This is a genomic window from Mesorhizobium sp. LMG 17147, from assembly GCF_024297145.1.
Taxonomy (GTDB): Bacteria; Pseudomonadota; Alphaproteobacteria; order Rhizobiales; family Rhizobiaceae; genus Mesorhizobium.
Genome location: NZ_JANCTC010000010.1, coordinates 1 through 55454 on the forward strand (window position 1 = coordinate 1; position 55454 = coordinate 55454).

At 62.6% G+C, this 55454-nt stretch carries 56 protein-coding genes and 1 tRNA gene (1 of these 57 running past the window's edge); 19 read left to right on the plus strand and 38 right to left on the minus strand.

Features of this window, described 5'->3' with window-relative positions; genetic code table 11:
• Positions 1-113 (plus strand): transposase domain-containing protein (locus NMG46_RS18800; protein WP_164747629.1); only part of this gene is annotated, 113 nt, incomplete at its 5' end.
• Between the two features lie 84 nt (positions 114-197).
• On the opposite strand, the gene NMG46_RS18805 is transcribed toward NMG46_RS18800, so the two are convergent.
• Complete coding sequence (locus NMG46_RS18805; RefSeq protein ID WP_254819105.1) at positions 198-1361, minus strand: hypothetical protein; 1164 nt, start codon at positions 1359-1361, stop codon at positions 198-200.
• A 454-nt stretch (positions 1362-1815) separates the two neighbouring features.
• Here NMG46_RS18805 and NMG46_RS18810 point away from each other — a divergent pair, with 454 nt between their 5' ends.
• A complete protein-coding gene (locus tag NMG46_RS18810) occupies positions 1816-2904 on the plus strand; it encodes an IS110 family transposase (protein ID WP_254819106.1) in 1089 nt (362 codons plus the stop codon).
• Between the two features lie 760 nt (positions 2905-3664).
• Here NMG46_RS18810 and NMG46_RS18815 read toward each other — a convergent pair.
• Positions 3665-4639, minus strand: a complete 975-nt coding sequence (locus tag NMG46_RS18815; RefSeq protein ID WP_254819107.1) for a quinone oxidoreductase — start codon at positions 4637-4639, stop codon at positions 3665-3667.
• 94 nt (positions 4640-4733) lie between these two features.
• Entirely contained in the window at positions 4734-6140 is a 1407-nt protein-coding gene (locus tag NMG46_RS18820) for an amidase (protein WP_254819108.1), read from the minus strand.
• A gap of 103 nt (positions 6141-6243) precedes the next feature.
• On the opposite strand from NMG46_RS18820, the gene NMG46_RS18825 reads away from it, so the two are divergent.
• On the plus strand, positions 6244-6813 hold the full coding sequence (locus NMG46_RS18825; protein ID WP_254819109.1) for a TetR/AcrR family transcriptional regulator: 570 nt from the start codon (positions 6244-6246) through the stop codon (positions 6811-6813).
• 219 nt (positions 6814-7032) lie between these two features.
• Here the strand turns inward: NMG46_RS18825 and NMG46_RS18835 are convergent, their stop codons facing one another.
• The gene (locus NMG46_RS18835) at positions 7033-7260 is read right to left on the minus strand and encodes a helix-turn-helix transcriptional regulator (protein ID WP_254819110.1); all 228 of its coding nucleotides are present in this window, start codon (positions 7258-7260) and stop codon (positions 7033-7035) included.
• A 151-nt stretch (positions 7261-7411) separates the two neighbouring features.
• On the opposite strand from NMG46_RS18835, the gene NMG46_RS18840 reads away from it, so the two are divergent.
• The 3 genes from NMG46_RS18840 to NMG46_RS18850 all read left to right on the plus strand — a co-directional run bounded on the left by NMG46_RS18840 (position 7412) and on the right by NMG46_RS18850 (position 10297).
• Positions 7412-8074 (plus strand): hypothetical protein, encoded by a 663-nt coding sequence (locus tag NMG46_RS18840; protein WP_254819111.1) that lies wholly within the window; start codon positions 7412-7414, stop codon positions 8072-8074.
• A gap of 319 nt (positions 8075-8393) precedes the next feature.
• Positions 8394-8675, plus strand: a complete 282-nt coding sequence (locus tag NMG46_RS18845) for a hypothetical protein (RefSeq protein WP_254819112.1) — start codon at positions 8394-8396, stop codon at positions 8673-8675.
• On the plus strand, positions 8672-10297 hold the full coding sequence (locus NMG46_RS18850; RefSeq protein ID WP_254819269.1) for a recombinase family protein: 1626 nt from the start codon (positions 8672-8674) through the stop codon (positions 10295-10297). The genes NMG46_RS18845 and NMG46_RS18850 overlap by 4 nt, the downstream gene beginning before the upstream one ends.
• On the opposite strand, the gene NMG46_RS18855 is transcribed toward NMG46_RS18850, so the two are convergent.
• Positions 10254-10330, minus strand: a tRNA-Met gene (locus tag NMG46_RS18855). The two genes, NMG46_RS18850 and NMG46_RS18855, sit on opposite strands and share 44 nt — an antisense overlap.
• 236 nt (positions 10331-10566) lie before the next feature.
• Between NMG46_RS18855 and NMG46_RS18860 the strand changes: the two genes are divergently transcribed.
• Positions 10567-11526, plus strand: coding sequence for a Gfo/Idh/MocA family protein (locus NMG46_RS18860; protein WP_254819113.1), 960 nt, complete (start codon positions 10567-10569; stop codon positions 11524-11526).
• Between the two features lie 14 nt (positions 11527-11540).
• Here NMG46_RS18860 and mnmA read toward each other — a convergent pair whose 3' ends face one another.
• Complete coding sequence (gene mnmA / locus NMG46_RS18865) at positions 11541-12731, minus strand: tRNA 2-thiouridine(34) synthase MnmA (protein ID WP_254819114.1); 1191 nt, start codon at positions 12729-12731, stop codon at positions 11541-11543.
• A 261-nt stretch (positions 12732-12992) separates the two neighbouring features.
• On the opposite strand from mnmA, the gene NMG46_RS18870 reads away from it, so the two are divergent.
• Positions 12993-13268: a DUF1153 domain-containing protein gene (locus tag NMG46_RS18870; RefSeq protein ID WP_023679563.1), complete on the plus strand. Its 276-nt coding sequence runs from the start codon at positions 12993-12995 to the stop codon at positions 13266-13268.
• Positions 13269-13325: 57 nt separating this feature from the next.
• Here NMG46_RS18870 and NMG46_RS18875 read toward each other — a convergent pair whose 3' ends face one another.
• Positions 13326-14252: an NADP-dependent oxidoreductase gene (locus NMG46_RS18875; protein ID WP_254819115.1), complete on the minus strand. Its 927-nt coding sequence runs from the start codon at positions 14250-14252 to the stop codon at positions 13326-13328.
• Positions 14253-14345: 93 nt separating this feature from the next.
• On the opposite strand from NMG46_RS18875, the gene NMG46_RS18880 reads away from it, so the two are divergent.
• Positions 14346-14741, plus strand: a complete 396-nt coding sequence (locus tag NMG46_RS18880; protein WP_254819116.1) for a helix-turn-helix domain-containing protein — start codon at positions 14346-14348, stop codon at positions 14739-14741.
• 62 nt (positions 14742-14803) lie between these two features.
• On the opposite strand, the gene NMG46_RS18885 is transcribed toward NMG46_RS18880, so the two are convergent.
• Positions 14804-15181 (minus strand): flagellar export protein FliJ, encoded by a 378-nt coding sequence (locus NMG46_RS18885; protein ID WP_254819117.1) that lies wholly within the window; start codon positions 15179-15181, stop codon positions 14804-14806.
• A gap of 452 nt (positions 15182-15633) precedes the next feature.
• Between NMG46_RS18885 and ctrA the strand changes: the two genes are divergently transcribed.
• Entirely contained in the window at positions 15634-16329 is a 696-nt protein-coding gene (gene ctrA, locus NMG46_RS18890; RefSeq protein WP_006203583.1) for a response regulator transcription factor CtrA, read from the plus strand.
• Between the two features lie 106 nt (positions 16330-16435).
• Here the strand turns inward: ctrA and NMG46_RS18895 are convergent, their stop codons facing one another.
• From NMG46_RS18895 to NMG46_RS18905, 3 genes are all read right to left on the minus strand, one after another.
• Entirely contained in the window at positions 16436-16804 is a 369-nt protein-coding gene (locus NMG46_RS18895; RefSeq protein ID WP_254819118.1) for a PleD family two-component system response regulator, read from the minus strand.
• A 239-nt stretch (positions 16805-17043) separates the two neighbouring features.
• Complete coding sequence (chpT, locus tag NMG46_RS18900) at positions 17044-17673, minus strand: histidine phosphotransferase ChpT (RefSeq protein WP_254819119.1); 630 nt, start codon at positions 17671-17673, stop codon at positions 17044-17046.
• Between the two features lie 21 nt (positions 17674-17694).
• Positions 17695-17940 carry a hypothetical protein gene (locus tag NMG46_RS18905; RefSeq protein WP_254819120.1) on the minus strand — a complete coding sequence of 82 codons (246 nt, stop codon included), beginning with the start codon at positions 17938-17940 and terminating at the stop codon, positions 17695-17697.
• A 72-nt stretch (positions 17941-18012) separates the two neighbouring features.
• On the opposite strand from NMG46_RS18905, the gene NMG46_RS18910 reads away from it, so the two are divergent.
• Complete coding sequence (locus tag NMG46_RS18910; protein ID WP_023679557.1) at positions 18013-18594, plus strand: DUF1134 domain-containing protein; 582 nt, start codon at positions 18013-18015, stop codon at positions 18592-18594.
• 147 nt (positions 18595-18741) lie between these two features.
• Complete coding sequence (locus NMG46_RS18915) at positions 18742-19905, plus strand: hypothetical protein (protein ID WP_254819121.1); 1164 nt, start codon at positions 18742-18744, stop codon at positions 19903-19905.
• 110 nt (positions 19906-20015) lie between these two features.
• Here the strand turns inward: NMG46_RS18915 and NMG46_RS18920 are convergent, their stop codons facing one another.
• On the minus strand, positions 20016-20813 hold the full coding sequence (locus NMG46_RS18920; protein WP_254819122.1) for an RNA methyltransferase: 798 nt from the start codon (positions 20811-20813) through the stop codon (positions 20016-20018).
• Between the two features lie 310 nt (positions 20814-21123).
• Here NMG46_RS18920 and NMG46_RS18925 point away from each other — a divergent pair, with 310 nt between their 5' ends.
• Positions 21124-22128, plus strand: coding sequence for a L,D-transpeptidase (locus NMG46_RS18925; RefSeq protein WP_254819123.1), 1005 nt, complete (start codon positions 21124-21126; stop codon positions 22126-22128).
• 89 nt (positions 22129-22217) lie between these two features.
• Here NMG46_RS18925 and NMG46_RS18930 read toward each other — a convergent pair whose 3' ends face one another.
• From NMG46_RS18930 to NMG46_RS18945, 4 genes are all read right to left on the minus strand, one after another.
• On the minus strand, positions 22218-22556 hold the full coding sequence (locus NMG46_RS18930) for a helix-turn-helix transcriptional regulator (RefSeq protein ID WP_254819124.1): 339 nt from the start codon (positions 22554-22556) through the stop codon (positions 22218-22220).
• A 173-nt stretch (positions 22557-22729) separates the two neighbouring features.
• On the minus strand, positions 22730-23536 hold the full coding sequence (locus tag NMG46_RS18935) for a HugZ family protein (RefSeq protein WP_254819125.1): 807 nt from the start codon (positions 23534-23536) through the stop codon (positions 22730-22732).
• Complete coding sequence (locus tag NMG46_RS18940) at positions 23508-24269, minus strand: 3-hydroxyacyl-CoA dehydrogenase (RefSeq protein WP_254819126.1); 762 nt, start codon at positions 24267-24269, stop codon at positions 23508-23510. The genes NMG46_RS18935 and NMG46_RS18940 overlap by 29 nt, the downstream gene beginning before the upstream one ends.
• 64 nt (positions 24270-24333) lie before the next feature.
• The gene (locus NMG46_RS18945) at positions 24334-24870 is read right to left on the minus strand and encodes a GNAT family N-acetyltransferase (RefSeq protein ID WP_254819127.1); all 537 of its coding nucleotides are present in this window, start codon (positions 24868-24870) and stop codon (positions 24334-24336) included.
• Positions 24871-25147: 277 nt separating this feature from the next.
• On the opposite strand from NMG46_RS18945, the gene NMG46_RS18950 reads away from it, so the two are divergent.
• On the plus strand, positions 25148-26137 hold the full coding sequence (locus NMG46_RS18950; RefSeq protein ID WP_254819128.1) for a glutathione S-transferase family protein: 990 nt from the start codon (positions 25148-25150) through the stop codon (positions 26135-26137).
• 2 nt (positions 26138-26139) lie between these two features.
• Here NMG46_RS18950 and NMG46_RS18955 read toward each other — a convergent pair whose 3' ends face one another.
• On the minus strand, positions 26140-26640 hold the full coding sequence (locus tag NMG46_RS18955; protein ID WP_254819129.1) for an NUDIX domain-containing protein: 501 nt from the start codon (positions 26638-26640) through the stop codon (positions 26140-26142).
• A gap of 53 nt (positions 26641-26693) precedes the next feature.
• On the opposite strand from NMG46_RS18955, the gene NMG46_RS18960 reads away from it, so the two are divergent.
• Positions 26694-27638, plus strand: a complete 945-nt coding sequence (locus tag NMG46_RS18960; protein WP_254819270.1) for a metallophosphoesterase — start codon at positions 26694-26696, stop codon at positions 27636-27638.
• Positions 27639-27710: 72 nt separating this feature from the next.
• Here the strand turns inward: NMG46_RS18960 and NMG46_RS18965 are convergent, their stop codons facing one another.
• The 4 genes from NMG46_RS18965 to leuA form a co-directional block, all read right to left on the minus strand.
• Positions 27711-28328 (minus strand): hypothetical protein, encoded by a 618-nt coding sequence (locus NMG46_RS18965; protein WP_254819130.1) that lies wholly within the window; start codon positions 28326-28328, stop codon positions 27711-27713.
• 133 nt (positions 28329-28461) lie between these two features.
• The gene (locus NMG46_RS18970; RefSeq protein WP_254819131.1) at positions 28462-29265 is read right to left on the minus strand and encodes an alpha/beta fold hydrolase; all 804 of its coding nucleotides are present in this window, start codon (positions 29263-29265) and stop codon (positions 28462-28464) included.
• A gap of 211 nt (positions 29266-29476) precedes the next feature.
• Complete coding sequence (locus tag NMG46_RS18975; RefSeq protein WP_254819132.1) at positions 29477-31264, minus strand: M48 family metallopeptidase; 1788 nt, start codon at positions 31262-31264, stop codon at positions 29477-29479.
• Positions 31265-31407: 143 nt separating this feature from the next.
• Positions 31408-33144 carry a 2-isopropylmalate synthase gene (leuA, locus tag NMG46_RS18980; protein WP_254819133.1) on the minus strand — a complete coding sequence of 579 codons (1737 nt, stop codon included), beginning with the start codon at positions 33142-33144 and terminating at the stop codon, positions 31408-31410.
• Between the two features lie 617 nt (positions 33145-33761).
• Between leuA and NMG46_RS18985 the strand changes: the two genes are divergently transcribed.
• On the plus strand, positions 33762-34076 hold the full coding sequence (locus NMG46_RS18985; protein WP_254819134.1) for a nuclear transport factor 2 family protein: 315 nt from the start codon (positions 33762-33764) through the stop codon (positions 34074-34076).
• Between the two features lie 17 nt (positions 34077-34093).
• Here the strand turns inward: NMG46_RS18985 and NMG46_RS18990 are convergent, their stop codons facing one another.
• The 4 genes from NMG46_RS18990 to NMG46_RS19005 all read right to left on the minus strand — a co-directional run bounded on the left by NMG46_RS18990 (position 34094) and on the right by NMG46_RS19005 (position 37228).
• Entirely contained in the window at positions 34094-35182 is a 1089-nt protein-coding gene (locus tag NMG46_RS18990; RefSeq protein WP_254819135.1) for an AbrB family transcriptional regulator, read from the minus strand.
• 268 nt (positions 35183-35450) lie between these two features.
• Entirely contained in the window at positions 35451-35756 is a 306-nt protein-coding gene (locus NMG46_RS18995; RefSeq protein WP_254819136.1) for a putative quinol monooxygenase, read from the minus strand.
• Positions 35757-35805: 49 nt separating this feature from the next.
• Entirely contained in the window at positions 35806-36603 is a 798-nt protein-coding gene (locus NMG46_RS19000) for an SDR family oxidoreductase (RefSeq protein WP_254819137.1), read from the minus strand.
• Between the two features lie 172 nt (positions 36604-36775).
• Positions 36776-37228 (minus strand): DsrE family protein, encoded by a 453-nt coding sequence (locus NMG46_RS19005; protein WP_254819138.1) that lies wholly within the window; start codon positions 37226-37228, stop codon positions 36776-36778.
• A 102-nt stretch (positions 37229-37330) separates the two neighbouring features.
• Between NMG46_RS19005 and NMG46_RS19010 the strand changes: the two genes are divergently transcribed.
• Entirely contained in the window at positions 37331-38425 is a 1095-nt protein-coding gene (locus NMG46_RS19010; RefSeq protein WP_254819139.1) for a hypothetical protein, read from the plus strand.
• 233 nt (positions 38426-38658) lie between these two features.
• Here the strand turns inward: NMG46_RS19010 and NMG46_RS19015 are convergent, their stop codons facing one another.
• The 5 genes from NMG46_RS19015 to NMG46_RS19035 all read right to left on the minus strand — a co-directional run bounded on the left by NMG46_RS19015 (position 38659) and on the right by NMG46_RS19035 (position 45070).
• Positions 38659-39579, minus strand: coding sequence for a cation diffusion facilitator family transporter (locus NMG46_RS19015; RefSeq protein ID WP_254819271.1), 921 nt, complete (start codon positions 39577-39579; stop codon positions 38659-38661).
• Positions 39580-39621: 42 nt separating this feature from the next.
• Positions 39622-41811 carry an anthranilate synthase gene (locus tag NMG46_RS19020; protein ID WP_254819140.1) on the minus strand — a complete coding sequence of 730 codons (2190 nt, stop codon included), beginning with the start codon at positions 41809-41811 and terminating at the stop codon, positions 39622-39624.
• Between the two features lie 225 nt (positions 41812-42036).
• Positions 42037-43104, minus strand: coding sequence for a succinylglutamate desuccinylase/aspartoacylase family protein (locus tag NMG46_RS19025; RefSeq protein ID WP_254819141.1), 1068 nt, complete (start codon positions 43102-43104; stop codon positions 42037-42039).
• A 131-nt stretch (positions 43105-43235) separates the two neighbouring features.
• Complete coding sequence (locus tag NMG46_RS19030; protein ID WP_254819142.1) at positions 43236-44612, minus strand: FAD-containing oxidoreductase; 1377 nt, start codon at positions 44610-44612, stop codon at positions 43236-43238.
• Positions 44609-45070 (minus strand): DUF4126 domain-containing protein, encoded by a 462-nt coding sequence (locus tag NMG46_RS19035; protein ID WP_254819143.1) that lies wholly within the window; start codon positions 45068-45070, stop codon positions 44609-44611. Before NMG46_RS19035 ends, NMG46_RS19030 begins: the two co-directional genes overlap by 4 nt.
• Before the next feature lie 148 nt (positions 45071-45218).
• Here NMG46_RS19035 and NMG46_RS19040 point away from each other — a divergent pair, with 148 nt between their 5' ends.
• Positions 45219-45776, plus strand: coding sequence for a sugar O-acetyltransferase (locus NMG46_RS19040; protein WP_254819144.1), 558 nt, complete (start codon positions 45219-45221; stop codon positions 45774-45776).
• Positions 45777-45834: 58 nt separating this feature from the next.
• Here the strand turns inward: NMG46_RS19040 and NMG46_RS19045 are convergent, their stop codons facing one another.
• The 3 genes from NMG46_RS19045 to NMG46_RS19055 form a co-directional block, all read right to left on the minus strand.
• The gene (locus NMG46_RS19045; RefSeq protein WP_254819145.1) at positions 45835-46344 is read right to left on the minus strand and encodes an RES family NAD+ phosphorylase; all 510 of its coding nucleotides are present in this window, start codon (positions 46342-46344) and stop codon (positions 45835-45837) included.
• Positions 46341-46826: an antitoxin Xre/MbcA/ParS toxin-binding domain-containing protein gene (locus NMG46_RS19050; RefSeq protein ID WP_254819146.1), complete on the minus strand. Its 486-nt coding sequence runs from the start codon at positions 46824-46826 to the stop codon at positions 46341-46343. The genes NMG46_RS19045 and NMG46_RS19050 overlap by 4 nt, the downstream gene beginning before the upstream one ends.
• A gap of 181 nt (positions 46827-47007) precedes the next feature.
• A complete protein-coding gene (locus NMG46_RS19055; protein ID WP_254819147.1) occupies positions 47008-47997 on the minus strand; it encodes a helix-turn-helix domain-containing protein in 990 nt (329 codons plus the stop codon).
• A gap of 128 nt (positions 47998-48125) precedes the next feature.
• On the opposite strand from NMG46_RS19055, the gene NMG46_RS19060 reads away from it, so the two are divergent.
• A complete protein-coding gene (locus tag NMG46_RS19060; protein WP_254819148.1) occupies positions 48126-48773 on the plus strand; it encodes a cysteine hydrolase family protein in 648 nt (215 codons plus the stop codon).
• Between the two features lie 73 nt (positions 48774-48846).
• On the opposite strand, the gene NMG46_RS19065 is transcribed toward NMG46_RS19060, so the two are convergent.
• The 5 genes from NMG46_RS19065 to NMG46_RS19085 form a co-directional block, all read right to left on the minus strand.
• Complete coding sequence (locus tag NMG46_RS19065; protein ID WP_254819149.1) at positions 48847-50526, minus strand: formate--tetrahydrofolate ligase; 1680 nt, start codon at positions 50524-50526, stop codon at positions 48847-48849.
• Between the two features lie 307 nt (positions 50527-50833).
• Positions 50834-51958 (minus strand): DUF2333 family protein, encoded by a 1125-nt coding sequence (locus tag NMG46_RS19070; protein WP_254819150.1) that lies wholly within the window; start codon positions 51956-51958, stop codon positions 50834-50836.
• A gap of 15 nt (positions 51959-51973) precedes the next feature.
• Positions 51974-53278 (minus strand): DUF6638 family protein, encoded by a 1305-nt coding sequence (locus NMG46_RS19075; protein ID WP_254819151.1) that lies wholly within the window; start codon positions 53276-53278, stop codon positions 51974-51976.
• A 198-nt stretch (positions 53279-53476) separates the two neighbouring features.
• A complete protein-coding gene (locus NMG46_RS19080; RefSeq protein WP_254819152.1) occupies positions 53477-55387 on the minus strand; it encodes an ATP-binding protein in 1911 nt (636 codons plus the stop codon).
• A 24-nt stretch (positions 55388-55411) separates the two neighbouring features.
• Positions 55412-55454, minus strand: partial view of a hypothetical protein gene (locus NMG46_RS19085; protein WP_254819153.1) — the end only. It continues 1103 nt past the right edge of the window; the window shows 43 of its 1146 coding nt (coding positions 1104-1146); the start codon falls outside the window, past its right edge; the stop codon is at positions 55412-55414.

Below are 55454 nucleotides of genomic sequence, written 5' to 3' on the forward strand. Positions count from 1 at the left end.
GCTATCTCGCCGATGTCCTCACCAGGATCGTCAACGGCCACCCCAACAGCCAGATCGACGATCTCCTGCCTTGGGTCTACATCAACAAGCTCGAGCTCAAGGCCGTGGCCTGAGAACACCGCTTACGCTACACGTCAGATCGTCGCGCCTATCACAAGCCCTGGGCCGCCACCGGCCGGCTCAACTAAAGCGATGCGCTACAACGACGGCTCTTTGAGATGCGTTAAGATTTGACCAGATTGCACTGGGTCGATCCTGTCTGCCTCTGCGAGTGCCCAACGTTGCCATGCTTCCACTGTCGAGGCATCGATATCAGCCGAACCATCATCGATCGCCTGACGGACGCGCTCCACTAGCGCGCGAATGTCTTCCGCTTGACGTAGCAGCTCGCCGCTGTTCCGCAGATTTTGCAGGCGCTTTTGGTTGAGTTGAGCCAGCCGTTCCTGGCGCTGTCTCTCCTTTTCAATCCGCTCCCGCTCTGCACGCTCCTCGGCTTCCCGCAGGCTAAGGCGAAACTTTTGCTCGCCAGCCACGATGATTGCAGCCGCGATCTCAGCGATCTTAGATTCAAGCTTTGTGTCACCGTCGTCCTGCCAAGAAACTGCATTCTTGCGGTCGAAACCTGGGTCGACCCGCAGGGCAAGCGGCGTCGATGCTGGCAAGTCCGGCGCCGGCCGCAGATACCCGTGCTGACGCACGGTGCGGTGGCTACCGACTATTCCAATGTCCAAACCAACATGTGTGTCGCCGATGGCGGCTCCCGCGTGAATTTCTCCATCGCGCTCGTAGGCACCACCGTCGTGGCCGCGCTTGCTGAGCGCCAAAAACAAGGCGTTGAAGATTCTCAATCGTCGCTTGCCTAGCGGATTGTCGAACTTGGGTTCGTCAAAGGTCCACTCGCGTTCTGCATTTTTATCGCGGCGGCGCTGCTCCTGCTTGAGTATTTGAACGAGCCCTTTGTGGGGCCTGTCCAACGTGTGCGGGGCGGAAGCTTTGCCAATCGCTTTCAACTCTTGTGCGTGGAGTTCGTCGAGGTCTTCTGGAACCAGCGCGGATGCAAATGGCCCATTAGATGCAAGAGGGGCTGCAATCGACAGGACCTTTTTGAAGCGCGCGTCGACACTTGCTCGGCCCGTTTCACCGGGGCGCCGCGGTGGCGCTTCGGGTAGAGCTGGCACCTTCTTTCCGGCACGTATTTTGTTCCAATAGCCTTGCGGCGGAGACGCGACTCCACATCGCGTCAGCAACTTCTTCAGCCCGACGTCGGACAGTTCGAGCTTCGCCGCCAAGTCCCGCATCGGTGCAGACCATGCGAACGCAATCAGATCCTCAGGCAACACAAGAATGTCGTTCTGCCACACGTCGGCTTACCTCCATTTTGTTCAACCAGGCTGCTTTTGGCACGCCTTCGCAGTGTCGATATGACAGGCCGGCCAGAGCCATCTAAGGTCAAATCTGGCAATTCCAACGTGCCCTCAATAGCGTCAGGAATGCGCTTACATCATCAAGGCGGCTGCAGATCGGCTGCAGCTGAAGCAGCGTTCTCGGTGAGCGTCAGCGGGGCGCTGGAAGCGATCTGCTTCCTTTCGTAGTTCCTCGCGCAGCGGGGGGCAGCCGGACATTGCCGCGTGGCCGAGCGAGGTTTGGTGCTGTCGGGCGAGGGCCAGAGAATACGTCCGAAGAGTGATTGCCGCCCGTAATCGGGGCGAGCGCCTTGCCGAGCAGCAAAACTGTGCGTCGACCGCGGGTCAACTGGCGATCGCCGGCGACTCGGCGGCAAAATCTGCTCCTGTGAAGCAACGCAGGAGGCGAACGATGGAATTCTTTTGTGGGCTGGACGTGGCGATGGACGAGACGGCGCTGTGCGTGGTCGATGATCATGGCGCGGTGCATCTTGAGACGACAGCCGTGACTGATCCCGACGCGCTGTTTGCGACGTTGAAGCCGTTTCTGCCGCGCCTGCGGCGTGTGGGCCACGAGGCTGGCGCGTTGTCGCCCTGGCTGCATCCCGAACTCAAGAAACTTGGCCTGCCGGCCGTCTGTCTGGAGACGCAGCACGTGCGCGCCGCGATGTCGGCGCAGCGCAACAAGACCGACAAGGCCGACGCGCTCGGCATAGCCCATCTCATGCGCACCGGCTGGTTCCGACAGGCTCATATCAAGTCGGAAAGCTGCTACCGGACGAAGCTTCTGCTGACACACCGGCGCAATCTGAAGGCCAAGTTCCTCGACCTGGAGAATGCCATTCGACACTCGCTGAAGTCGTTCGGCATCCGCTTGAGCAAGGTCGGACGCGGAGCATTCGAGCAGGCGGTGCGCCAGGCTGTGGTGGACGATCCGCTGTCGGCCGAACTGATGGACGCCATGCTGTCGGCGCGCGCAGCGCTGTGGAGGCAATATTGCCGGCTGCACGATCTCGTCGTCAAAATGGTGGCCCGCAGCGAACTGTGCCGACGCTTCATGGCAATCCCCGGCGTCGGCCCCGTCACAGCACTTTCGTTCATGACGGCCATCGATGATCCGTCGCGCTTCCGCCGCTCACGCGACGTCGCGGCCTACTTCGGGCTGACCTCGCGGCGCTGGCAGTCGGGTACCTCGATCGACGTTCAGGGTCGCATATCGAAAGCCGGCGATGCTGATGTGCGACGCTCGCTTTACGAAGCAGCGTCGGGGCTGATGACGCGCTTCAAGGGCAAGGACAAGGTCAAGAGCTGGGGCCAGGCGATCGCCAAACGCTCCTGCCACCGCAAGGCCTGTGTCGCCGTGGCGCGCAAGCTGGCGGTGGTCATGCACGCCATGTGGAGCGACGGAACGTTCTATGTCGGCGATGCCGCAGCGAACCGAAGCGATGCAGCCCGGCGCGCTCATATCAAGGATCGCAAGCTGCTGGGAGCGCATCGATGAACGGTGCCACGGAAGTTGAAGCGCATGGCGCCGGCACGCTGATGGGCGCCATCTGACACAAGGGATCCGCTCCGGCGGATGAGGACCGATGCAGACCAGGAACGACGGAACGCACGTTATCTTGCCTGCGGCCGCGCCGATCGCGAGACGGCCGGACCGCGCCGGATTGCCTGTGACGATGCTCCGTCAGTCCGATGGAAAAGTGCGCCACGACGGTTCGATCGCTGCAAATAAGCAGCGCAACTACCCCGTCGCAGAGCGCGGAAGACTGCACGGCGCATCGGAACTCGACGCCAGAACGCGAGATCGTGGTCTAGAGCATAGAATAGTGTATTATCGCACTCTTGAAGAGGAACGACGATGGAAAACAAGTATCACAAAGTACGACCGATTAAGACGGCAAGATAAAAGCCCGCAGGGTGCGCGCTTCAGCGGTCGTTTGTTTTCAAGGCGTTAAGTGGCAATTTCACAATGTTTGAATATTCGTCGCACCTTTTGGCGATGACAATTTCTGAATGGTTTCGGCAGCTTAACGCAATGTGCGGTGCTCGGGCAACGAAAGGTTGGAGCCGGGAAGGGACGCGATCGGCGTACTGCCGCCCGTTTCGGCTAAGTAGAAGAACTTGAATGTGTTCTGGTAGGTCGAGTTCGCTACTCGCCTCGATATCCAAACGACATCTGGCCGACACAATGGCCAGCCAGCGTTGAGAGCCCGATGGACGTTGTTCGGGCACCCCTCTCTATCACGTTCCAACTTTCATCAGGGCGTTAGCACAATCGCTCCGCGTGAAAGGCCGCCCTCGATGTCCGCGTGGGCCGTCGCAGCGTCGGCAAGGGCGTAGGTACGCCAGATTTTTGGCACGATAGTTCCGGCTGCGACTGCATCGAACACAGCTCGGGCACGCTTTCGGTACTCGTCTACATCTCTGATGTGAGCAGCCAGTCCAGGTCGAGTCAGGTAGAGTGAGCCTTTGCTGTTTAGGGTTTCGACGGCGACCGGATCGGGCTTGCCCGACGATGCGCCAAACGAGACCATCAAGCCACGCGGACGGAGGCAATCGAGGGAGGTGGCGAATGTCTCACGCCCGATCCCGTCGTAAACCACATCTGCTTTGTTCCCGCCGGTCGCGGCCCGGATACCATTGGGTAAGTCGTCCTGGCCCCATACCAGCACAGCAACACAGCCGGCCTCCTTGGCTGCGTCGATGCTTTCCGCACGAGACACAACGCCGATAACGCTAGCGCCCAAATGCGTCGCCCAGCGCGATAGGATTTGGCCGACGGCACCAGCAACGCCGTATAGAAGTACCACGGTCCCCTTCGTAACAGGATAGGTAGAGGATATCAGATACTGCGCGGTCAGTCCTTTGAAGAGGATCGACGCAGCATCTTGCGCCGATAGAGTGTCTGGCAGTCTTAAGAGGCGCTCCACCGGGTACAGCCGACCACCGGCATAGCTCCCGAGCGGTCCAAGCGCGTAGGCGACGCGATCGCCTACAGCGAAATCGGTAACGCCAGCCCCAAGCGCGGCGACGCGGCCCGCGCCCTCCAGACCGATGCCTCCCGGCAGCGTGATCGGCACGCCACCCTTGCGCTGCGTTACATCGAGATAATTGACCCCGATCGCTTCCTGGTCGAGCCAGACCTGTCCCGGCCCGGGGACTTCGCGGTCGACGCTGCGAAGCTGCAACACCTCAGGGCCACCAGTGTGATCGAGCCATATCTGCGTCGTCATGCTGGATCCTCTCTTCAGCCGGTGCAGCAACGCCGCAACGGTTCAGAAAATGGCAGGAAATCGCCCCGACGTGCTCGCCGTAGGCGCTTCATCATCACAGAATCGGGTGCAAGTTCCGCACGCGGCTGATGCTTTCGAGCAGCGACGCCACATGCAGGATGGTCGACTCTGCCAGCCAGCTACCAACGATCTGCACGTTGATCGGCATGCCTTCCTTGCTCGTGCCGAAGCGCATCGAGATGCCGGGCAGACCCGTGACGTTGAGCGGCACGGTCGCGCCCTGGAGGTAGGTCGCATCGACCGTCTGCCCGTCAATGACAAACTCATCGACGTTATGCTTGTGTGCCGGGATTGGCAGGACATGCGTGATGAGCGCATCGAAGCCGCGAAAGTATTCCGCATAGCCGTCGCGGATACGCTCTGCCGCCTGCTCGGCATCAATGTAATCGGCCATCGACGTATCGGGCAGCGACAACATGGTCTTCGCCATCTTGTACGTCTGGTCCTCGTGACCGGCGGTTGCCTCGCGGAACGCGGGCTTCATCTCCATCACGTGAAGCCTGTTGAAGACGTCGAGCGCGAAATCGCGTTCCAGAGCCGGGATACCGACCTGCTCGGCATGGATGCCGAGGTCCTTGAGCGCCTCGGCTGCGGCCTTGACCGTGCCAGCAACTTCGGGATCGACCGGCCCAAAACCTGGGCCGACCATCCAACCGACGCGAAGCGAACGATAGGGCTGGCGACCGATACCGGCGTCGAATTGAACGGTGCTGGTCGCGAACGCATCGTGGCCGTCCGGGCCGACGAGCTGAGAGAAGGCGAGCGCGATATCGCGCACCGAGCGCGCCATCGGACCGACATGCCAGAAACGGCGTGGTGCGCGCGGCCAGATGCCGGTCATCGGCACTCGGCCGTGCGTCGCCTTCATGGAGGTAATGCCGGTCTGTGCGGCCGGCCCACGCACCGAGATCGCCAGGTCGGTGCCAAGCCCGATCGGGGACATGCCGGCTGCGATGGCGGCGGACTCACCGCCGCTCGAACCGCCCGGCGTTCGGGTCACGTCCCAAGGATTATTCGACCGCCCAGAGAGAAGATTGTCGCTCTCGATCCAATAGGAGAACTCGGGAAGATTGGTCTTGCCAAGCAAAATGCCGCCGGCCTTCTTCATGCGGGCGACGCTTGTCGCATCGGCGTCTGGCAGCCGGCCCTTGAAGATCGGCGAACCGCGCTGTGTCAGCACGCCCGCGGTATCGATCGAGTCCTTCACGGTGAACGGCACGCCATGCAGCGGTCCCAGTTCGTCACCGGCCAGCACGGCAGCTTCAGCAATCTTTGCGGCGGCGATCGCGCCATCGGCGACGGTTACGATCGCGTTGATCGAGGGGTTCACGGCTTTGATCCGGTCGAGGTGGTTCTGCACCACCTCGACCGGGGATACCGCCTTGGTGCGGATTAGCTCAGCAAGCTTGGTTGCATCGGAAAAGATAATGTCTTCGCTCATCGGAAACTCCTACCTATCGTTCGTTAGGTTATGACGCTTAGGCCTTTCATTTGGCCCCGTCAACAGCTAACTAACGACTGTTAGGTTTTTTGGAGAAGAGACGATGGCAGCGACCAGTGCGAAGGAAGTGATCCTCACGGAAGCTCGGCGGATCGCACAGGCCCACGGCTATGGCGGCATGAACTTCCGCGAGTTGGCAGATCGCGTCGGCATCAAGCCGGCTAGCATCTACCATCACTTCGCGAGCAAGGCGGACCTGGGGGCTGCGGTGGCCAAGCGCTATTGGGAGGACGCGGCGGCCGACCTCGACGCGATTCTCACTCAGGAGCAGGATCCGAAGTCGTCGCTGCGCCGATACCCGGAGGTATTCCGCCGATCGCTCGAAAGCGAGAACCGTCTATGCCTCGGCAGCTTCTTGTCGGCAGAGCATGACGACTTGCCGGAGCGCGTCACACAGGAAGTGCAGACATTCGCAGATGTCAACGTGACCTGGCTTAGCCGGATGCTTTTGTCGGCGGGGATCGTGAGTACGGACGCTGCGGCTGAGGAGAGGGCGCGTGCGATCTTCGCGTCGATCGCGGGGGCGCAACTGATGGCCAGAAGTCGATCCGATATTGGCCTGTTTGATAGACTCGTCGATGCCTACCGAGAGGCTGGTCTTCTACCCTCGTGACCACCCCGCAGGAAGCCTCGGCAAATGCGGAGGCCTCGGCTGGCGTTCTCGGAGCGGGTAGCCGCGCTTCACCATTTCATAGATCGTGCTGACGGCAAGTGGCACGGTCAGTCTGAGTTCGTGCCGTCGGATGGTTCGTGGTAGTTCGCTCGGGATGGTGACGGGCCGGCATAAATCCACCGCGTGTCTATCGTCGTCGCCCTCCGAGATGCGGTGTCGCTAGGGTCGCTTGGCCAAGCGCACACCAGGGCCACCGCCATTTTCTGGGATAAATTCGATCCCCGCAGCTTCAAAAGTTACTCGGAGTGCTGCCACGGTAGAATCTTTGAGTTGCTCGCCTCGTTCAAAGCGGGCGACAGTATCCGGTGAGACGCCTGTGTTCCGGGCCAAATCTCTCGTCCCCCATCCGAGCGCCACGCGCGCCATTTTGCATTGGACTGCATTCATTTCGTAACACCGATACGATTTTAGTTGATCCGCAGTGTGAGCCGGACTATCGTATCCCTGATACGATTACGAACCGCGTGATGCGGCTGCTGATGGTGTTGAGACCACCTCAGCAGCCTGACCACAACCTAAGCTTCAGGGAGCTCGGATCATGGCTGATTCCGACCATAGCATGACTTTGCCTTCCGTCACCCGGCGGCGGCTGATGACGCAGCTTGTTGCGGTGGCTGGACTGTGGCCATTTGGCGCTTGGGCGCGCGAAAGTATCTCGATTAAGGGACGGCAGGACGATCCAGCTCTTCGGCTGTGTGAGAGCTGGCACGAGGTTCATCGCTCGACCTTGGCGCTATGTCGGCAACAGCAGCAGTTGGAGACATATCTCGTGAAAGCGATCGGCTTTCCTTGTGCTAAGGTGAAGCTTCCCGGTGGCGGGGAAAAGACGGTCCATTCCGTCGAGAGTCTCGACGAATTTTATTCTCCCGAAAACGAAATGGCATGGGGCAGAGCGTTTTCGGAGCTAGCCGCACATCAGGCGCGCTGGGACGCTGCTGATGCCGAGATCAGGTTTTCGAGTACTGACGAATTAATACAGAGATCGGAAGAGGCGGAACAGGCGCTTTTGGATGAGCTGCCGCTGACTCCGGCGTGCTCCGTTGAAGGTGTATTGGCTAAGCTCTTGGTAATCCTGCGCTACGGTGAGCATTGGGACGATTCAGACGATTTTCCCTGGCGTCATATCCGGTCGGTGCTCGATGACCTTGCCCGCTACCACGACATTGATCCGGCAACCATCGTCGGTTCTCGCGTGTGCTAGGGGACGCGTTGGGGTATCGCGGCTTTGGCCATGACGGCCACCGCGTGGGTGTACTCTGGCAGCCCATTGCGAAGACGACATAGCGAAACCCCTTCCGGTTCCAGGCTTTGCCAGTGGTCTCACCGTATACCCCGTAGACGGCGCGATGCTTTTGGCCAACCGGTGGGTCGCCATTGCCCCTCTCAGCAACTACTTGGGGAGACAAAACCGCATTGCGTAAGTCATTGCACGCTGCGGCCCTACGACATGAGCTTCGCGCTTTCCTTAGCCGTCCAGAGACATTTGATAGCGGGTCGATCCACCATTGGGAGCGACCGCGATGGCAGAAGAAAACGGGACTGGGCCGCAGTCGTTGGTTCCGGCGAACGACAATGGCGACCTCGTAAGCCCCGAAGGGAGTCCCGAACTCACGGTGGCGGCGGCGGCCAGGGTGGATCGGGTGGTGCTGGATATCGCCCGGCTGATCGGCCGGCAGCTGGCGCGGGAGACGTTCGAGGTGGGGCTGGCCGCCAACGACAATCGGCCACGCCCCCGAAAGGAAGAGGGCAGGGAGCCGGATGGCAAACCCCCTGGGAACAGGAGAGAGGATCCGCCGCCATGACCCGTGTTGCACTCTATGCCCGCTATTCGTCCGACAACCAACGCGAGGCCTCCATCGAGGACCAACTGCGACTTTGCCGAGAACACTCAGTTAAAGAGAGATGGACTGTCGTTGGGACCTATGCCGATGCTGCCATCTCTGGTGCAAGCATCGTCCGTCGACCAGACATTCAGCGGCTCCTGACTGATGCTCAAAGCGGGCAGTTCGAGATCGTTCTTGCCGAGGCGCTTGATCGCCTCTCACGCGACCAGGAAGATGTGGCTGGTCTCTTCAAACGGCTGCGCTTCGCCGGCGTCAATCTCGTCACCCTTTCCGAGGGTGCAGTCGACGAACTTCATGTGGGCCTCAAGGGAACGATGAACGCGCTCTTCCTGCGTGACCTTGCGGTTAAGATCAGGCGCGGACAAAGCGGACGAATATTGAATGGCTATGCAGCTGGCGGCCTTTCCTATGGCTATCGCGTGGTCAAAAAGCTTGATGAACGCGGCGAACCGATCCGCGGTCTGCGCGAGATCGATGAGCATCAAGCCCAGGTCGTGCGCAGAATCTTTCAGGAGTTCGCGGTCGGTCGATCAGCGCGTGCGATAGCTGCTGATCTCAACAAAGAAGGTATCCCATCGCCCTTTGGTGGCGCTTGGGGCGCCTCGACGATCAACGGCAATCTCAAGCGAAGAAGCGGCTTCCTTTACAACGAAATCTATATCGGACTGCTTGTTTTTAACCGTATCAAGATGGTCAAAGATCCAGAAACCGGCAGGCGCATCTCGCGGCCGAACCCGCCCGAAGCGTGGCAGGTCATAGAGGTCTCGCATCTACGCATCGTGGATGATGCGCTCTGGGAAGCAGCCCAAGCTCGCAAGAAGCTGTATGGAGGTGCGAAGCTCCATCATCGCCGACGGCCGAAACATATGTTTTCGGGGCTCGTGCGGTGCGGCTGCTGTGGCGCTTCCTATACCGTGAAGAATCAGGACCAACTGGCCTGTGCTGCGCATCGTGAGAAAGGTACCTGCACCAACAGCAGGACGATCCGTGTTGGCGACCTCGAAAGGCGCGTACTTGCTGGCGTTCAGCGTCGATTGCTGGCGCCAGATGCCATTGCGGGCTTCCTTGCCGAATATCACGCCGAGCAAAAGCGGCTGAATGCCATGAACTGCCAACGGAATAAGGAAGCTGAGAAGCGGCTCATCGGCATCGACAGGCAGATTGCCAATATCGTTGATGCCATTGCCGACGGTGTCTCGACGGCCAGCATGAGATCGAAGTTGCTGGACCTCGAGAGCGAGAAGGAAAGTCTAGCGCGAGAGCTTCAAGCCATGGCTGCCGCTGGGAGCACCGTGGAGTTTCATCCGGCGGCGGTCGAAGCCTATCGCCGGAAGGTGTCAGAGCTCCAGCAGGCACTGCAATCCGACGAAAACGAGCGTTACGAAGCAGCGCGGATTGTCCGCTCACTGGTTGCGGGGGTCGAGGTCATTCCAACCAAGGGCAGGGGGCAGATTGAGCTGAAGGTCCACGGTGCGCTGGCGGAGCTCCTCAACCTGGCAAACCGCAAACCAGGAGAGGCGCCTGACGCTGTATTGATGGTAGCGGGAGAGGGACTTGAACCCCCGACCCCAGGATTATGATTCCCGTGCTCTAACCAACTGAGCTACCCCGCCAGGGCGGCGAAGGCCCGAAATCCAGCTTAAATCGGCAGGCATATCGGCGCGTTCGCCAAGGTCGCGCGGATATAAGGTTGCGAGGCCAAGCCTGTCAAGCATCGAAGTGGCTGCCGCGCCGGCATATTGCTGGGGCCTAAAGCTTTGCCGGGCAGACATTTGGGCGCACAGGCCGGGGTTGAGTTCAGCGAGGCACGTCGCTATGTCTCGGCCACGAAAGCCATGGTCATGAATTGATGAAACCGCGCATTGCAGTCCTCGGTTGCGGATACTGGGGCAGCAACCACATCCGCACCCTAAAGGCGCTCGGCGCGCTGCATGCGGTTTCGGACGTCAATCCTGCGCGTGCGGAGGGTTTTGCCAGCGAGCAGGATTGCCTGGCGATCGAGCCGGAGGCGCTGTTTGCCCGCGACGATGTCGACGCCATTGTCATGGCGCTGCCGCCGCAGTTCCATGCCGACATGGCGGTGCGCGCCGTGCTCGGCGGCAAGGACGTGCTGGTGGAGAAGCCGATCGCGCTGACGGTGGCTGATGCCGAGCGCTCGGTGCAGGCGGCCGCCGATAATGGCCGTGTCTTCATGGTCGGCCACGTGCTGCGCTTTCATCCCGCCTTCGAGACGCTGAAGGCGCTGATCGACAATGGCGAACTCGGCGAAGTCCGCTACATCCACTCGCATCGGCTCGGGCTCGGCAAGTTCCACACCGAAAACGACGCGTTGTGGGATCTGGCGCCGCACGATCTGTCGATGATCCTGGCCATCACCGGCACCGAACCGGTCGAGGTGCGCGGCGAAGGCGCTGCCCTTCTCGACAATCTCAGCGACTTTGCGCATCTGCATATGCGCTTTCCCAGCGGCTTGCGCGGCCATCTGTTCGCCTCGCGGCTCAACCCTTACCGCGAACGGCGGCTGACCGTGGTCGGCACCAAGGCGATGGCGGTGTTCGACGATGTCGAGCCGTGGGAGCGCAAGCTTGCCGTCTACCGCCATGCGGTGTGGCAGGACAGCGGCCAATGGGCGTTCACCGCCAACGAGCCGTCCTATGTGGCGGTCGGGGAGGGCATGCCGCTGACGCGCGAGCTGGAGCATTTCATCCACTGCATCGAGACGCGGGCCGAACCGCGCACCAGCGGTGAGGAAGCCATCCGCGTGCTGCGCATCCTGACCGCCGGCACCGTTGCCCACACCAGACCCTAAAGAGAAAACGCCGTCTATTCCGCGGGAACCCGCGCCGGCTGGACGGCAAGCCGCGTCAGCATCGCCTCGGCTTCGGCGCCGCGCTCGGAGCGCTCGATGAAGCCGCCGCCGAACACGCGCGCCTCGTTGCCGTCGTCGGAATAGAGCACGCAGGCCTGACCGGGGGCGATGCCGGACTCGCCGTCAACCAGCTCCACCGAAGTGACGCCGGCGCGGTGATGCAGCACCGCCGGGCGCGGCGGCCGCGTCGAGCGTACCTTGGCGAAAAGCTCAAGCCCGGCCGCCGGGATATCGGTCAGCGGGCCATCGCCCAGCCAGTTCATGTTGCGCAAGAAGATCTTGTGGGTCTCCAGCGCCTCGCGCGGGCCGACGACGACACGGGCCCGGTCGGCGTCGAGATGGACGACGTAGAGCGGCTCGCCGGAGGCGATGCCGATGCCGCGGCGCTGACCGACGGTGTAGCGCAAAATGCCCTCGTGGCGGCCAAGCACGCGCCCGTCTATATGGACGATATCGCCCGGATTGGCAGCAGCCGGCTTCAGCTTGGCGATGATGTCGGAATACTTCCCCTGCGGCACGAAGCAGATGTCCTGGCTGTCCTGCTTGGCGGCGACCGTCAGGCCCATATCCTCGGCGATGGCGCGAACCTCAGGCTTCGACAGGCCGCCGAGCGGAAAACGCAGATAGTCGATCTGCGCCTGGGTGGTGGCGAACAGGAAATAGCTCTGGTCGCGGTCGGCGTCGACCGGCCGGTAAAGCGCGCGATGGGCGCCATTGGCGCCGGAGCGGATGTAGTGGCCGGTGGCCAGCGCATCGGCGCCGAGTTCCTTGGCGGTCGCGAGAAGATCGGCGAATTTCACCGTCTGATTGCAGGAAACGCAAGGGATCGGCGTTTCGCCGGCGACATAGCTTTCGGCGAACGGATCGATCACCGCCTTGCGGAAGCGCTCCTCATAATCGAGCACGTAATGCGGGATGGCGAGCGTCTCAGAGACGCGGCGGGCATCGTCGATGTCCTGGCCGGCGCAGCATGAGCCGGCCCGGTGCGTTGCCGCGCCGTGGTCATAAAGCTGCAGCGTGACGCCGACGACGTCGTAGCCCTCGCGCTTCAGGAGGCCGGCAACGACCGACGAATCGACACCGCCCGACATGGCGACGACGACGCGGGTGTTTTCGGGGCGTCCGGGAAGATCGAGGCTGTTCATGGTTCTTTCGTTCTGCGCGGCGCTTCAATGCCAATGCCCGGAATATAGGTCAAGCGTCTCGGCTGCGCCAGCTTTGCCGGGCCGGTTCATTTTTCCTGCCGGGTTCAATGCGCTTGCCCGCAGATGTTTCAAATGCCGATGAAAAGGCTAACGCCGCGTTCATGATCCTTACCTAACCATTAGGGTCTGCTTAGGCAAATTTTAAAGCTGTGGCGGTAATGTGGTGGCGATTGGGTCTTTGAGTTTTTTGTAGAGAGTACGATGACCGATCTAATTAGACCGCGAGTCAAATATGTTATCGGGCCAGACGGCAGCCCACTTACCATCGCCGATCTGCCGCCGACAAACACACGTCGCTGGGTTATCCGGCGCAAGGCGGAAGTGGTGGCGGCGGTGCGTGGCGGGCTTTTGAGCCTCGAAGAGGCGTGCCAGCGCTACAAGCTCACCACCGAGGAATTCCTGTCCTGGCAGGCGTCGATCGACGAATACGGCCTTGCCGGCCTGCGCACCACGCGCATCCAGCAATACCGGCATTAGGCCGATAAGGGCGCTGATCAGCGCCCTTACGTTTGCGAGGGGCGACGATCTGCAATTTCAGACCGTCAGCACCACCTTGCCGATCGGCCTGGTGGCGAGAAAGGCATGGGCGGCACCGGCCTGTTCGAGCGGAAACGCCTTTGCCACGTGGACGGCCAGCTTTTTCGCGTCGATCAATTTGCCGAGCTCCACCAGGGCGGCACGGTCGGGCACTACGGACATGCGCTCGACGCGGATGCCTCGCGTCCTGGCCTTTGCCTTGGTGGCATCGCTGACATCGAGCAGCGACACCAGAACGCCGTCGGCGGCGAGCACTTTCAGCGATTGCTCCGCATGCACGCCGCCGAACGGGTCCAGAACCAGATCGATGTCGCGGGCCTTCCCGGTGAAATCATCCCTTGTGTAGTCGATCACCTCGTCGGCCCCGAGCGAGCCGACGAAATCGAGCTTTTCCGGGCTGGCGGTCGCGACGACGTAAGCGCCGTGCGCCTTGGCGATCTGCACCGCCAGATGGCCGACGCCGCCGGCTCCGGCGTGGATCAGCACGCGTTTGCCGGAATCGAGCCGGCCATGGCGGACAAGGCCTTGCCAGGCCGTCAGGCCGGCCAGCGGCAGTGCGGCGGCTTGCGCGTGATCCATACCTTCGGGTTTCGGCGCAAGCTCATCAGCCGGGACAGCGGCGAGTTCGGCGTAGGCTGCCGCCTGTTTGGGAAAGCGCGTCATGCCGAACACGGCATCGCCGACCTTAAGACCGGAGACGCCGGAGCCCAGCGCCTCGACAACTCCCGAAACGTCCCAGCCAAGGACAAAAGGCGGCTCGCCAAGCAGCGGATAGTGGCCGCCGCGCACCGCACTATCGACCGGATTGATGCCGGCCGCCTCGATGCGGACGAGCACTTCGCCGGCCTCGGGTGATGGCGCGGGGCGATCCGCAATGACGAGGACGTCGGGTCCGCCGAAGGAATTCTGAATAATGGCACGCATGGAAGGCTCTCCTGCTGGTTTTGATGTGCCACTATCATTTGGATAGTTAGATTCTCTTGTCTAGTATGTACCTTTTTGATATATACGCACCTCATGGATAGTGAAGATGTTTCCCCTTTCGGCTATGACGCCTTTCGGCGGTCGTGCCCGTCACACGCCGTGCTCGAGACGCTCGCCAGCAAATGGGTCTACCTGGTGATTTGTGCGCTGCGCCGGGGCCGGCTCCGCAACGGCGAATTGGCGCGCAAGCTCGAAGGCATCACGCCGAAAATGCTGACGCAGACGCTGCGTATCCTGGAACGCGACGGGCTTGTGCGGCGTGAGGTTTTCCCGGTCGTTCCGCCGCGTGTCGAATATGAGCTGACCGAACTTGGCGAGAACCTGGCAGGACTGCTCAATCAGATCAGAGCCTGGTCGGAGCAGCATGTGCCCGACATCAAAAATGCGCGCGCACGGGCGGCGGAACAGCAAGAAGATCTGGGTGCCTGAGGCGGGCACAGTTCGGTGCGCAGCAATAGCGCGCAAGCGCGACGCGCGTTAAAGTCTTGTTTTCAGCCGATCATGGCGCTGCGGCCGCCGGCTTCCGTGTCGCGCGCCTTGGTGTCGCGCGATTCCAGCATCTCGGCCTTGGAAAGCTCCGCTTCGGCTTCGCCCAGCAATGATTCGGCGACATTTCGCTGCTGGGCGAGGTCGCTTTGCGAATTTCTAAGGTTGTCGCGGCGTAGACGTGCCGCCTTGGCGAAGGTTGGATAAGCAAAGTGATTGATGTCGGTGATGCCGGCCTTCTTCTCTTCGGCAGCGATCTGAAGTTCCAGCTCGACGGCCATGCGCTCGAATTCGGCGATCATCATGTCGAGCTGCAGCAGCTGCCGCCGCTTCTCGCTCACCTGAAATTGCTTCAGCCGAACGAGGTTTTCACGTGACTTCATGATTCGGTACTCCCGGAAACGCACACCTGCACATATCGTCCAATTCACCCGGCACGGCCCAGGCCTGACCCGTTTCCACCGGCTTTCCCGGAACTATGGGAAACAAACTCCTAAAGTTTTTTGCCGGCGGTAACCATTCGTTTACGGGCATTGTTAATCATACGGCTCAGGAACTTAAGGGCGGGTAAAAATTCTGCTTCTCGTCGCGAAACCCGGCCAGCGAGTCCGAAGAGTCACTTAGTCTGGCTTATTAATGTGCCGCATTAACGGTTTGGGTCTGTGATTCGTTATTGGATTCAACAAGGTGTAGAAAGGGGTTAAAAAATCTGATACCGTCACGGACGGGGAATTAGGTTTTATTAACCATTCGATGGCAGCCTCTGCTCAGGGCAATCACTGCTCCGGTCCTGGACGGGTCGTGAAATGGTCCGGCAGCAGAAAAGGGGAATGAAATGCGCGTTCTGCTGATAGAAGATGACAGTGCAACCGCACAAAGCATCGAACTGATGCTGAAATCAGAAAGTTTCAATGTCTATACGACCGACCTTGGCGAAGAGGGCGTCGATCTAGGCAAGCTTTATGATTACGACATCATTCTCCTCGATCTCAATCTCCCCGACATGTCGGGCTATGAAGTTTTGAGAACGCTTCGCCTTTCCAAGGTGAAGACGCCGATCCTCATCCTCTCCGGCATGGCCGGCATCGAGGACAAGGTGCGCGGCCTCGGCTTCGGCGCCGACGATTACATGACCAAGCCCTTCCACAAGGACGAACTGGTCGCCCGCATCCATGCCATCGTGCGGCGTTCCAAGGGCCACGCCCAGTCGGTCATCACGACGGGCGACCTGGTGGTCAATCTCGATGCCAAGACCGTTGAGGTCGGTGGCCAGCGCGTGCATCTGACCGGCAAGGAATATCAGATGCTGGAGCTGCTCTCGCTGCGCAAGGGCACCACGCTGACCAAGGAAATGTTCCTCAATCATCTCTATGGCGGCATGGATGAGCCGGAGCTGAAGATCATCGACGTCTTCATCTGCAAGCTGCGCAAGAAGCTTGACGCCGCGTCTGGCGGGCAGAATTACATCGAGACCGTCTGGGGCCGCGGCTATGTGCTGCGTGAGCCCGAAGATATCCGCGTCAGCGCCTGAACCAGGGGCGTGATCCCAAGGTGGGCGCCGGGTTTTTCGGAAAAGAACCTGGCAAAACAACAAAGAGAGAGCCGATCCGATTTTGGTCGGAATGGAACAGCTCTGATCAGGCGGCAACCTTCAAGGCGCGGAAGCACTCGAGCAGTTGCGGCCGGTTGAACGGCTTCAGCAGGTAGCCCTGGGCGCCGGCCCGTTTTGCCCGCATGATCGCCCCGACATCGACCTCGACCAGCGAAATCAAAACCTGCGGCAATACCGGGCTTTCGATGGCGCGCACGCGGCGGATGAGGTCCTGCGCCTGCATGTCCGGCAAGGCGCCGTCGACGACGATGATATCAGGCATGTCGGCCGCGCACATCTCGATCGCCTCGTGGCCGCTGGCGGCTTCGATCACCATCATGCCGGAACCGCCCAGAATACGCCTTGCGACCTTCCTGATGACGCTCGAATTATCGACGAACATGCAGCGTTTCATTCCCGGACCCTCTTGCCGTTTGGCGAACCGGCAGCGTCGTGGCATCTGCCGGGGAACATAGGCCGATCTGGTAAAGAAGCGGAAAAGCCGTTAGGTAAAATTCTCCTGAAGGTGTTTTTTAGCGAAATCTTCTTTCGCAATGCTTCACGCAATCAATCTGCAAGCGCGTCTCACAGATATTAAGACCACGCCGTAAATATGACTTGGAGAAAATACTTTCCCCGCTCTTTCGGAGAACTTCAGGCTGCGGAAAGGACGATCTCGTCGGCGGTCGCGTGGATCGAAATCGTCATGTTGGCTTCGCGGGCCAGGAGCAGCGTGTAATAGGGCTGCACCGAATGCGCGTCGATCGGCTCGTCCGGCCTGTTGCCGGAATGCAATTCCAGGAATTTGGGCGGCACGCGCAGCATCGGGCCGCTCGCCGCGAGCGCAAAGCGCGGCTCGGTCTCCAGGTTCTCCAGCGTGACCGCCAGCCTGCCGCCGCGCGGAATGGCGGCGTTGGCGACGAGGATGAGATTGAGCAGCAGCTTGACCTTGTTCTTGGGCAACAGCGCACGGGTCCCGTTCCAGACCAGTTCCGGCTTCTCGTTCTTCAGGAAGGCGATGGCCACGGCCTCGGCATCCCCGGTGTCGATCAGCATGCCGGCGGAACCGGCGGCGCCGAAGGCGATGCGGGCGAATTGCAGGCGGGCGGAAGCGTTTTTGGCGCTTTGGCGGATCAGTTTCATGGCGTCTTCGTCGGCGCCGCCCTCGTCGAGCAGCTCAAGCCCGTTGTTTATGGCGCCGACCGGCGAAATGATGTCGTGGCAGACTCGGCTGCACAAAAGCGCCGCCAGGTCGGGTGCGGAAAGGGTGAAAAGCTCGGCCATCGGCAAAAATCCCTGCAAATTTCACAACACAATGACCGGGCGATCATGATCACGCCTGTCAACACGAATCACGCTCTCTCCCAAGCATTCTGAATACACAGCGCTTATGCGTGCAGCAACAAATCCAAAATTTTGATTGTCGAAAATGGTGTGTTCACGCAGCAGGGTGCTGCGCGGGCGATGCAAAACAGCCTTCGAACCGCCATCTTCATGTGAGAGTTTAATGGTTGAAAAAGGATTACGGCATAGTTTGCCCCTAACAGTCATCCTTAACGGCCGCCAAAGAGCCGTACGGATGCGAGGCGTCGGCGAAAGTGCTCCCTGACGGAGATTGGAAGCATGGTTTCCCGATTCTACGACCGGACTTTTTTCCGTGTCATCTCAATGACGATCGCGCTCATCGGCCTTGTCGCCTTTTCGGCATCGGCGGCGCGGGCGCAGGAATACACGGCCCAGGAGATCGTCGATTCCGGTCATAAATTCTTCGGTGCGACATCGGGCGGGCTCGCCACCGTCGTCGAGAAGATTTTCGCCACCTATGGCCTGCCGAACGGCTATCTGCTCGGCGAGGAGGGGTCCGGGGCGCTGATCGGTGGCCTGACCTATGGCGAAGGCACGCTCTACACCAAGAATGCCGGCGATCACAAAGTGTTCTGGCAAGGCCCGTCGCTCGGCTGGGATTTCGGCGGCGAGGGCTCGCGCGTCATGATGCTGGTCTACAATCTGGACGATGTGAGCAGCCTCTATAACCGTTTTGGCGGCGTCGCCGGCTCCGCCTATGTCGTCGCCGGCGTCGGTTTCAACGTGCTGAAGAACAACAATGTGCTGCTCGTGCCGATCCGTACCGGCGTCGGCGCCCGTCTCGGCGTCAATCTCGGCTACCTCAAGCTCACCCAGCGCGCGACCTGGAATCCGTTCTGACCGGCATGACGGAGCGACGGCGATTGGGCCTGTGATCCAGCGGCCCGAGCTTTGCCGCGGCATACTCTTGCCGTGGCGCCGGATTTCCGTCATGCGAAGATGGGAAAGTCGACCTTTGGCGGTTGCCATGCACAACGGATAGTCATCTTGGTCCAGTCGATCCTGTTCTTTGTTCTCGGCTTTCTCTGCGCGGGCTTTCTGGCGCTGATGATTGCTCCGGCCGTGTGGCGGCGGGCGGTAGCGCTGACGCGCAAGCGCGTCGAGAGTTCAATGCCGTTGACGCTGGCCGAAATCCAGGCGGACAAGGATCGCATTCGCGCCGAGTTCGCGGTTTCGGTGCGCCGGCTTGAAATGACCGTCAAGTCATTGCGCGAGAAGGCCGCCGAACAGCTGGTCGAGATCGGCCGCGACCGCGAAGCCCTGAAGGAATTGGCGGCCGAGCGGCAGGACAAGAACCGGGTCGTCGCCGATCTTACAACCAGGGGCGAGGAGCTTCGCAAGCGCGATGAGCAGCTGCAGCAGCTGTCGGAGCGGCTTGCGGAGACCGAGCGCGCCCTCGAAAAGCGCGGGCTCGAACTGCGGAAACTGGAGCACATGTATGACGACGCCAGTTTCTTATCCAGCAGCCGGCAGATCGAGCTGGTGGCGCGCGAATCCGAGCTGCAGAAGCTGGCGAGCGACATTTCGCTGCTGCGCGGCCAGCGTAAGGAGGCGGACAGGCGCAGCCAGGAATTGGCAGCCGAAAGCAAGGCTTTGCGGGACGCGCTGAAGGCCGAGAAGAAAAGAACCGGCGACCTCGAAAAGAAAATCGAACGCCTGCTCGCCACGCTGGCCGATCGCGAGGACAGGCTGGAGCGCCGCGAGAAGGAACTGGTGCGCCTTCGCGAAAAGCCGAAAGGCGCTGAAAGGGCGCCTGCGGCGGGTCTTGCCGGCGTGCCAGGCAATCAGGTCAATGTGGCCGCCAACCGCGACATCGAAAAGACAACCGCCAAGCTCGACGCCGATCGCGAGCGGCTGGAGGCCAGGCTGACATCGCTGGCACGCGAGAACAGGCGGCTGAAGACAGATCTTGCTGCCGTTGAAACGTCGAAATCACGGGCCGGAGATGATGCCGGCAGAGCCGGCGCGGCATTGCGCGAAGAGATGAACGATCTGGCGGCGCAAGTCGTGGCCCTGACGGCAAAGCTCGACGGGCCGGATTCGCCGATCGCCCGGGCGCTTGCAGCGGCTGAGGATACGCGGCCGGGGAGCGGCGGACGCAGCCTTGCCGATCGGGTGCGGGCGCTGCAGAAGGCCGCTTCGACCGACTGAGATTCCGCAAGCGCGAGCGCGGCGGCTCTGAAGCGCGTCGCGTTCGACCGGCCTCATCGGACGTGCTTTAAGTTATCGCAAAACCGCCGCACGCTTTTGCGCAGCCTGCATCAGGCTCCGGAAAAATGATGCAGCGCGATGGCTGACGCGGCGGCGACGTTCAGGCTGTCGAAGCCTTGCGCCATACCGATCCGCAGCGTCTGCAGGCGGGCAAGCAGGCTTTCCGGCAGGCCTTCGCCCTCGGTGCCGAGATAGAGCGCCAGCCGCTCGTTTCTCTTGGCATCGCGAATGTCGATCTGCCCGCGCGGCGACAAGGCGAATTGGCTGAAGCCTTGCCGGTCGAGCATTGCGGTGCAGCCGGCGGTATCGGCAAAGCAGGCGAAGGGGACTTTCAAGGCAGCGCCGACCGAAACGCGGATTGCCTTGCGGTACAGCGGATCGCAGCAGGTCGGGTCGAGAAGCACGGCATCCGCGCCAAAGGCCGCGGCATTGCGGAAGATCGAGCCCATATTGTCATGATTGGCGATGCCGACCAGCACCACGATCAGCGCGCGGGCGGGCAGTGCGCCAAGCAAGGCCTCGGCGGAGATGGCCGCACCCTTGCGGCCGATCGCCAATATGCCGCGATGCATGTGGAATCCGGCGATCCTGTCGATGATTTCGCCGGATGCGACATAGATCGGAAGCCCGGCAGGCGCCTTGCGCAAGACGTCATCAAGGCCAGCCAGCCGGTTTTCGAGTACCAGCACCGATTCTGCCTCGAAGCGCCGGGCGGCGAGCAGCGTGTCAAGCACCACCTTGCCTTCGGCGACGAACCGGCCTTGCCGGCCGGCAAGATCTCGCTCCCGGATGTCGAGATAGGCTGCGACGCGGGGATCGTGCGGATCGTCTATGCGGATCGGATTCATGGCTTCCTCGGCGGACCATGGCGTTGGCCACGAATCGGGATTCGGCTTCGGAAGGCATGATGCCGGATCCGAAGCTCAGACCGTATCTCAGCGTCCAAATGGATGCACGCCGTTCTAACGGTCATCCAGTCACTGAGCGCCGGGCCAGGATGGAATCTGCCCGGGCTTTGGCGACGGGGAATATTGATTCCCGCGGCACGGCTCTTCGGCAAAGCCGCTTCAATGCAGAATTTCGATGGGGCGAGGGAACCGCACAGGGCCATGCCGCGTCATAGAAGCGGGCTCCTGCTGCGGTCCTGGGAGGACATCGATGATCAGGCTCCTCCTCGTATTTGCCGCCACGCTTGCCCTTGCATGCGGCGTGGCCCGCGCGGCCAGGCTCGATCCGGCCACCGTCAATCAGGCCCAATTCACTGTCGGCGAACCGAAGGGTGTCGATCCGATGCTGCTGAAGGCGCAGATCCTTCTGGATCGCGCCCGCTTCTCGCCGGGCCTGATCGACGGTCGCCTTTCCCAGAACTTCGCCAAGGCCGTCGCCGCGTTTCAGGCGGCAAACGGACTTCCGCCCGATGGCAAGCTCAGTCCACAGACCTGGAGCAAACTCATCGCAACCTCCGCCAAGCCGGTGCTGGCGACCTATGAGGTGATGCGCAAGGATGTGCGTGGACCGTTCACCCGGCGTATTCCCGCCCGCTTGGAGAGGATGGCCCGCTTGCGGCGGCTCGGCTACCGCAATGCGGTGGAGAGATTGGCCGAGCGCTTCCATGTCAGCGAACAATTGCTGAGAATGCTCAATCCGGGCACCAGCCTCAGGAAGCCCGGCAGGACCTTGGTGGTGCCGGATGTCGACAGGGGCGACCCTGCCGCCGGCGTCGCCACCATCGAGGTCGACAAGGGCGCTCGCCTGGTGCGTGTGCTCGACCGTGCCGGCAAATGGCTGGCGGTCTACCCCGCCTCGATTGGGAGCGAGGAGAAGCCGGCGCCAAGCGGCATGGCAGAGGTCAGGCGCGTGGTGCACAACCCTACCTATCACTACGATCCGGACTTCGCTTTCAAGGGGGTCAAGACCAAGCGGCCCTTTACCATCGCTGCCGGGCCGAACAATCCCGTGGGATCGGTCTGGATCGATCTCTCCATCGAAAGCTACGGCATCCACGGCACGCCCGAACCAGGCAAGATCGGCACGACCTTTTCGCATGGCTGCATCCGGTTGACCAATTGGGATGCCGAAGACCTTGCCTCCATGGTGCAGCCGGGCACCAAGGTCGAGTTCAAGGAGGAGATTGCGCAGGCCGCCGACGAGCGTGTTCAGTAGCAAGGCCGACTTGGCAGCAGGGCGGACTTGGCAGCAAAGCGGATTTGGCAGCAAAGCGGATTTGGCGGGGCGTTCTCCGCCCCGGCCGCTCAGGTCCCGGCGCGACGCAGCCGGTGAGCCATCTGCGACAGTTCACCTTCGCCAAAAATGCCGTCCAGCATATGCAGCAATTCGCGCACCGCCCCGGATTTGCAGGAATAATAGATCATTTGCCGATCGCGGCGGGTCTCGACAAGGTCGGAAGCCCTGAGCTTGGCCAGATGCTGTGACAGGGCGGATTGGCTGAGCGACACCTTCTCGGCTATGGCGCCGACCGACATCTCGCCCTCGGCCAGATAGCTCATGATCAACAAACGCTTTTCGTTGCCCATCAGCGTCAGAAACGCAGCCGCGGTTCCGGCGTTGGCGACTAGTTTGTTCGAGACCATAGATCCCCCATGCCTTCTTGCTCATCCGCCGCTATGGGGGCAATAGCGTCGGATTCCATAGACTTTCCCTATAGATGCACGCCAGCGATTCAGCGTCACTCGCAAAGGTAGAACATTTCGCTCAAATCTCAAGGCTTGCTTTCCATGCAAGCCGATTAACTGTGCGGCTGTGATTAATTTGCCGATCGGGCAGCCTTTGCCATGTCGACCAGGACAAGCCTGAGGTCGCGCGCCGCTCTCAGCGGCTCGGGGAAGAAAACCCGACAGACATTGTCGCCCGATACGAGATCCATCCCGTCCGCGTCGAACCCGGTGACGATCCAGCCGTCGCCCCCGGCTCCGCCGAAATGACTTGCGTAGAGGGCAATCGCATCGAGATGGTCGGCGTTCATATGGTCGAGTGCCGATTGCTCGCCGGCGGCAAGCTCTTCGACGATCGCTCCCGTCGCGACCAGATCGGTGCGGTCGAGCAGATAGGCCTTGCCGAAGCCTCCGTTCAGGCTGGCGCGCTCCGGTTCGAGCCGGAAGATCGAGAAGTCGCCGAGCCCGGCATAGAGTTTTGCCTTGGGGTTGCGGTTGAGGTAGCGCCGCTCGGCGCGGGCGTGTTCGTTCGATCCGCGTTCGAGCCGCACGGCGCGGCAGACGAGCGTCAGTCGCGGATGCGCCAGCGGATCGCCCTTGCCGGGTTCGCCGACGAGCAACGAGCAGCGCGGGTCGGCAAGGATAGCGCCGGTGTGGGCGGACAGCATCGAGACCGGGATCAATGGCGTGCCGTCGATGTCGGTGGCGACGCCGACGCGGCTGGCCAGCGGCGAACCGGTCCCTGGTTCGAGCACCGCCATCGCGCCGAAACGGGCGCTGCGGATCAGCGTCTTTGCCAACCTGATCGCCTCGGCGTCGGTTGCGCGGATCACATCTTTCCTGGGTTCGTCCAAAGCACCACCGTCGCTTTTATTTCGGCGCCATGCGGATGGCGCCATCGAGGCGAATGGTCTCGCCATTGAGCATCTGGTTCTCGACGATGTGCAAGACAAGTGCCGCGTATTCCGAAGGCTCGCCCAAACGGGAAGGGAAGGGTACTGCGGCGCCGAGCGAATCCTGCACCTCCTGCGGCATGCCGGCCATCATCGGCGTCCTGAAGATGCCAGGCGCGATGGTGCAGACGCGAATGCCAAAGCGGGCGAGATCGCGCGCCACCGGCAGCGTCATGCCGACGACGCCGGCTTTGGACGCGGAATAGGCCGCCTGGCCGATCTGGCCGTCATAGGCCGCGACCGATGCGGTGTTGACGATCACGCCGCGCTCGCCGCCCTGTAGCGGTTCGAGCCTCGCGGTCCGGTCGGCGACCAGGCGGATCATGTTGAAGGTGCCGATCAGATTGACCTCGATCACCTTGCGGTATTGATGGAGTGGGTGCGCTCCATCCTTGCCGATCGTCTTCAAGCCGATGGCGATGCCGGCGCAATTGACCAGAATGCGCGGCTCGCCGAGCGTCTCACCCACTCCCGCGACAGCAGCGGCACCGCTCTCCGCGTCGCTCACATCACATTGGACGGCGATGCCGCCGATGTCGGCCGCCACCTTGGCCGCCCGGTCAATGCCGAGATCGAGGACGGCAACCCTGGCGCCACGGACGGCAAGAGCGCGCGCCGTCGCCTCGCCAAGGCCAGAGCCGCCGCCGGTGACGATCGCAATCTGGCCGTTCGGGTTCATCTTGACGTTCGCCTCCCTGCCCAGACTAATGCTGCGAAGCCACCGTGCAACAACGCCGGAACGGTCACGCCATCGCGGCGATGTGCTCGGCAATCCTTGCCTGGTCGGCGTGGCAAACCTCGCCCACCAGCCTTGCCACCGCGCCCGGCATGATCTCGTGCGCCAAAAGCCGATCGGGATCGACCGGACGCGGCATCGAGATCTGCCCGCGCGGCAGCCTCTTGAAGCCGAGCGGGCCGTAATAGGGTTCGTCGCCGACCAGCATCACGGCAGGCGCGCCGGCCTTGGCGGCGGCTTCCAGCGCGATTGCCACCAGCTTGCGGCCAATGCCGAGATTTTTGAAGGCCGGCCGCACGGCGAGCGGCCCGAGCATCAGCGCGCGGCCGGCACCGGCGGCGATACGCGTCATCCGTACCGAGGCGACAACGATTGCGCCGTCGACGGCCACGAATGACAAAGCGCGTTCGTGCGAGCCAGCTTGGCGGATCTTGTAGGCGGCAAGCACGAAACGGCCCGGCCCGAAAGCCTCGTTGTTGATGGCTTCGATTTCAGGATCGTGCGCCGGAGTTTCCGGCAGGTATTTCACGTCGGCAAGGCTCATGGTCTTTGCGTTCCGGTATACGAGGAAAGGTTTGCTGCAAGCGGCAGCGTTCGCCAGTCAGCGCTTCATCAAGCGCGGGCGCTCTTTCGTCGTCGGTCGAACCGGATCACGGCAAAGTCAAACATGCGGATGTCCGCTACCACCAATTTTCAGCCGCCGCAATCGGCCGGCGCAGCCGACACGCACTCGACGCAGCCGTTGACGATCTGTTCAGCGTCGGGATTTCCGCGGGGCCGCTTGCTGCCCTACATCGGGTAGGAACGCGAAAGGATATTTCATGGGATTGCTAGTCGAAGGCCAATGGCAGGACCGCTGGTACGATACCGGGGAGAGCGGCGGGAAATTCGTGCGCGCGCAGTCACAGTGGCGCGACTGGGTGACCCGCGACGGCGCGCCGGCCGAAGGGCGAAAACGCGGCTTCAAGGCCGAGCCCGGCCGCTATCACCTCTATGTCTCGCTCGCCTGCCCGTGGGCGCATCGGACGCTGATCTTTCGCGTGCTCAAGAAACTCGAGGACGTGATTTCCATCTCGGTCGTTCATCATTTCATGGGCGCCGACGGCTGGACGTTCCTGGCCGAGGACGGCGCCACCGGCGACACGCTCTACGGCCTCGATTTCCTTCACCAGATCTACACCAGGGCCGATCCCGGCTATTCGGGCCGGGTCACCGTTCCCGTGCTGTGGGACAAACGCGAGCAGACCATCGTTTCGAACGAATCCTCCGAGATTATCCGCATGCTCAATTCGGCGTTCGACGAATGGGGCGATGCCAAGCTCGATTTCTATCCGCAACCGTTGCGCGGCGAGATCGATGCGGTCAATGCGCTGGTCTATCCCGCGGTCAACAATGGCGTTTACCGTGCCGGCTTCGCCACCACGCAGGCAGCCTACGAGGAGGCGTTCGGCGAATTGTTCTCGGCGCTCGACACGCTGGAGGACCGCCTGTCAAAGCAGCGCTATCTCGTTGGCGACCGCATCACAGAGGCGGACTGGCGGCTGTTCACGACACTGGTCCGCTTCGACCCGGTCTATGTCGGCCATTTCAAGTGCAATCTGCGCCGCATCGCCGACTATCCGAACCTGTCGAATTATCTGCGCGACCTCTACCAGGTGCCAGGCGTCGCCGGCACGGTGAATTTGCACCACATCAAGGCGCATTATTACGGCAGCCACGAGACGATCAACCCGACGCGCATCGTGCCGGTCGGGCCAGAGCTCGACTATGGCGCGCCGCATGACCGCGACAGGTTCAGGAAGGCGGCTTGATTTTACCAGTAAGGCGATACCGCCGCGCCATCAAAAACCTCGGCAATCCGTCGCAAAGTTGCCGGAGTCGTTCCCTGAGGCAAGCGGTCGAGCGGAAAGAAGCCGGCCTCAGCGATCTCGCGGTCGGGCAGTTTGGGTGCTTTCTGGTTGAACTCCTCGACCAGATATAGGCCGACATGATCGCGGCGGCTGGCGCGGCGGTTGAAATGCAGCGATTTCAGCACCGGGGGTCCGGTCAGCGCGATGTTGCCTTCCTCGGACAGTTCCCGCGCCAGCGCCTCGATCATGGTCTCGCCCGGCTCGACGCCGCCGCCCGGAAGATGCCAGCCCGGAACATAGGTGTGGCGGATGAGGAAGACCGAATTGGAGGCTCGGTCGTGGATCAAGCCGCGCACGCCGAGCGTCATCGGCCGCCGCAGCACGAAATACAGGTGAAACAGCCTTGCCCTGAGGCCCCGCCATCCGGTCTGGCGCAGCGCTTGCTCCGGATCCGGCGTCGTCATCGTCCGCGAAACCGTGAGTGGAAAGCGGCGCGCGCCTCGCCTATGAAGAAAAGATGTTCAGGCTCGCGCATATTTCCGATGTCCATCTGGGGCCGCTCCCCGATGTAACCTATCGCGATCTCGCCTCCAAGCGCGTGGTCGGCTACGTCAATTGGCAACGCAACCGCCGCCGCCACATGCACGACGCCGTCATCGACACGATCGTCGCCGACATGAAGGCCAGCGGGCCGGACCATCTCGCCATCACGGGCGACCTGGTCAATCTGGCGCTCGACGGTGAGCTCGAGATGGCCAAGCACTGGCTGGAGACGCTGGGCTCGCCCAACGACGTGTCGGTCGTGCCGGGAAACCATGACGCCTATGTGCCGGGCGCCTTCGACAAGACCTGCCGGTCGTGGGCGGCGTGGATGACCGGCGACGGCGTCAATACGCCGGTCGACCGCAACACCTTTCCGTATCTGCGCGTACGCGGCGATGTTGCACTGATCGGCGTCTCCACGGCGCGCGCCACGGCTCCGTTCATGGCCAACGGCTTCTTTCTGGAAGGCCAGGCGGAACGGCTGCGCGGCATGCTCGACGCCACAGGCAAGCGCGGCCTGTTCCGGGTGATCATGATCCACCACCCGCCGATGCGCGGCGCCGTTTCGCAGAACAAGCGGCTGTTCGGCATCTCGCGCTTCCACAGGGTGCTTCACCGGCACGGCGCCGAGCTTGTGCTGCATGGCCATTCGCATGTGCCGTCGCTGTTCTTCATCGGCGCCCGCAAGACAAAAATCCCGGTGGTCGGCGTCGCCGCCGCCGGGCAGGCCCCCGGCAGTTCGCATGCGCCGGCGCAATACAATCTGCTCGACATCGACGGTGAAAAGGACAATTGGCGGATCAGGCTGACGCGCCGCGGCCTGACCGGGCCGGCATTGCCGCCCAGCGACCTGCAGACGCTGGAACTTGGCGTCGAGGCCGAGGCGTCGATGGCCAGAGCAATTCCAGGAAAAGTGTGAAGCGGTTTTTTGGAATTGCGTCAAAACAAAGAGATAGAGCCGTTCAGCGTTTCCGTGAAACGCTGAACCGCTTCAGAAGCTGATTTTCATCGCGACGATGCGGTCCCAGAACAGTACGAGCGAAATCGCCAGGCCGACCAGGGCGCCGGCGGCGATCAGGCCGAGGCCGGAAAAGAACGCCGACCAGCCGTTGCTGCGCGCGGCGATCTGCAGCGGCGGCTCGGCCTCCGCCACCAGGGCGCGTTTGAGGCCGGCGACGGCTTGCTCGATGCCGCCTTCCATCATTCTCTGGCGTTCGACAACGCGCTCGGCGACATAGCGCGTCACCTGGTCGGCAACGACCTTCATGTCGGTCGATTCGGCGAGGACGACGCGGCCGATGCGCGTGTCCTTGAGAAAGCGGTAGGTGCGGCGGTCGCGTCCCATGGCGACATGGCTGACGGCGTCGATCCACAGCCGTGGCTGCAGGCCGGACGAGACGGCGAAGTCGAAACTGTCCATGTCGGTGGGCACGTCGCCGAAGACCGGTGCGAGTTCGGCGGCAAGCAGATCGAGCCGCATGCGATGCGCTTCGCGCATGTCGACGACGACATCGTCGCGGTCGGCGAAGGCGTTCTTGACGTCGCGAATGGCATCGGACAGTTTTCGCGACTGATCGATCTGGGTGATGTTCTCGCCTGCGTCCTTCATCGGCGTTGCCTCGCGGGTTTGGTTAACACCGAATTAACACAGCCGCCGGCAAAATGCACTTGCCAGATCGACGGGCCGGCAAGGGTTCGGTGGAAGGAGCACCTGCGCCGCGGCCGTCCCGCGCGAGGGCGGATCAGCTCGCCGCCGCAGCCAATTCTGGACGAAGCCGCCTGCTGCGGCGCCGCATGTTGCGACGGACAGCCTCGACGACCAGGCCGGGCGCTTCCTCGACCAGCATATGGCCGGCTTCCAGCACGTGGTGCAGATGAAAATGCTTTGGCAGGCCGTCCGCCTGGCTGACTGGCAGCATCGCGTCGTCGGTTCCCCAAACCACCATGATTGGCATATTCAGCGTTTCAAGCCGCTCGCTTGGGATGACGCCTTGCCGATCATCCCTGGTCATGGCGGCTGCGAGCTCGACAAGTGTCCGTAGCTGACCGGGACGCTGCCGCATCTCGTTGACGAGATCGACCCTATGCTGCGAAGGCCGGCTTTGTGGTCCCGACATGTCGGCAAGACAGGCGCGGATTTCATCCGTGCCGGCAGCGGCGGCGTAACGACGCAGCAGCGGACCATTGATCTCAGGACCGAAACCGCCCGGCGCCAGCAGCGTCAGCGAGGCTATTTTTTCCGGCTCGTTCAATGCCATCAGGGCGGCCACGGCGCCGCCCATCGAATGGCCGACGAGATGGGCCCGCTTAATCCCGCGAGCGGAAAAATCCGTAAGGACGGCACTGGCTGCAATCCCGGCCGGACCGCCGCCCGGAAAATCGAGTGACAGCCCATGCCCCGGCAGATCATAGGCCAACGTCCGCGCGCCGAGTGCCAGGGACGCGGCCACCTCGCGCCAGTCGTCGTGGCAGCCACCGAAACCATGCAGCAAGGCGATGGTTGTCGGGCCGGTGCCCCGTTCGGCGGCGTACAGGGATGGGGTCATGCAAACTTTATGGCTTGGTGCCGGGATCAGTCAGGATGCCGGGGGCGGTCCTATGCGGATCAGTCTTTGTGGGAGGTCAGACTTATGCGGAGATCAGTCTTATGCGGGATCAGATTGGCCAGTTCAAATTGTGTCTGAATTGCGCTTTGGCCGTCCGGATGGCCAGTAAAATCTTCGCGATCACCTGACGTCGTGCACGCGCCGGGCGACGTCAGCTGGCGCCGCCAAGCCCGGCGGCGCGCAGGGCTTCCACCAGCCGGTTGGTCAGATCGGCGGGATATCTTCGTTCGACGAAAGTTGCGCGCGGATCGGCTGCGAATTTCGGGAATTTGGTGGTCAGTTCCTGCAGCAGCCTGCTCGCCAGTTTCTCGCGGCCGGCAGCCTTGGCACCGATCAGCCGCGCGGCCAGATAATGCGATTTCATTTCCGTCGTTCGCAAGCCGTCGCCGGCAAGCGTCGCCTTGTTCATGTCGCCCATCATGAACTCTCCGGCGAACAGCCCGTAATCCCACCATGTCGGATGGGCGCTGGCGATGTCCACCGCGTGAGCGATGATCGGGGTGCCCTCGCTGTACCTGCCGGCGAAAACCAGCCCGTAGCCATAGGCGGCGGCCATTGCGAGATCATAGGGATTGAGCTCATAGGCCTTGCGCATCCAGCGGATCGATTCCGCGGAATCGCCCATGCGCGAGTTGAGATAACCAAGGGCGCGGTGCGCGTAGGGGCTGGTCGGGCCCATCTGGATGGCGCGATGGGCAAACGTCATCGCTTTGTCGATCGTCGCGTCGGCTGGGTAGGGATAGTGGTCGGTGACCGCTTCAAGATGCAAGGACGCGAGTTCCGAATAGACGAGGGACGACTTCGCCTTCCCGTTGGCAAGATCTTCGAGGCAGCGGTAGGCGGCTTCGTGCGTCTGGGCGTTCTGGTCGAGATAATATTTGCCGTTGAGCACCAGACACGCCGTCAGCCCGGTCTGGATGCCGCTCTGCTCGATGTAGTTGTAGATCGTGCCCGAGGCGGGAAGAGCCGAGCTCAAAATGCCGGAGATCTGGTCCTCGATGGCGGTGTTCGCGCTGTCGCCGGCGGTCAGGTTGCGTGACAGCAGCACGCGGCCGGTCGCCACGCTTTGCAGCTCGAGCATGATGTCGCCGCTGCGCGGCCCGGGCAGGACATCGAATACGAAGCTGGCGGCGTCGGTAACTGGATCGGGCGGGTTGTCGGCATCACGGCCGATGAAATTGATGGTGTCGAAGCCGCTAAGGCCGGCGCGCAGCGATGCGGCGACACGACGAGCCACGTCGCTGTCAGCCTTGATGGCGATGTAGACCTGGGGAAGGTTTTCAACCGGAGGCGCTGCAATGCTGGCGGTCGCCACCGCGGTCTCGACCGCCGTGTCGCCGCCGGTCAGCAATACCACGCTGCCCTGGCGAAGGATCAGCACACCCAGCATGAGGATGACCAGTGCGATCGCCAGCCAGAAGAACTGCAAATGCCGCTGCAGCGAAGGTGCAGCAGGGGCGACGGCTGGAACGCTCAGCAATGCAGCCGGATGTGCCCGGTTGCGGGCATCTTCCGGCGATCCGGGCGGGGCGTTTGTCGCCTCCTCTGTCGCCGGCTGCGGCTTGCTCTTTGCCTCCACCTCCGCCGGCAAGCGAATGGCATTGAGTTCGTAGGATGGAACATAGCCGCCGCGTGGAATGGCGATGCGGACCGGTTCGGCAACGCCCTCATTGGCGAAATACTGCTGCAGAAGCTCGCGCAGCCTGCCGGCCTGCACCCGCACCACCGCATCGGTCGACGGATCGAAATCGCCGTCCTTGCCGAAGACGTCCATCGCTATGGAGAAGCCCTTGAGCCGGTCGGCTTCGCCTGCCTGCTCGCGCTCGACGAGATAGCGGAGCAGCTTGCGCGCGCGCTCGGATCGTCCGAACGTTTCGCTGGCAAGCAATCGCTCCAGCGTTTCGCGCACTGCGGGGGCGGCAGGCGTGGTATGCTGCAAGTGTCGATCCCTTCGAATTCGGCACAGGTTGAGGTACAATCATATAGCGCTGGCGGCGCCTTACAAGCGTGTGCTTATGGTGCGATAGCGTACCCACCGGATAAAAGTCCGGTGGGCCGATGGCGCGAGTCTGGCAGTCTCGGCTAGCCGAGCTTTCGGCCGACGATGCGGTTGGCGGCCGAAACCACGGCTTCGAGCGAGGCGGCGACGATGTTGGTGTTGATGCCGGCGCCGAACAGCTTGCCGCCCGGATATTCCATCTCGACATAGGAAATGGCCGAGGCATTCGAGCCGCGCTGCATGGAATGCTCGGAATAATCCAGCACCGACATCGGCACCCCGACGTGGCGCGACAGCGCATCGACGAAGCCGTCGATCGGGCCGGTGCCGGTGCCTGATATGGTCACCTCCTTGCCTTTGTCGAGGATCACCGCCTCGACCACGCGCCGGCCCTTGACCTCGGTGTCGGGGTAGGTGTGGTGGTCGAGGAACTTCAGCCGCGCGCCGGGCTGGTCGACATAGGTGTCGAGAAAGCGCTCGTAGATGCGCCTGGCCGGCACTTCCTTGCCTTCGGCGTCGGTGATCGCCTGGATGGCCTGGCTGAACTCGATCTGCAGGTTGCGCGGCAGGTTGAGGCCGTAATCCGCATGCAGCACATAGGCGATGCCGCCCTTGCCGGACTGCGAGTTGATGCGGATGATGGCTTCATAGCTGCGGCCGACATCGGCCGGGTCGATCGGCAGGTAGGGCACCTCCCAGTGCGGCGTGTTGGCCTTGCGCAGCGCCTTCATGCCCTTGTTGATGGCGTCCTGGTGCGAACCGGAAAAAGCGGTGTAGACGAGCTCGCCGACATAGGGATGGCGCTCGGGGATCTTCAGCTGGTTGGAGTATTCGTAGACGTCCTTCATGCGGTTGATGTCGGAGCAGTCGAGCTTGGGATCGACGCCTTGCGTGTACATGTTGAGCGCCAGCGTGACGATGTCGACATTGCCGGTGCGCTCGCCATTGCCGAACAGCGTGCCTTCGACGCGGTCGGCGCCCGCCATCAGGCCGAGTTCGGTGGTGGCGATGCCGGTGCCGCGGTCATTGTGCGGGTGCAGCGAGATCAACAGGTTCTCGCGATTGTCGAGATTGCGGCACATCCATTCGATGCGGTCGGCATAGATGTTGGGCGTCGACATCTCAACCGTGGAGGGCAGGTTGATGATCAGCTTGTTTTCCGCCGTCGGCCTGACGATCTCGGTGACCGCGTTGCAGATCTCCAGCGCCACTTCGAGCTCGGTGCCGGTAAAGCTCTCCGGCGAGTATTCGAAACGGTAGCCGCCGCCGGCCTTCGCCGCCATGTCGGTGATCATCTTGGCCGCATCGGTGGCGATCCGCTTGATGCCGGCGACGTCCTTCTCGAAGACGACGCGGCGCTGCAGCTCGCTGGTCGAGTTGTAGAAATGGACGATCGGTTTGGTGGCGCCCTTCAGCGCCTCGAAAGTGCGGGTGATCAGTTCCGGCCGGCACTGTACCAGCACCTGCAGCGAGACGTCGGCGGGCACGTTGCCTTGTTCGATGCACCAGCGGGCGAAATCGAAGTCGGTCTGCGAGGCCGACGGGAAGCCGATCTCGATCTCCTTGAAGCCCATGTCGAGCAGCAGGGCGAACATGCGCGCCTTGCGTTCCTGGCCCATCGGATCGATCAGCGCCTGGTTGCCGTCGCGCAGGTCGACCGAGCACCAGATCGGCGCCTTGTCGATCACTTTCGAAGGCCAGGTGCGATCGGCAAGGCCGACGGTCGGATAGGGTTGGTATTTGCGGGCAGCGTCCGGCATGCCCTTCGCGGGCTTGGTGGTTTCCCCTACGTTCAGACGGATATCTTCTCGTGCGTTCATCGTCTTTTCTCCCGGCGGCTCGCGGATCCAGCTTCAGGCGGATTGGTGGCGAGCGGCGCCTTTACCAGAATTTCGTTCGCTTGATGGGACGTGCCAATTTCTAGACTGGCCAAGGAGCGTGCGCGTGAGCGGCGAGTTCGACCGCCGGGCGCTCCTTCAGCGAACCCGGCGATCGCCGATAAGGCCGAGAAGCAGCAGGGTCGAGGCAAGCGCGCGAACGGTCTGGCCGGCAATGCCGGTCGGACGGGACGCAAAAGAGGTGGCGCGCGGGCTCATGGCGGTTTTCATACAGGAGCAGGCAAAGCGAGGCAAGTGGGAGCCTCGCTGTCGGCTTGGGGCTGTTCGATGCCAGGGAAATCAATCAAGAGGATGACCGATGCGGCGCTGCCCTTCACGCAGGGCGGCGCAAACCTGTCGCGATTGTCCGGGGTAGCCACATTTTGTTCTTGCTTTGTGCCGGCAGCTATGCTACTAATCTGGGCATGGTGCTAATTGGCTCCAACGACCCGCATCCCGAGGCGGGTTTTTTATTTTCGGCGTCATGCTTCTAGGACTACCCTATCGTACCATCCGGCCGCTCCTTCCAGAGCACCGGAATCCGGTCCAGGAGGAAAGACATGGACACGCCCGATCCCATCCGCCGCTTTGTCGAAGCCACCAATGCCGGCGACACCGAAGCCTTCCTGGACAGTTTCACGCCGGATGCCTTTCTGAGCGACTGGGGCCGGTCGTTCCGGGGCCGCGAGCAGATTGCGCGCTGGAACCAGTCGGACAATATCGGCGTGCAGTCCAGGTTCAGCATCCTCGGCATCGCAGCAGCGGACGGCACCTGCCGCGTTCGCATCGCCGTCGAAGGCAACGGTTTCAACGGCGAGGGCGATATGGTCTTCACGCTGGACGGCGAGCGTATATCGAGCCTGGTGATCAGCTGACGCAGCCCAGCTGGTCTTTACTCCCGCAGGCTTCTCGCCACCAGCCGCGCCACGCTTGGGCCGACCAGAAGCACGATCAGGAAGCGTGCCGATTGCAGCGCCATGACGAAGGATATGTCGACATGCTGCGCGGCGGCGGCGATGATGGCGACGCTGTCCATGCCGCCCGGGCTGGTTGCCAGATAGGCGGTCAGCGGATCGATGCCGAGCAGGCGGCTGATCAGGAAGGCGAGGCCGCCGCAAAAGCCGATCAGGGCAATGATCGAGCCGACGATCTGCGGCAGCGCGCGGGCCGCGTGGCGCAAAATGGCCCTGGTGAAATTCAGGCCGATGCTCCAGCCGATCGTCGTATAGCTCAAGGCAAGCAGCCAGGGCGGCAACTGCATGGTCACGCCGAGCCCAAGATGGATCACGGTGCCGAAAATGAAGGTGCCGAGGAAGAACGGCGACGGCAGCCGGAAAAGCTTTCCCGCGAGGCCGCCAACCAGCGCCACCCCGAAAGTCGCGGCCAAGCCTTGCGGGTCGACCGGTGGGAACCAGACGATGGCCGGCACCTCGATGCCCGAGGTGTCGACCCAGAGCTTGGCCACCAGGGCTGCCGTCATCGAGACGCAGATGACGCGCAGATAAAGCATGAAGGCGACGAGGCGCTGGTCGGCGCCGAAGGCACCGGCCATCAGCACCATGGCGGTGGCGGCGCCCGGCGACGAGCCCCAGACCGCGGTGGTGCCGGGCAGGATGCGCCAGCGGCTGATCAGCCAGCCGAGCAGGCTGGATGCCGCGACCGTCGCCATCACGACGCCAAGGAACAGCGGCCATTCCTTGTAGAAGACGGGAAAGATATCGGCCGAGATGGAACTGGCGACCAGGCAGCCGACGACCGCCTGGGCTGAGCCGAACAGAACCCGCGGCACGCGCACCGTGGCGCCGTTGGTGCCGGCGACGATGGCCGCCAGCATCGGTCCGATCAAGAGCGCGGCCGGCAGGACGGCGAGTTCCAGCGCGCCGGCAAACAGTACCGAGACCACCACCAGGACCGGCCACTGCCACGCCTTGTGGATCCGCGCCAGGTGCTCGATGGCCGGCGGGTTCGGGGAAGAATCCATAGATGGGCTCTTAGACCGGCCGCAAAAAAATGCGAACCCTTTTTGCGGGGTTGGCCTTGGGTGACGACTGCATTACGGCTTCTGTGGCGATCCTTCGCCCCCCTCTGTCCTGCCGGACATCTCCCCCACGAGGGGGGAGATCGGCTGTTCCAGGGCCCCGCTCATTCCTGTGGCGTTTGGCGACTGGCGAAAGCCGAGGACAATCTCCCCCTCAAGGGGAGATGGCCGGCAGGCCAAAGGGGGGGCGCTGTCCCCGCCGCCTCTCCCTCTATTCCGCCTTGACTGGCAAGCCGAACCCGCCAACAGGATGCGTCTCCACCTGGAACTCGAACCCGGCGATGATCGGCCGTGCCTTGGCGATTGCCGCCTGGATTTCGGGCAGCTGCAGCGAAGCCTTGTGGCTTTCGGCGTCGGTCCACACTTCGGTCACCCAGATCGCGTCGGCATCGGCCGGGTCGGTGGCGATGATGTAGTTCAGGCAGCCGGGCATGGCGCCGGTGCTGGCGAGCAGGATATCCATCATTGCGTCACGCTGGCCGCGCATCGTCCGCATCTTGCCGATCAGTCCGTACATTCGCTTTGCTCCGTTGAGATGACGCAACCAGGAGTATGCAGTTCGCCGTCTACGGCATCAACTGCCCGCCATTGACCTCGATCACCTGGCCGATGATGTAGCCGCTCAACAGATCGGAGGAGAGGAACAGATAGGCGCCGACGCAGTCCTCGGCCGTGCCGGCGCGGCCCTGCGGGATGGTGGCGATCATGCCTTTCATCTGGTCGTCGGTCGAGTAGCGCTCGTGGAAAGGGGTGGCGATGGTGCCGGGCGCGACCGCGTTGACGCGGATGTTGAAGCCGATCAGCTCCTTGGCCATGCCGCGCGTGACGTTGGAGACGAAGGCTTTGGCCGAGCCGTAAAGGCCGGCGCCGCCACCGGCGCCGTTGCGCGCGGCGATCGAGGAGGTGTTGACGATAAAGCCGCCCTGCCGCTTCAGCCATGGGATCGCTTTGCGGGAAGCCGTCAGCACCGAGCGGGCGTTGAGGTCCATCACCGCGTCGTAATGCGCCTCGGTCTGCTCGGCATAGGGCACGCGGCCGAGCATGCCGCCGGCATTGTTGACGAGGCCGTCGAGCCGGCCGAAATGTTGCGCACTGTCCTCGACGACGCGCTCGACATCGGCGGGGATCGAGAAATCGCCCTGGGCGAGGAACACGTCGCCGCCGCTGTTGCGAATGGTCGCGGCCAGGTTTTCGGCAGCCGTACGGCTCGAATTGTAATGCAGCGCGACGCGGCATTTCTGCGCGGCGTAGGCAAGTGCAAGCGCCGCGCCGATGCCGGTCGAGGCGCCGGTGACCAGCACCGCCTTTCCGGCAAGGTCGGGGATGACCAGAGAGGGGCTGACAAGGGTGGTGGTGGCTGGCACGTCTATTCCTCCGGGGGACTCTGCCTGCTCTTCGTAGGCCCTCGCAGTCCTCGCATTCAAGTCCGTAAAAGTTTAGAGCGGTTCACCGTTTCACGGAAACGGCGAACCGCTCCCTCTTTGTCTTGACGCAATTCCGGACGGAAAACCGTTTCACACTTTTCCTGGAATTGCCCTATGGCCTGAGATAGGCGTAGCCCTGGCGCTGCAATTCGGCGAGCTTGACGACGCCGCCCCTGTCGGCTGCATGGAAGCCGTCGAGCAGGTCGGCCAGGCCGATATCCATGCCGTGCATGGTGTTGGCGCAAGCGTGCGGGCTGAGTCCGTCCTGGACAAGCCCGGCGAACCGCCCGGAAATGGCGGCGGATATGCCCTTCGACTTGAAGGCGGCAAGTGCTGGGCCGTGCACGACAAGCGCGATGTCGACCTTGCCGTCGGTGCCTTCGAAGTGGTTCTTGATGTTGCCGAGCACGAAATTGACCTTGTCGAGGTCGCTGAGGTGATAGGCGACCTTTTGCCTTTCCTCTTCGACGGCCTTGACTTCAATGGCTGCCGCCTTGGTCGGGCGCAGCCCGAAAAGCCCGGCAACTCCGGCAAGACCGACGCGGAAAATATCGCGGCGTCGCATGGCTTCATCTCCCATTTGGCCGGCCGGCGCAAATTGCGTGGCCTCGGCCGCGATCCTAGCATAAATTGACGCCACGTCTTGTCGGGGCAATGGAGGGGTAGCATGACGTCGAGGACCATAATGGGGACCATTGTGGGCGCCGGAGTTGGGGTTGCCTTGCTTGCCGCCGTCGACGGCGCTGCTTTCGCCGAGGACAGGCTCACCGAGCTCAGCCCGGACGGCAAGGACGCCTGTTTCGGCCGCGTCTACGACGCCGCGCATCTCAAGTCGCATCCGCAGCAGAAGGTGGCGCGCATCTTCTTTTATTACGGCCGCGATCCGGTCAGCCGGCCAAACGAGGAGCCAAGCACCGGCATCGATTCCTCCTACAATGGCTTCATGGCGACGACGGTGCGCGGCGCCGAGGCGCCGGAATGGCTCGGTGGCTGGTGCAGCCACGAGTCGGAGGACGGCAAGACCGGCCCGATCCGCTGCGGCATGGACTGCGATCGCACCATGGCTTCGCTGAAGGTGGACGACAAAGGCCGGCTGATTGTCTCGGACGTGCAGCCCGACCTCTATCTCGACGCCGGCTCGGAAGACGAGCTCGGCAAGGCGGAGTACGAAAGGCAGGCGCTGGGCAAGGACGACAACGGCTTCAGGCTCGACCCGATGCCGGCCGCCACCTGCAAGGCGGAGTTCGCGCGCATCGACCCGATCGACCCGGCCCTTGGCCCGCCATTGCGCGAGCGACTGAAGCCGGACCAGGCCTTCTGCTACGGACGCGACTACGACGCCGCGCATCTCGGCTCGCATCCCGATCAGCTGACCCAGTCGATCAGGGTTTTCCGCGGACCGGTCGAGCTGGCGTCTTTCGCCAAGGAGGGCGATCCGGCCAATTGGCCAAGCGGCGCCGACATCGCCGTTTCGGTTACCACGCGGCAGAAATCGGCCAAGGTCACGCAGGTCTACAACTGCCAGGGCGAGGGCGACCAGTGGCGCTGCGCGGCGAGCGCGAAGACGGGTGCTGCCTCCTGCGACATCACGCAAAAGGAGGTCTTCTTTCGCCGCGGCGCCAACGGCACGATGATGCTGGCCAACCCGAACAGCGGCCTGCCGATCGTCGATCTGTGCTCGAAAGCGGCGGCAGGCGACACAATGTCCGACGACAAGGTCTACCGGCTGCAGCCGATGCCGCGGGCTGCCTGCGGGCTTTGAGCAGTTGAGAACCGCGATGCCGGCGGGACAGCGCCCCCCTCTGTCCTGCCGGACATCTCCCCTCAAGGGGCCTCAAGGGGGGAGATCGGCAGCTTCGCCGACAGCGCTTGTCGTTGGAGATTGGCGAAGCCCGAAGCGACATCCAATCTCCCCACTAGAGGGGGAGATGTCCGGCAGGACAGAGGGGGGCGCGAAGGATCACGACTGAGCGATGTTTTCTCTGCGACGCCACCTCACGCGAAGGGCACGGCCGTCGTGCCCTTGGGCAGTTTCGCCTCGTCGTCGGGTTCGACATGGATGATGACGCGGACGGAAGGGATTTCGGCCCTCAGCGCGTCTTCGATGCGGTCGCAAATGACGTGGCTGGCGCCGACCGACATGTCGGCGTCGACAACCAGATGGAACTCGATGAAGGTGGCGCGGCCGGCGATGCGCGTCTTCAGGTCGTGGACCTCGAGCGCGCCCTTGCAATTGGCCGAGATGATGTCGCGGATGCGGATATGTTCCTGGGTGTCGACGGCGCGGTCCATCAGCCCGTTCATCGACGAGCCGATAACGTGCCAGCCCTGCCACAGAATGTTGAGCGCCACGATCACCGCAAGAGCCGGATCGAGAACCTGCCAGCCGGTCAGCACGGCGCCGACCAGGCCGATGAACACACCGACCGAGGTCGCCACGTCGGTCATGATGTGCCTGCCGTCGGCAACCAGCGCCGGTGATTTTTCACGTCGTCCGGTGCGGATAAGGGTCAAGGCCCAGACGGCGTTGATGACCGTTGCGACGCCGTTAATGGCGAGGCCGGTCCATGGCTGTTCGAGTGGGGCCGGATGCTGCCAGGACCACCAGACCTCGTTGAGGATGAGCAGCGCGGCAAGCACGATCAGCACGCCTTCCAGGACGGCCGAGAAATACTCGGCCTTGTGGTGGCCGAACGGATGGTCCTGGTCGGCCGGCTTGTAGCTGACCTGGATCGCCCAATAGGCGGCCGCCGAGGCAATGACGTTGACGATCGATTCCAGCGCGTCCGAATAAAGCGCAACCGAACCGGTGACGTACCAGGCCACCAGCTTCAGGCCGAGCACGACGAAGGCGACGACGATCGACCAGAAGGCGAGGCTGGCGACCTTCTGCCTGGCGGCGGCTTTGTTATCCACCGCGGTCACTGGGGAAGAAATCCCAACACTGAGCCCTCGAAATTAAGCGGCCTTTTCCTTGGCCTTGCGCGGCAGGTGCGCGACAATGTTCTCGATGATGCGCATGCCGGCATTGTGGCCGAGCGTCATGATCGATTCCGGATGGAACTGCACCGCGGCGATAGGTTCCTTGCGGTGCTCGAAGGCCATGATGATGCCGTCTTCGGTCTCGGCGGTGACGACAAAACCGTCGGGCAGCCGCACCGGATCGGCGAAGATCGAATGGTAGCGGCCGACGGTCACCTCCTTGGGCAGGCCGGAGAAGATGATGCCCGGCTTCGACACGCGGATGCGCGACGGCTTGCCATGCATCGGGATGTGCAATTGGCGCAGCTCGCCGCCATAGGCCTCGGCCAGCGCCTGCAGCCCGAGGCAGACCCCGAAGATCGGCAGGTCGCGCGCACGGGCCCGCTTGATGGTGGCGGCGCAGTCGAAGTCCTTCGGTGTGCCGGGGCCGGGCGACAGCACGACCAGGTTTGGCTTCAGCCGGTCGAAGATCTCGTCCGGCACCGGTGTGCGCACCGTCGAGACATTGGCGCCGGTCTGGCGGAAATAGTTGGCGAGCGTATGGACGAAACTGTCCTCGTGATCGACCAGGAGGATGTTGACGCCATCGCCGACACGCGCGGTGCTGCGTTCGGTGCTGGCGGCATTGCCTGATTTGGCGTCGCGGATGGCGGAGAGCATGGCGGATGCCTTCAGTTCGGTTTCGGCTTCTTCTTCCTCGGGAATGCTGTCGAAGAGCAGCGTGGCGCCGGCGCGCACCTCGGCGATGCCGTCCTTGATGCGAATGGTGCGAAGCGTCAGGCCGGTGTTCATGTCACCGTTGAAATTGACCATGCCGATCGCCCCGCCATACCAGGCGCGCGGGCTCTTCTCGTTCTGCTCGATGAAGCGCATGGCCCATAATTTCGGTGCGCCGGTAACGGTGACGGCCCAGGCATGCGACAGAAAGGCGTCGAAGGCGTCCATGCCTTCGCGCAGCCGCCCCTCAATGTGGTCGACGGTGTGGATCAGGCGGGAGTACATCTCGATTTGGCGGCGGCCGATGACGCGCACCGAGCCCGGCTCGCAGACCCTCGACTTGTCGTTGCGGTCGACGTCCGAGCACATGGTGAGTTCGGATTCGTCCTTCTTCGAATTGAGCAGCTTCAGGATCTGCTCGCTGTCGGAGATGGCGTCGTCGCCGCGCTTGATGGTACCGGAGATCGGGCAGGTCTCGACACGGCGGCCGTTGACGCGCACGAACATTTCCGGCGAGGCGCCGATCAGATATTCGCCCTCGCCGAGATTGATGAAGAAGGAATAGGGCGAAGGGTTGATGCTCTTCAGCTTGCGGGAAATCTCGGAGGGCTGGGTTTCGCAGCGTTCGTAGAACATCTGCCCCGGCACCACTTCGAACAGGTCGCCGCGCTCAAAGCTCTTCATCGCCTTGCGCACCAGCTTGGCATATTCGCCGGGCTCGTGGTCGCCGCGCGGCGGGATGCGGTCGGCGGTCCTGAACGGCTCGACGATTTCGTCGCGCGGCAGGCCTTCGGTCGAGAAGCCATCGCCGGAATAGTCGTAGCGGTCGGTCCAGGCCTTGGTCGAATAGTGGTCGACGACGAGGATCTCGTCGGGCAGGAACAGCACGAGATCGCGCTGGCTTGGCTTGCGCTCGAGCTTGTAGTCGACCGGATCGAACTGGAAGGCGAGGTCGTAGCCGAAGGCGCCATAGAGGCCGAGATTGGCATCTTCCTCGGTCTTGAACAAGGCGGTGATGGCGCGCAGCACGGTGAAGACGGAGGGAACGCGGCTGCGTTCCTCCTCGGTGAAGACACGGCCGGGCTTGGCAACTTCGAGGCGGACGAGTTTGTTCGACGTCTCGGCGATCGTGACATCGTCAAGGCCGGCAAGCACCGTGCCGATCACCGGCAAAAGCACCTCGCCGCGGCGGTTCAGCGCCTCGATGCGCATAGCGCGGCCACGTGCCGAGATCACCACCGGCGGATCGATGATGGCGGTGTCCCAGCGCGTATAGCGGCCGGGATATTCGTAATTCGAGGAAAACACGGCGCCGCGGCGCGAATTCAGCCCGTCGACATAGCCATCGATCGCTCCCTCATACGGCCGGTCATGGCGCTGGCGGGTAATCGCCACGCCGCCCGCGGTGACGAAGCGCTCGGCTCCATTCTCCAGTATTTTCGTCGTCATTGCCGTCTCCATCAGCGTCTTTGGGGCAACGGACCCGGGAATGGCTTGAAAAAACAAATGGCCGCCCGGACATTCCGCTGCGGCCACCCTCTATTGTCACGCGAACGCGTTCGAACAGGCCGCTGTCAGCGAGCCCACCACCACACGGTCTTGATCGAACGCATATTCATGGCGATTCCCATAGCGGCGATTGGACGGCCGCGCAACTGGATTCAAATGAGGGCCTCAGTCCTCCAGCGTTCCCGACCTTGCATCGGCGCTCGTCCCGTCGCCGACCAGCTTCAGGAGGTCTTCTCCGGCGCGGATGATGCGGCGGGAGCGCCGCGTGAGGATGAGGCCCGCCTGCGGCGCCAACACTTCCGTGCGGCCGTCGGGCTCGCCGGGCGCGTGGACGATGGTGGCAAGGCGTGCACCCTTGGTGACGCGGTCGCCCGGCTTCACGTCGTAGAGGATCGCGCCCGAGCGGGGCGCCGGCATCATCTCGATGTTTTCGAGCGGCGCGACAATACCGGTAAAAAAACTGGGCCCAACGAAGCTGCCAAGCGCGGGCAGCGCCTGATCCTGGATGACGCCGCGCGCCACAAGCAGCCGGTAGAGCCCTTCGGCATCGGCGCCGGCCAGGGCGCGGTCGACATCGAGTATGCCGCGATATTCAACCGTGGTGGCGACACGCCGGTCCAGGCGCGCCACGTCGGCTGGAACGTTCTGATACGGCATGATCGAGGCGCCTTCGAAGGTGCCGTCGGGATCTTCGTGCCACAGCATCACCGCATCGACGCCCATGGCCGCTGCACAATCCGCCATGGCCGGCCACAGGCTGGTGTGGACGTAAAGATAGGCGAGGCCCTCATCGTCGCAATGCAGGTCGAGCACAATGTCGTGGCCGATGGAGAGCTGCAGCAGCCGCGTTTTCAGCCGCTGGTCGACCGTGCCGTGCATCGGCAGCAGGGCGACGTCGGGCGCGGCGAGCCGCGGAAAGCCGCGATTGAAATTGGTGCGCGTGCCCAGATGGAAGCGGCCCTGATGGTCGCCGTAAAGATATTGCGCGCGGCCGATCGGATTGGCCCAGGGCACGATGGTCATATTGCCGGTGATGCGGCCTTCGGCTTCCGCCTTGCTGAGCATCGGCATCAGCGTGTCGATGGCGACGACGCCCGGCAATTCGCCTGCATGAAGCGCCGCCTGCAGATAGGCGGAAGGCGCCGTCTTGTCCGACCCGGCGAAGCGGAAGACGGGGAATTCGTAGGAAACGCCTTCGCTGTCGCCGGCGATGCGTTCGATGGACTTCTGCATGCTGTCCTCCGTCAAGAGTTCGGAAGACATGCCCGTCGCCGGCGCGCTTGTCGATTGGTCCAGCCAGCGGCGCTATGGGCGCAATGAGCTTACTCGGCGGGATGCGCGAGGGGTCGCGCGATACGCCCGGTTCACACCAGCGGCTTCAATTCCTGGGCGATGGTCGGCAGAAGCTCCGAGACGTTCGGGTGGATGTGGACGGCGCGCGCCAGCGTGCTGACCGGCGCCTTGGCATACATCAGGTCGAGGACGCAGTGCACCGCCTCGTCGCCGCCCGGGCCGAGCACCGAACAGCCGAGGATCTCCCTGGTGTCGGCATCGACCAGGATCTTCATGAAGCCTTGCGTCTCACCTTTTTCGACTGCACGGCTGACGCGGGTCATTGGCCGCTGGCCGACCAGGGCGCGGCGGCCGGATTTCCTTACCGCTGTCTCGGTCATGCCGCAGCGGCCGAGTGGTGGGTCGATGTAGAGCGCATAGGCCTCGATGCGGTCGCTGACCTTGCGCGGATCGTTGTCGAGCAGGTTGGCGGCGACGATCTCGTAATCGTTGTACGAGGTGTGGGTGAAGGCGCCCTTGCCGTTGCAGTCGCCCATCGCCCAGATGCCGGGCACGCTGGTGCGCAACTGGTCGTCGACGACGATGAAGCCGCGTTTGTCGACCTCGACGCCGGCTTTGTCGAGGCCGAGATCGTCGGTGTTTGGCGTGCGGCCGAGCGCCAGCAGCACATGCGAGCCGACCGCGGCCGCCTTGCCTGGCGAGAAGGTCACGGCGATTTCGTTGCCTCGCCTGGCGAAGCGGATGTCGTCGGCGCCGAGATGGACGGCAATGGCTTCGTTTTCGAGGATCGACAAAATGGCGTCCGAGACGTCCTCGTCCTCGCGGCCGATCAGCCGCGGGCTTTTTTCGATGACCGTGACTTCGGAGCCGAAGCGGCGGAACATCTGCGCGAATTCGAGCGAGACATAGCTGCCGCCGACGACGATGAGATGGCGCGGCAGCTCGTCGAGATCCATCATCGACGAGTTGGTCAAATACGAAATGTCGTGGACGCCGGGCAGGTCGGGCACCGAGGCGCGCCCGCCGGTGTTGAGGAATATCTTTTCGGCGCTCAGCAGATCGTCGCCGACGCGCACCGTGTTGGCGCTTACGAAGCGCGCATGGCCGCGATAGAGCGTGCATTTGTCCATGCCGGCAATCCAGTCTTCGAGATTGCCGCGGGCGTCGTTGGAGACCTTGTCCTTGCGCGCCTTTATCGCCTTGTAGTTTACCCCGACGGGACCGGAGAGCGTCACCCCGTAATCCGCGGCGGAGCGGGCGAGATGCGCGGCATAGGCGCTTGCCACCATCGTTTTGGTCGGCGTGCAGCCGGTGTTGACGCAAGTGCCGCCGACCAGCTTTCGCTCGATCAGCGCCACGCTCATGCCGGCCGCATTCAGCCGGCCGGCGAGCGGTGGGCCGGCCTGCCCGGCACCGATGATGATGGCGTCGAATGCCTTTGCCATCATGCCACCGCCGCCACGATCAGAAGCCCGCCGACGATCGCCACCGCGTCCTCGATGAAGGCGGCGGGCGGGTCCTTGCCGAAGGCGGTGGCCAGGCGTTTGCGCGCCTCGGCGCTGCCCAGCGTGCCGATCACCGCACCAACGGCGCCGGCGATCAGGCCGCCTATGGTGGCGCCGTCCGTGGCGCCGATCACCGCGCCGGTGAACGCGCCCAGGACGATGCGCGTGCCGAATTGCTGCGGCACCTTGCGGCTCGGCGTCGATGGCAGCTGGTCGGTGACCAGTTCGGCGATGGCCAGGATGGTGAAGATGCCGACGGCGATCCAGTGGCCCATGAAGCTCGCCCAGGTGCCGGCGACCGGCAACCAGCCAAGCCAAGCGCCCCAGGCGACCGCGGCGGGCGCAGTCATGGCGCGAAGCCCGGCAACGACGCCAATCAGGAGTGCAAGAATGTACAGCATGATCGATCCCCTCGATGGCCGGCTTGGGACAGGTCCGAGAGGGCAAGCTACCATAGGTCGGGTATTTGACCAGAGGTGGTGTCGCCGCCGGCGCTTCCGAATTTGCACCACTTGTGCTTTGGCAGAGATTGAAACTGGAGTTGCGGCCATGACGGCGAGCGAACGCACGAAAATGGCGGCGGGCGAGTGGTATCGCTGCCTCGATCCGGAACTGGAGGCGCTGCGCATTACGTCGCGCGACGCGGTGTTCGAGCACAACAGCCTACCACCGCGGCAGCGTGGCGATATCGGGCCTGGATTGCGGACGCTGCTCGGCGCTGCGGGCGAGGGCGCGCGGATCGAAGCGCAGTTCCACTGTGCCTATGGCTTCAACATCTTTCTCGGCGACCGCGTCTTCCTCAATGCCGGCTGCACTATCCTCGACACGGCGCCAGTGCGCATCGGCAAGGGAACGCTGCTCGGCCCCAATGTGCAGATCTATTGCGCCGAGCACCACAAGGAGACTGCTGGGCGGCAGGCAGGGCTGGAAATCGCCAGGCCCGTCGAGATCGGCGACAATGCCTGGATCGGCGGCAGTGCCATCATCCTCGGCGGGGTCAGGATAGGCGACGGCGCCATCGTCGGCGCCGGTGCCGTGGTGACGCGCGACGTGACGGCGAACACCACGGTGGTTGGTAATCCGGCACGGATAATCAGCAACGGCTGAGCACCTGTGCTTCTGTCGCCGGTCATGTCCTCGTTCTGATGGACATGGGGCGGCTGTGTTACTTGGCCGGAGGTGGATGCAACCGTGTGTCGAGCGCAAACGCCTCCTGCGTCTTCATGGCGTATGCCCCTCTGGCGAGGCTCGCGTCGAAGATCAGGTTCCAGCTATGCTGCGATACGGCGCTCGGAATTACAACGAACCGGTGCCGTTGCAGAAGATCGTCGCCAAACACCTGTTGTCTGGAGCTCGGAATGCCCGGGCGCAACCAGTTGGGGTTGGGCACGGCCGCGGGGTCGACGATATGCACATCCGCGACATCGCTGACGATCGCTGCCGTCATGACATGCGCTATCGTGTCGAGCGCCCTGAAGCCCTTATGGACCGCAACTTCGAGGATCGCAGTCGACGGATCGATCGAGCAGTAGACGGCGCGCACGCCCTTGCTGTTCCAGCGTCCGCCCACCCTGTATGCGCCCTCGCCACTATCCCATGCAGGCGCAAACGCGGCTTGATCGAGGCGCCATCCGATGAGGTCGGAGCCACCAAGCGCCGCGGGCAGCGGCGTCATGCATAAACGCCATATTCAAGCCGTTCCAGATAGTCTTCTACAAGCTCGATCCCCGCCGGTGTCGCCAGAAGGTCGATTGGACGACGCTGGTCGAGCCCAATCGCCGGGCGCTCCAGCCATTGCTCTGCCTCCACCTGCGAACCGAACACGTCGGTCGCTTTCGACAGGATCTCCGCGAACTTCCAGGTTCGTCCGCTCTGGTCCTGACTGAGAGGCTTGGAAGGAGCATCCTTGCGGCGCTGGTAGGTGCGCAGGCTCATGCCGACGGCCTTCTCCAGCGAATCAGTCTTCTGGATGAAGACGAGTTGCCCGATAAGATGGTCCAGCGCTGAAGCCGGCAGGCCGTGCAGAAGCAACTCGTGGGCATCCAAAGCGCTGCTGAGGCGCCTTGCCAGAATGCGGCTGCCGCCTAGCAATTTCGCCACCTTCTGAAGTTCATTGTTTTTTGCTGCTGGCGCAGCCTTTTCCAATGCCATCGCCACGGCAAGCCCTCTTCGCGTCATCTGTCGCTTTAATATATGACAGATGACGCAGAGCCTTTCAAGCACGACAGGATCGAGAGCAGGGCAATCGCTTCGAGAGAAAAGATAGCCTGCTCGGGCCAGATGGCAGCCCAACGTTGGCACTGAAGCGATTGCCCTGGAATCGAGCGCGAGCCGAATTTCACCTCGGCATGTGCGCCACGCGCTCCTCCTGAGCACTCTTCGAGAATTCGCGCCGGTACTGCGCCGGCGAGGTTCTGAGCCGCGCCGCGAAATGCTGGCGCAGCGAGGTGGCGCTGCCGAAACCGGCCTCGAAGGCAACCGTGTCCATCGATTTTTCCGTTGCCTCCAGCAGCCGCTGCGCCAGCTGGACGCGCTGGTCGGTCAGCCAGTCACCGAAACTGGTGCCGATCGTTTTCTGGAAACGGCGCGTGAACGTCCGGCGGGTGAGGCCGGCGTGACCGGCAACGCTGTCCAGACTGTGCGGCTCACCCAGGGTTTTGCGCACCGCTTCGAGAGCCTGGGTGAAGCGGTCCGCATTGCCGGTCCTGGCGATGGGACGTTCGATGAATTGAGCCTGCCCGCCCTGCCTATGCGGAGAAAGCACGATCTGCCGGGCCAGGCGAAGTGCCGCCTCCGCGCCGTAACGAGCCCGTACGACGTGCAGGCAGCAGTCGAGCCCGGCGGCGACGCCGGCGGATGTCACGACGTCGCCATTGTCGATGTAGAGCACTTCCGGTTCGACGAGAATGTCGGGATAGAGTTCCTGCAGCTGATCCGCGTAGGCCCAGTGCGTCGCCGCTCGCCGCCCCGAAAGCAGTCCGGTCGCCGCAACAGCGAACGTTCCCAAGCACAGTCCGACGATCAGCGCGCCGCGCTCGTGCGCGCCAAGCAACGCGTCTATCAATGCGGCTGGAGGCGAGCTCCCGAGATCCTTCCAGCTTGGCACGATGACGATGTCGGCGTCATCGAGCGCGGAAAGCCCGTGCGGGACGCTGATGGTCAGCCCGGCATCGGTGCGGATCGGCCCGTCCTCAATCGCGCAGACCCGGAAGTCGAAGCGCGGCAGGCCGAGCTCCGTGCGATCCGCGCCGAACACGAGACACGGCACGGAGAGATGAAACGGGCTGATGCCATCGAAGGCGATGGCGGCAACGGCAGGATCGGTCATGGGAGCTCCAGCAACGGGCGAGGCCGATTGTCCCAATTCTTTCGAATAATGTCAATTGGGACACTTTTTGCGATCCGGCGCCGAGCTTATCGTCCACCCATTAATTTCAAACAGGAAAGGAAAACCCCATGTCGGAACCAGCCAAAGGCAAAGCTCCACGCCGCGCCCTCATCGTCATCGATGTTCAAAACGACTATGACGGCGGCAACCTCGCCATCCAGCATCCGCCCTTCCGCGACAGCGTCGTCAATGTGGCGCGAGCGATGGACGCGGCCACCGAGGCAGGCGTCAAGGTGGTGGTCATCAAACAGTTGGCGCCGGAAACCTCACCGGTCTTCGCCAAGGGCAGCCATGGCGCCGAGTTGCACCCGGAAATCGCCAGGCGAAACCGTGACCACTATGTCGAAAAACACCTGCCAAGCGCCTTCACCGGCACCGACCTCGAGGCGTGGCTGCGCGCCAACTCTATCGATACGATCACTGTCATCGGCTACATGACGCATAATTGCGACCTGTCGACGGTCATCCACGCCGTGCATATGGGCTTCGAGGTGGAGTTCCTATCGGACGCAACGGGGTCATTGCCCTACGCCAACAGCGCCGGCTACGCGTCGGGGGAGGAAATCCATCGCGTCATGACGATCGTCCTGCAATCGCGCTTCGCGGCCGTTCTCAAAACCGCCGAATGGATCGAGTGCCTGAAGACCGGCGTGGTACCCCAGCACGACACACCCTATGCCTCCAACCAGCGCGCGCTGGCGCGGAGCGCGGCGTAGGAGACCATTGCGGACAGGCAGAAGGGGCGCCGCAGCGTTGCGGCGCCCTTTGCCGTTCGAGCATTGATTATCCCTAAAACAGGCCTTCGATCTGGCCCATTTCGTTCAGGAAGATCTTTTCCGACGATGGCGCTTTGGGCAGACCGGGCATGGTCATGACCTCGCCGCAGATGATGACGACGAAGCCGGCGCCGGCAGACAGTCTGACCTCGCGCACCGGTACGGTGTGGCCGGTCGGCGCGCCGCGCAGATTCGGATCGGTCGAGAAGGAATATTGCGTCTTGGCCATGCAGACCGGCAGGTGGCCGTAGCCGGCGTGCTCCCAGGCATGGAGCTGATCGCGCACCGACTTGTCGGCGATCGCTTCGGAACCGCGATAGATGCGCTGGACGATGGTGTTGATCTTCTCGAACAGCGGCATGGCGTCGGGATAAAGCGGGGCAAATTGCGACGCGCCGGATTCGGCCAATGCCACGACCCTTTTGGCCAGTTCCTCGATGCCGGCCGATCCCTGGGCCCAGTGCTTGCACAGGATCGCCTCTTCGCCCATCGAGGCGACGTAGTCCTTCATCGCCTGGATCTCGGCCTCTGTGTCGGAGTAGAAATGGTTGATGGCGACCACAGCCGGCACACCGAACTGGCGGATGTTCTCGATGTGGCGGCCGAGATTCGCACATCCCTTCCTGACCGCCTCGACGTTCTCCTTGCCGAGGTCCTCCTTCTTGACGCCGCCATTCATCTTCATGGCGCGAACCGTGGCGACGATGACCGCCGCTGCCGGCCTCAGGCCGGCCTTGCGGCATTTGATGTCGAAGAACTTTTCGGCACCGAGATCGGCGCCAAAACCGGCTTCGGTGACGACGTAATCGGCTAGCTTCAGCGCCGTCGTGGTGGCAACGACGGAGTTGCAGCCATGCGCGATGTTGGCGAAGGGGCCGCCGTGGACGAAAGCCGGGTTGTTCTCCAGCGTCTGCACGAGATTGGGCTGCATGGCGTCCTTCAGGAGTACGGCCATTGCACCGTCGGCCTTGAGGTCGCGGGCATAGACAGCCGACTTGTCGCGACGATAGGCGACGATGATGTCGCCGAGGCGCTTTTCCAGGTCCTTCAGGTCGGTCGACAGGCACAGGATGGCCATAACTTCCGAGGCGACTGTGATGTCGAAACCGGCCTCGCGGGGGAAACCGTTGGCGACGCCGCCGAGCGAACAGATGATCTCGCGCAGCGACCGGTCGTTCATGTCCATGACGCGGCGCCAGACGACACGGCGGGTGTCGATGCCGAGCTCGTTGCCCCAATAGATGTGGTTGTCGATCAGTGCCGACAGCAAGTTATGGGCGGTGGTGATGGCGTGGAAATCGCCGGTGAAGTGGAGGTTCATGTCCTCCATCGGCACGACCTGCGCGTAGCCGCCGCCGGCGGCACCGCCCTTGACGCCGAAATTCGGTCCGAGCGAAGCCTCGCGGATGCATACGATGGCCTTCTTGCCGAGGCGGTTGAGGCCATCGCCCAAGCCCACCGTCGTCGTCGTCTTGCCTTCGCCGGCCGGTGTCGGGTTGATGGCGGTGACGAGGATCAGCTTGCCGTCCTTGTTGCCCTTCACCGACTTGATGAACTCGGCCGAGATCTTCGCCTTGTCGTGGCCGTAGGGCAGAAGATGTTCGCTCGGAATGCCGATCTTCTGGCCGATCTCCTGGATCTGCTTCTTCCTGGCGCCGCGCGCGATCTCGATGTCGGACTTCACTTCGGCCATGACGGCTTCCCTCTGGATTGGACGGATTTGACTAGTGTGGTCGCAAGAACAGCCCGGCATTGCAGGCGCGAGCATGTTCTACCCCTGTCGCTGCCGCGGCGTCAACTTTCATGCAACTATGTTTCCTGCGAAGAAAATACCTCTGCCGCCGGCCGCTCTGCTACAGGTTCTTTTTTGCGCCGGTTGCAGCGCCGTATAGAAGCCAGAGCAGGCGCGGTTCCGCCGTCTCAAAACAGCCGCCTAATACGCGAAAAGCGACAGAAGCAACGGCGCAAATTCACCAGCGCCGGCTGTGCGGAACGATCCGCTACTGGGTCAGCACGTTGCTGATCTCGACCATGTTCGAGCGCACCCTGAGTATGTAAAAGCCCATCGTCGTCAGATGTGTCGGCAACAGCCAGCCGTCCTCGCGGCCATTGGCGATGATGAAAGGCTGGATGCGCAGCGCCGAGACGAATTGCGCGTCCATCGTATCCCACAGGTTCTGCAGGTGCTTTTCCTTGATGACGTCCTCGAAGTCGGCCTGTGCGCCCTTCATCAGCCCGTAATAGGCATAGAGCTGGCCATAGGCGAACCAGAAGCGATCGTCGGCGCGCGTGTCGAACCAGCCATTATTGTGGTTTTCGGCACGCTCCTTGAGGATCGCCGAGGTCGAACCGATATCGGACGAGATGCGGTCGATATACTGCTTGAGATTGTCGGCGCGGGCATCGAACGTCGCCTGGCAGGCTGCGAGGCGGGCGTTGAAGGAGCGCAGCTTGCGCACCGCGTCGCGATAGTAGCTCGGCGTCGGCGTCTTGGGGCCGAACGGGTTCAGGCCGAAATACCAGGTTTCCTCGTCGAACTGCAGATTGCCGCGGGCGTCCTGCAGGTCGGCGTCGATCTGCGAGGTGGTGCGGACGCGGCCGAGATTATCGGCAAGCTCGGTCGCCGTACGCCGCACCGCCTGGTTGATGCCGCGCTGGAACGAAGCCTTGTTGTCCATGAACGGCGTGTGGTCCCAGTCGATGCCGAACAGGCCGAGCTTGTAGAGGATCATCGACGACACCCAGGCATTCTGGTTGACGTTGAAGTCGGTCAGGTCGGCAGCAACCTGGGCAATGGCTGAATTTCCGCAGGTCTTGGCCGTGTCGGTGCCGGCGCCGGCGGAAACCTGTTCACCGGCGGAGCTGTTGCGTTTTTCGAAAGTGTATTTGTCGACGTAATTCGGGTCGAAATTGTTCCACCACTGGGTGGCGTAGAAGAAATTGACATAGAGGCCGATTAGCACGAGCACAGCCAGTCCGAGCACCGCCTTCAGGATCCAGCCGCGTTGCGTGTACCAGCGCCCCGCCCACAGGAACGGCCACAGGATCGCACCGACGAGCAAGCCGATGCCGCGGCCAATCCACTGGAAAATCCGGGTGAAGAAATTCACGATCGGATCAAGCATGGCGATGTCACCCCCTCAGTCAGTCAAGCCGTAGAGGCGTGTGCGAAACGCCACCTTGTCCTTCAAATATGTGGTTTTCAGAACGTCCACAACATGCGATCGCCAGGCGTCGCTGAAGCCGTCATAATCCCTGTAAAAGCCCGGCTTGTTGAAGACGTAACGCGAGACGAAGTCCTGCGGCACGAAGTCCGAGATCAGCTGGTTGGTCAGCCAGGCGTCGGGATGGTCCGGCTTGGCGCGGATGACCAGGAAGCGCTGCTGCGGGAACACATCCTCGATCTTGAGATGGCCGAGCTGGGCGATCTCGCGCTTGGCGGCGTTGAGGAAGGGAAAATTGCCGTCCCTGGTGATCAGATCGGCATGGCCGTGGATCCAGGTCTGCAGCCAGACCTTGTCGACATCGGTCAGATTGCGGTCGGGCTCGGCGTCGCGGATCAGCGCGCGCACCACCATTTCGGCGCGATGCTCGAGATAGCCGGAGGTTTCGATCCATGAGGCGCGCGGCAGCTCGATGCGCCCGGTCGAGGCGAGGAACTTGAACACCTTGTCGGCATCGTGGATCGAAAGGTAACTCACCTGCCACGGCCGTGAGCGGCGGAAACCGGGCGCTGCCGGGTCGCTGATCACCGTCGTCACGTCGGGATCGACGAACACATAGAGCCCGCCGAAATGGCTGGTCCAATAGGCATTGTGACGGAAGATCACCTGGTCCGGCACCAGCGCATTCTCGCGGATGTCGCCGCAGATCTTCGCCAGCTCGACCATGTGGGCCAGCATGGCGTTGTCGCGCCAGGCATCCGGCTCCTGCTTCAGCCGGTCGACCAGCTTGCCGAGTTCGGCGGCCTTACCGAGCACATCCTCGGCCGAGAGCACCTTGAATTCGACCTGGTTGATCGACAGCAGGTCCTCGATGTCGTCGACCTTGGGGACCGAGTCCTCGATCTCGCCGTAGATGACGTCCTTGATCGTCAGCGCATCGATGGCGCGCTGGTTCTTCGACATGAATTCGTACATCAGCAGCGAGGTGTTGGAGAATGCCGTGTGCACCACCGGCAGGTCGATCTGCGACGGCGTCAGGATGATGAAGCGGCGGTTGACCTCGTTCGGATCGAGGTAGCTGTAGTCGCCGCATTCCTCGGCGACCTGCGGCGAGAAGCCGGTGCGATCGATCTCGAAGCTTTTCAACTTGGTCGGCTTCAAGCCGAACGCGATCATCGCCTTGTTGTAGCGCTGGATCAGGTGCGGCTCGTCGATCGTCAGCAGCCGGCCGTAGATCAGCTCGTTGTCGCGCAACAGATCGGGCTTCTTGGCGGGGCTCATGCTTTCTTCTTCCCGTTCACGGGGAGAAGGTGTCCGAACGGCGGATGAGGAGCGCGAACGCTCCTTCTTCCCTTGTGGGAGAAGGTGGCCGAGCGAAGCTCGGTCGGATGAGGGGTGTTCCAGCTTGACGAATACCCCTCATCGGTCGCCTTCGGCGACACCTTCTCCCACAAGGGGAGAAGGGGGCGTCGGCGCATCTCACGCATTCCATAGCCCCTTCTTCTTCATCTCCTCGATCTCGCGGACGGCACGCTCCCGCAGCCGAGTATCGCGGATCATCTTGCTCACCGCGGCGTCGTCGGACTTGTCGGAATAACGGAATTCGGAATCCGCATAGCGATTGATCTCCTGCATGACCATGTCCATCGAGAATGGCCCGCGCAGTTCCTCGATCATGGCTTTCTTGTCGTCGTAACCCTTGTGCATGAAGGCTTCCGGCTTTTCGAACCACTCGTCGGGCAATTCGATGTCCATGGCGCGCATCTTGATCGCGTCGGTGACGTTCTTGATGGCGCGGCCGGTAAAGCGCGGTTCGGCATCCTTGATCATGTGCAGATAAGTGCCGATGTCGGCCATCGTCTTCGGTGCGCCGTTCTCCTTCATATAGCGCTCGTAGACCTTCATCAGCCCGTCTTCGTGCGGCTTTTCATGCTCCTCATAGGCTTCCATCACCGCGCGCTGGATCTCTTGCGCCGCATAGAGCTTGTGATCGCCGAGCGGGATCTTGTGGTTCTTGCCGGCGAGCAGAACGAAGATGTCGATGTAGTCGTCGCGGCTCTGCGGGCCATCGACCAGCCAGCGCGCGCCGGCGCGCTGGCGCAATGCGTCGTCGACGTTCTCGGGATAGTTGGAAAACATGCCGAACGAGCAGTTGCCGCGCACCACGGTGCCGGCACCCCCGAACGCGTCCATCAGGACGCCGGTGATTTCCTGCTGGCCGGCCGAGGCGCGATGGTCGGAGCGGCGTGCGGCGACCTGGTCGATATCGTCGATGGTGCCGAAGCCGATGACGCGCGGGTTCAGCACATTGTTGATGAACTGACGGCAGTTCTGGCCCGACTTGCCCTGGTAGGACGAGATCTGGTCGACGCCGAAATTCTCATAGGCGAAGGGATAGCCGGCGACCTGGCAGTAGCCGTTGACGAGACCGGCGATCATCTGGATCAGCGTCGTCTTGCCGGTGCCGGGAGCGCCGTCTCCGATGAAGGTGAACAGGAAGCCGCCGAGCTCGACAAACGGGTTCAGCTCGCGCTCGAAGTCGTAAGCCATCAGCATCTTGGCGAGCTTAACCGACTGGTATTTGGCGATGTGGTTGCCGACGACCTCTTCCGGCTTCTTGAAGGTCATGACCAACGGTTTTGCCCGCTTGCCCGGCGCGACGTCGAAACCATCGAGCGTGAAATCGTCGACGTCGATGCGGATATGCGCGTTCTCGAACGGGCCGATGCCGTCGAAGCGGCCTTTTCGCGCCAAAAGCCCGTCGATGGCAATGCGGGCAAAGGCGCGCGCCCGGGTCATCAGGTCGGCGTCGTCCTTCGCGCCTGATATCGCCCTGTCGAGGCCGGCCACGATCGATTTCACCGCGTCCTGGGGCGTGTCGAACAGAAAGTCCGGCTCGGGCGTGTCGTTCGGCGCCTCGCCGTCGCTATCGATCAGCTGGAACAGATAGGAGGCGAAGCTGAAGGCGGAAACATAGGCCGAAGCCGACAGCAGCTTTTTGAATGTGGCGGCCTCGTCGCCTTCGAGCGGCGCGCGGGCGTTTTTCGCCTGCAGGCTTTCGAGGTCAGAGCCTTCGGCGAAGACATCGGATATTGCCAACGCAATGGCCAGCCCACGCCGGGCGCGAAACAGCAGCGTGTGCTGCGGGATGGTCAGCAGCTGGTCGTCGGGATGGACGGCGGCGACGGTTTTGGCGAGCTCGACCTCGCGCGTGCGGCGAACCGAGCCGACCGAAACGGTCGAGACGAAGCGGCGGTTGGTGCCGGCAAGCGCGGTACCGGATTGGCGCGATGGGTCTTCCAGCACGACGATGCGGGTGATGAAACTTTGCGCAGTGGCGCGGTGCTTTTCGATTGCCGCTTCCGGGATGGTGGTCAGACCGGTGTCCATGGAGGATGCTCCGCGATTTGATGGTCAGACGTCGCTGATGACCTGCCCTTTGGACAGGATATGGACC

Bases quoted from the DNA above. Each gene is read 5' to 3' on its own strand.
- NMG46_RS18810 (WP_254819106.1), top strand. From the start codon at position 1,816: ATGGAATTCTTTTGTGGGCTGGACGTGGCGATGGACGAGACGGCGCTG.
- NMG46_RS18815 (WP_254819107.1), bottom strand. From the start codon at position 4,639: ATGACGACGCAGATATGGCTCGATCACACTGGTGGCCCTGAGGTGTTG.
- NMG46_RS18820 (WP_254819108.1), bottom strand. From the start codon at position 6,140: ATGAGCGAAGACATTATCTTTTCCGATGCAACCAAGCTTGCTGAGCTA.
- NMG46_RS18825 (WP_254819109.1), top strand. From the start codon at position 6,244: ATGGCAGCGACCAGTGCGAAGGAAGTGATCCTCACGGAAGCTCGGCGG.
- NMG46_RS18835 (WP_254819110.1), bottom strand. From the start codon at position 7,260: ATGAATGCAGTCCAATGCAAAATGGCGCGCGTGGCGCTCGGATGGGGG.
- NMG46_RS18840 (WP_254819111.1), top strand. From the start codon at position 7,412: ATGGCTGATTCCGACCATAGCATGACTTTGCCTTCCGTCACCCGGCGG.
- NMG46_RS18845 (WP_254819112.1), top strand. From the start codon at position 8,394: ATGGCAGAAGAAAACGGGACTGGGCCGCAGTCGTTGGTTCCGGCGAAC.
- NMG46_RS18850 (WP_254819269.1), top strand. From the start codon at position 8,672: ATGACCCGTGTTGCACTCTATGCCCGCTATTCGTCCGACAACCAACGC.
- NMG46_RS18860 (WP_254819113.1), top strand. From the start codon at position 10,567: ATGAAACCGCGCATTGCAGTCCTCGGTTGCGGATACTGGGGCAGCAAC.
- mnmA (WP_254819114.1), bottom strand. From the start codon at position 12,731: ATGAACAGCCTCGATCTTCCCGGACGCCCCGAAAACACCCGCGTCGTC.
- NMG46_RS18870 (WP_023679563.1), top strand. From the start codon at position 12,993: ATGACCGATCTAATTAGACCGCGAGTCAAATATGTTATCGGGCCAGAC.
- NMG46_RS18875 (WP_254819115.1), bottom strand. From the start codon at position 14,252: ATGCGTGCCATTATTCAGAATTCCTTCGGCGGACCCGACGTCCTCGTC.
- NMG46_RS18880 (WP_254819116.1), top strand. From the start codon at position 14,346: ATGGATAGTGAAGATGTTTCCCCTTTCGGCTATGACGCCTTTCGGCGG.
- NMG46_RS18885 (WP_254819117.1), bottom strand. From the start codon at position 15,181: ATGAAGTCACGTGAAAACCTCGTTCGGCTGAAGCAATTTCAGGTGAGC.
- ctrA (WP_006203583.1), top strand. From the start codon at position 15,634: ATGCGCGTTCTGCTGATAGAAGATGACAGTGCAACCGCACAAAGCATC.
- NMG46_RS18895 (WP_254819118.1), bottom strand. From the start codon at position 16,804: ATGAAACGCTGCATGTTCGTCGATAATTCGAGCGTCATCAGGAAGGTC.
- chpT (WP_254819119.1), bottom strand. From the start codon at position 17,673: ATGGCCGAGCTTTTCACCCTTTCCGCACCCGACCTGGCGGCGCTTTTG.
- NMG46_RS18905 (WP_254819120.1), bottom strand. From the start codon at position 17,940: ATGACTGTTAGGGGCAAACTATGCCGTAATCCTTTTTCAACCATTAAA.
- NMG46_RS18910 (WP_023679557.1), top strand. From the start codon at position 18,013: ATGGTTTCCCGATTCTACGACCGGACTTTTTTCCGTGTCATCTCAATG.
- NMG46_RS18920 (WP_254819122.1), bottom strand. From the start codon at position 20,813: ATGAATCCGATCCGCATAGACGATCCGCACGATCCCCGCGTCGCAGCC.
- NMG46_RS18925 (WP_254819123.1), top strand. From the start codon at position 21,124: ATGATCAGGCTCCTCCTCGTATTTGCCGCCACGCTTGCCCTTGCATGC.
- NMG46_RS18930 (WP_254819124.1), bottom strand. From the start codon at position 22,556: ATGGTCTCGAACAAACTAGTCGCCAACGCCGGAACCGCGGCTGCGTTT.
- NMG46_RS18935 (WP_254819125.1), bottom strand. From the start codon at position 23,536: ATGGCGCCATCCGCATGGCGCCGAAATAAAAGCGACGGTGGTGCTTTG.
- NMG46_RS18940 (WP_254819126.1), bottom strand. From the start codon at position 24,269: ATGAACCCGAACGGCCAGATTGCGATCGTCACCGGCGGCGGCTCTGGC.
- NMG46_RS18945 (WP_254819127.1), bottom strand. From the start codon at position 24,870: ATGAGCCTTGCCGACGTGAAATACCTGCCGGAAACTCCGGCGCACGAT.
- NMG46_RS18950 (WP_254819128.1), top strand. From the start codon at position 25,148: ATGGGATTGCTAGTCGAAGGCCAATGGCAGGACCGCTGGTACGATACC.
- NMG46_RS18955 (WP_254819129.1), bottom strand. From the start codon at position 26,640: ATGACGACGCCGGATCCGGAGCAAGCGCTGCGCCAGACCGGATGGCGG.
- NMG46_RS18960 (WP_254819270.1), top strand. From the start codon at position 26,694: ATGTTCAGGCTCGCGCATATTTCCGATGTCCATCTGGGGCCGCTCCCC.
- NMG46_RS18965 (WP_254819130.1), bottom strand. From the start codon at position 28,328: ATGAAGGACGCAGGCGAGAACATCACCCAGATCGATCAGTCGCGAAAA.
- NMG46_RS18970 (WP_254819131.1), bottom strand. From the start codon at position 29,265: ATGACCCCATCCCTGTACGCCGCCGAACGGGGCACCGGCCCGACAACC.
- leuA (WP_254819133.1), bottom strand. From the start codon at position 33,144: ATGAACGCACGAGAAGATATCCGTCTGAACGTAGGGGAAACCACCAAG.
- NMG46_RS18985 (WP_254819134.1), top strand. From the start codon at position 33,762: ATGGACACGCCCGATCCCATCCGCCGCTTTGTCGAAGCCACCAATGCC.
- NMG46_RS18990 (WP_254819135.1), bottom strand. From the start codon at position 35,182: ATGGATTCTTCCCCGAACCCGCCGGCCATCGAGCACCTGGCGCGGATC.
- NMG46_RS18995 (WP_254819136.1), bottom strand. From the start codon at position 35,756: ATGTACGGACTGATCGGCAAGATGCGGACGATGCGCGGCCAGCGTGAC.
- NMG46_RS19005 (WP_254819138.1), bottom strand. From the start codon at position 37,228: ATGCGACGCCGCGATATTTTCCGCGTCGGTCTTGCCGGAGTTGCCGGG.
- NMG46_RS19010 (WP_254819139.1), top strand. From the start codon at position 37,331: ATGACGTCGAGGACCATAATGGGGACCATTGTGGGCGCCGGAGTTGGG.
- NMG46_RS19020 (WP_254819140.1), bottom strand. From the start codon at position 41,811: ATGACGACGAAAATACTGGAGAATGGAGCCGAGCGCTTCGTCACCGCG.
- NMG46_RS19025 (WP_254819141.1), bottom strand. From the start codon at position 43,104: ATGCAGAAGTCCATCGAACGCATCGCCGGCGACAGCGAAGGCGTTTCC.
- NMG46_RS19030 (WP_254819142.1), bottom strand. From the start codon at position 44,612: ATGATGGCAAAGGCATTCGACGCCATCATCATCGGTGCCGGGCAGGCC.
- NMG46_RS19035 (WP_254819143.1), bottom strand. From the start codon at position 45,070: ATGCTGTACATTCTTGCACTCCTGATTGGCGTCGTTGCCGGGCTTCGC.
- NMG46_RS19040 (WP_254819144.1), top strand. From the start codon at position 45,219: ATGACGGCGAGCGAACGCACGAAAATGGCGGCGGGCGAGTGGTATCGC.
- NMG46_RS19045 (WP_254819145.1), bottom strand. From the start codon at position 46,344: ATGACGCCGCTGCCCGCGGCGCTTGGTGGCTCCGACCTCATCGGATGG.
- NMG46_RS19055 (WP_254819147.1), bottom strand. From the start codon at position 47,997: ATGACCGATCCTGCCGTTGCCGCCATCGCCTTCGATGGCATCAGCCCG.
- NMG46_RS19060 (WP_254819148.1), top strand. From the start codon at position 48,126: ATGTCGGAACCAGCCAAAGGCAAAGCTCCACGCCGCGCCCTCATCGTC.
- NMG46_RS19065 (WP_254819149.1), bottom strand. From the start codon at position 50,526: ATGGCCGAAGTGAAGTCCGACATCGAGATCGCGCGCGGCGCCAGGAAG.
- NMG46_RS19070 (WP_254819150.1), bottom strand. From the start codon at position 51,958: ATGCTTGATCCGATCGTGAATTTCTTCACCCGGATTTTCCAGTGGATT.
- NMG46_RS19075 (WP_254819151.1), bottom strand. From the start codon at position 53,278: ATGAGCCCCGCCAAGAAGCCCGATCTGTTGCGCGACAACGAGCTGATC.
- NMG46_RS19080 (WP_254819152.1), bottom strand. From the start codon at position 55,387: ATGGACACCGGTCTGACCACCATCCCGGAAGCGGCAATCGAAAAGCAC.